Source organism: Aquabacter cavernae, from assembly GCF_003993795.1.
Lineage (GTDB): Bacteria > Pseudomonadota > Alphaproteobacteria > Rhizobiales > Xanthobacteraceae > Aquabacter > Aquabacter cavernae.
The window spans coordinates 1-54,766 of the sequence record NZ_RWKV01000009.1; the positions used below are offsets into that span (position 1 = coordinate 1).

The following is a 54,766-nucleotide window of genomic DNA, read 5'->3' on the forward strand; positions in this document are numbered from 1 at the left end:
TTCAACAAGCTCAAACACTTCAGAGCCGTCGCCACCCGCTACGACAAGCGAGACGACAATTTCCTCGCTTCGATCCAACTCGCATCAATCCGCATCTGGCTGCGAAGTTATGAGTCGGTCACCTAGGCCCTGGCCGGTACGAGACCGGCCGGGGCGCTCAGGATCGCGTCACTTGCTGGTGCACTCCACGGAGCCCGGCACCAGCTTCATGGAGATGACATACTGGTCGCCCGTCTTCACCGGCTTGGCGATGGAGGAACGGGCAGAGGTCTGCCAGTTGAGGCATGCCACGCGCGGACCGTGGTCGTCGTCGATCTGAAGCGTATAGAAGTCCTTGCGGAAGACCGTGAACAGCGACAGCTCCGGCATATGCGGGCCGCTCTCCGGCTCGAACTGTGAACAGCGGTTCCAGAAGGGGCGGCAGGATTCGGTATAGACGGTGCGCGTTTCCTTGGACTGCAGAACCGGCGTCCCCGCAGCGACCAGCGCCCTTGCCGCGTCAGGTCTCCCCCAGGACTGAGGACCGAGCGGTGCGGCAATTTCTGGCCGAGAATGCTTCACCCTCCCCAGCGCGCCGCACAAATACCCCCCGCAACGCAAGCCTGTGCTTGCCAGTTGCGCCAAGTGGCGGCAATGTCCGCTCGGAAAACGCTCAGCGGTTGCATGGTGGGGCCATCTCGCGGGGCGACGAGAATATGGGAATTCCGACATCATGATCACGGACGCTCGGACTGAAGGTGCCGGCAAGAGGAACGGGAGCGCCCTGCCCCAGGAGCGGGCGGGCCGTCTGAGCCGCCGGTCGTTTCTCGCCGGTTCGGCCGCCACCTTCGGCGCGCTGGGCCTCGCCGGCTGCGCGGGGACCGACGGCATGAGCCTCGCCGAGGCGGAAAAGCTCTACGGGCCCGTGCCCACTGAAAAATTCCCCATCCCGGCCACCGACATCAGCAAGGTGGATCCGAAATATTTCCGCCGGACCGTCACCTACGAGACCAAGGAAGCGCCGGGCACGATCATCGTCGATCCCAGCAATTACTACGTCTACCGGGTCGAGGGCGACAATGTCGCCACGCGCTACGGCGCCAATGTGGGGCGCGCGGGCTTCCTGTGGAACGGGGATGCCTATGTGGGCCGCAAGGGCGAATGGGCCACCTGGACCCCGCCCAAGGAGATGATCCAGCGCCAGCCGGAAGTGGCCAAATATGCCGGCGGCATGCCGGGCGGCCTGGAAAATCCGCTGGGTGCGCGCACGCTCTATCTCTACCAGAACGGCAAGTACACGCTCTATACGATCTATGCCAGCAGCGCGCCGGACTCCATCGGCAACGGTATCACCAGCGGCTGCGTGGGCCTGCTGAGCCAGGACATGATCGACCTGTATGACCGCACGCCGGTCAAGACCAAGGTGATCGTGCTGCCGGCATAGGGGTGGCCACGCCCCGCTGCGGGTCGCCGGAAGCCAGGCGTTTCGGCCGTTTTCTGCGATGATGCAGGCGCTGATCCCTCAAGGGGTCGGCGCCTTTTTCATGCGCGGCGCACTCCCTCACCCCGCCGGGCGGACGGTCCTGAAATTCTCGCGCGCCGCGTCGGTCAGGATCGCCCGGTGCAGCGAGCGGCCGGCGGGCGAGAGATCGCGCCCGGCCCGCTTGATGAGGAAAAGCTGACGCTCCACGCTCGGCCCCACCAGCGGGCGGAAGGTGAGCACGCGATGGTCCTCGCGCGGCCAGGCGAGGGTCGGCAGCGGCGCCACGCCCACGCCCGCCTCCACCATGGCGAGAAGCGTCGCCGGATGCTCCGCCTCGTGATGGGGCGCGGTCGCGACCGGCAGGCCCCGGTCCATCTCCAGACGGATGCCCGTGCCCGGCGCCATGGCGATGAGCCCGGCGGCGGAGGCCTCGGCCCAGGTCACCTCGGCCCGTTCCGCGAGGACATGGTCGCGGCGCATCACAAGCGCGAACGAGTCGGTGAGCAGGAAGGTGCTGTCCAGTTCCGGATCGTCGCCCGGCACATTGGCGATTCCCAGTTCCGCGTCGCCGCTGCGCAGCGTGGTGATGATCTGCTGGCGCGGCGCCTCGCGCACGCTCACGCTCACCATGGGATAGGCGGTCTGGAACCGCGCCAGCACCGAGGGCAGCAGCCGCAGTGCAACAGAGGGCACGCAAGTGACGGCCACATGGCCGCGCCGGTGCTCCTTCAGATCCCTCAAATCCTGCAACTGGTGTTCAAGATCCGCCAGCACGCGCTGGATGCCGGGCAGGAAATCCCGCCCCACCGCGCTCAGCTGGACGCTGCGCGTGGTGCGGTCCAGCAGGCGCACGCCCAGATCGCTCTCAAGCTGTTGCACCGCCTGGCTGAGCGCGGACTGGGAGATGCCCAGCAGCCGCGCCGCTCCGCTGAAGCTGCCGGCCTGGGCCACCGCCACGAAGGCCCGCAATTGCCGGAGATTCAGATTTATCGTCATGGCTAATAAATATATCTGTTTTTCCCGACTTGTTAATAAGACACCTCAATGAGAAGCTTTTAATCGTGAACAATAATTGTGCACCTGCGAAATACGCCGGGCACCGGACGGCGCGGAACACACGCCGCCACTTCCTTCCGAGAGGCTTTTGGCATGGTCATGGATCGGCGCTCCCTTTTGAAACTGTCCCTCGCGGGCGCGGCGGCGGGGGTCTTCGGCCCGCTGAGCGCGGCCCGCGCTGCCGGCACCCCCGTCATCATCTCCGAGGCGCTGCGCCTCGGCATGTATTCGACGCTCTATGTGGCGGCCGATAAGGGCCTGTTCGCCAAGCACGGGCTGGAGGCGGACGTCTCCACCGCCGGCGGCATCGCCTTGCCCACCCCCATCGTGCTCTCCGGCCGCGCCCAGTTCGGCGTCACCAGCCCCGGAATGTCGGTGAATGCGGCGCGCGAGGGCGGCAAGCTGAAGAACATCGCCAAGATCGTCGGCGGCGTCTCCATGTGGGCCATGGCGCGGCCCGACAGCCAGATCAAGTCCATCCAGGATTTGCGCGGCAAGACCATTGCCACGCTGAAATTCCCGTCCTCCACCATCCAGGTGCCCACCTATGCCATGAAGAGCGTGGGCGGGTTCGACCCCAAGGAAGCGGGCGTCACCTTCCTGGAACTGCCGGCGGGCGCCCAGGCCGCCGCCGTGAAGGACGGCCGGGCGGACGTGGCCACCGCCTTTGAATGGGACATCTCCATCGGCGCCGAGCAGTTCGGCCTCAAGCCGGTCCTGTCCTTCGGCGACATTATCGGCCCGCTCTGCTTCACCACCGCCATGGCGAGCGAGGAGTACATCGCCAAGAACCCGGCCACCGTGCAGGGCTTCTGCAACGCCCTCGCCGAGGCGCAGAAGATGATGCATGCGGACAATGCGGTGTTCACGCAGGTGGCCGAGAAATACTTCCCCAAGGTCGCCCCCTCGGTGATCGCCAACGCCACGAAGAACTTCTTCGACTCGCGCACGGCCATCCCGAAGAACCCGACCATCTCGGACGCCGAATGGACCCGCGCCATGGAGCTTGAGCTGGGCGGCGGCTCCATCAAGTCGCCCCTTCCCTATGCCCAGATGGTGGACAATTCCTTCGCCCTCAAGGCGGCGAAGGACTTCGGAGTTGCCGGATGACAGTCTCGACCAGCTTTCCCGCGTCCCGGCGGACAGTGACCCTGCCCGCCCGCCCCGAGCCGCTGACCCTCGCCGTCGAGGAAACCGCGGTCATCGTGGTGGACATGCAGAACGCCTATGCCTCCGAGGGCGGATATCTCGACCTCGCCGGCTTCGACATTTCCGGCGCCAAGGCGGCCATTGAAGCCATCGCCGAGACGGTGGAGGTGGCGCGGGCTGCTGGCGTCACGGTGATCTATTTCCAGAACGGCTGGGACAAGGATTATGTGGAAGCGGGCGGCCCCGGCTCGCCCAACTGGCACAAGTCCAACGCCCTGAAGACCATGCGCAAGCGCCCGGAGCTTCATGGCGAGCTTCTGGCCAAGGGCGGCTGGGACTATGCGCTGGTGGATGCGCTGGCCCCGCAGCCCGGCGACATCCTGGTGCCGAAGCCGCGCTATTCCGGCTTCTTCAACTCGCAGTTCGACAGCATCCTGAGGGCGCGGGGCATCCGCAACCTCGTCTTCTGCGGCATCGCCACCAATGTGTGCGTGGAATCCACGCTGCGCGACGGCTTCCACCTCGAATATTTCGGCGTCCTCTTGGAGGACGCCACCCATCAGGCCGGGCCGGACTATGTCCAGAAGGCCGCCGTCTACAACGTGGAGACCTTCTTCGGCTGGGTCTCCAACGTCGCCGAATTCCGCCGCGCCTTCGCGCAGACCCCTCCCAAGCAGGATTGAGGCTTCACATGACCTCCCGCGCCATCATCCCCCCCGGCTCCGGCACCCCGCTGGCCCCCTTCTCCCCCGGCATCCTGGCCGACAACATCGTCTATGTGTCGGGCACCCTGCCCTTCGACAAGGACAACAATGTCGTGCACCTGGGCGACGCTGCCGCCCAGACCCGGCATGTGCTTGAGATCATCAAGAGCGTGCTGGAAACCGCCGGCGCCTCCATGGCGGACGTGACCTTCAACCAGATCTTCCTCACCGACTGGGCCAATTACGCCGCCGTGAACGCGGTCTATGCGGAATATTTCCCCGGCGAGAAGCCCGCGCGCTTCTGCGTGCAGGCGGGCCTCGTGAAGCCCGGCGCGCTGGTGGAAATCGCCACGACCGCCCACAAGCGGGGCTGAACGGTGAGCCTGATGACCGCTCCCCTCCCGGCTCAAGCGCGTGTCCGCCGGGGCGGCTGGCAGGTTCGCCTGCCTTCCGCCCCCCGCGTGGCGCTCTACCAGATCGCCCTCCTGGTCGGTCTCCTCGCGGTCTGGGAGGCGGCGGTGACCATCGGCTGGCTGCCGGTCTATCTCTATGGGCGGCCGACCGGCGTGTTCGAGCGGGGCTGGCAGCTCATCCTCTCCGGCGAGCTGGCGCGCGATGCGGCGCTGACCGCCTGGGAGGCCGTGGCGGGCTTCGTCATCGGCACCGTGCTCGGCAGCGCGGCGGGCCTCGTGCTCTGGCTGTTCCCCACCGGGGCGGCGGTGCTGCGGCCCTATATGATCGCGCTCAACGGCCTGCCCAAGATCGCGCTCGCGCCGCTCATCATCGTGTGGTTCGGCATCGGCCTCGGCTCCAAGATCGCCATTGCCGCCATCATCACCTTCATCGTCGCCCTCATCACCGCCCAGCAGGGCGCCAAGGAGGTGGACGACGACCTGCTGAAGCTCATGCGCTCGCTGGGCGCCAGCCGGTTCCGCACCTGGCGGACGGTGATCGTGCCCGGCGCCGTGCCGTGGATCGTCTCGGCCTTCCGCCTCAATGTGGGCTTCGCGCTGATCGGCGCCGTGGTGGGCGAGTACATCGCCTCCAAGGAGGGCCTTGGCTACATGATCTACTATGCCGGTGTCCTCTACGACCTGAACGCCGTGTGGGTGGGCATCGCAGCTTTGATGGCCGTCGCCCTGCTCATGTACGGCGCCGTGGACCTGATCGAGCGGCGCCTGCGCGCCTGACCTCTCCCCCCTTGCGAGACGAAGACGTTCCATGCCCTACGCGCACGGCGGCGACGCCGACATCTATTACGAAGTCCATGGCCAGGGCACGCCCGTCCTGCTCTCGGCCGGAATGGGCGGCGGTGGCGGCTTCTGGCGGCCCCAGGTGGAAGCCCTCTCGGCCCGGCACACGGTCATCCTCTATGACCATGCCGGGACCGGCCGCAGCGCACGGGATATCGGCCCGCGCACCATCGCGGAAATGGCCGCCGACATGGCCCGCGTGCTGGACGCGGCGGGCGTGGACGATGCCCATGTGGCGGGCCACGCCATCGGCGGCATCATCGGCATGGAGCTGGCCCTCAGCGCCCCCGAGCGGGTGCGCAGCCTGACCGTGGTGAACGGCTGGGCACGGGCGGACGGCTTCCTGCGGCGCTGCTTCGAGGTGCGCACGCGCATCCTGCTGGCCTCCGGGCCGCAGGCTTATGTGCGGGCCCAGCCCCTCTTCCTCTATCCGCCCCGCTGGATCGCCGACAACATGGACACGCTGGAAGCGGAGGAGGCCCATATGGTGGCGAACTTCCCCTCCGCCGACACCATGCTGAGCCGCATCGAGACCTTCCTCGCCTTCGACGGGCGGGAGCGCATGGCGGATATCAGCGTGCCCACCCTGCTGGCGGTGGCGCGGGACGATGCCCTCGTGCCCGCTTATTTGTCGGAGCATCTGGCGGCGGGCATCCCCGGCGCCCGCATCGCCGAGGTGGAATGGGGCGCCCACGCCTTCACCGCCGTGGAACCGGACAGGTTCAACGACATGCTGCTCGCCTTCTGCGCGGAGACCGACCGATGACTGGAGCAACCACCCGCCGCAATGTGGTGCTGCGCGCCGAGGACGTGGGCATGGTCTTCCCCGGCCGGAACGGGCCGGTGGAAGCGATCCGCAAAGTGGATTTCGAGCTGTATGAGGGCGAGACGCTCGCCATCGTCGGTCCCTCCGGCTGCGGCAAGTCCACCTTGTTCAACGCCATTTCCGGCCTTCTGAAGCCCACGCGCGGCCTCATCGAGGTGGACGGCCTCAGGGTGGACGATGCCACCGGCCATGTGGGCTACATGCTCCAGAAGGACCTGCTGCTGCCCTGGCGCACGGTGATGGAGAATGTGGTTCTGGGCCTGGAGGTGCGCGGCACGCCCAAGGCCGAGGCCCGCGCCATCGCGCAGGACCTCATCAATGCCTATGGCCTGTCGGGCTTCGAGAATGCCAAGCCGGCCACCCTCTCCGGCGGCATGCGCCAGCGCGTCGCCATCATGCGCACGCTCGCCTTCGACCCCAAGGTGATCCTGCTGGACGAGCCGTTCTCCGCGCTCGACTTCCAGACCCGCTTGCTGCTGCAGGCGGACGTGGCGCGCATCATCGCCGAGCGGGGCAAGAGCGCCATCCTCGTCACCCACGACATCGGCGAGGCCATCGCCATGGCGGATCGCGTTCTGGTGCTCACCCTGCGCCCCGCCAGCGTGCGCGCCGTGCATGAGATCCGCCTGCCGCGTGAAGGCGCCGATCCCGTGGCGCTGCGCTCGGACACGGCCTTCAACGCATATTTCTCGCTGATCTGGAAGGATCTGGAGATCCCCAAGGCGGCCTGAGGCCGCCTTGCCGTTTCCATCTCATACCAACGGCCCCGGTCTTTGACCGGTGCCGAGCGGATTTCGCTCAAGCGCCGCGCGGGCTTGACCAAGGGTCCGTGAGACATGCTCACGGACCCTTGGTGTCAGGCGGCGCGGGCGCGTCGCCGCAGCAGGGCGTTCAGCAGCAAGGCGAGCAGCCCCGCCGCGCAAACCACGACCGCCAGAAGCTCGAAGCCGGAGGTGAAGCGGTCGGTGGTCTGCTTGATGAAGCCCACTGCATAGGGGCCGACGAAGCCCCCGAGATTGCCGATGGAATTGATGAGGGCGATGCCCGCCGCCGCCGCCGTGCCGCGCAGGAACAGCGGCGGGATGGACCAGAACGGGCCGAGCGCCGCATAGATGCCCACCGAGGCGCAGGTGATGGCGGCGATGGCCAGCAGGTGCGAACCCGCATGCACGCTCGCCACCAGCCCCACGGCGCCGAGAAACGCCGCCCCCGCCACATGCAGGACGCGCTCGCCGGACCTGTCGCTGTGGCGCCCCCACACCAGCATGGCCAGCGCGCTCAACAAATAGGGCGGAACCAGAAGCCACCCCACCTGCTGCACGCTGTAGCCCATGCCGCGCACGATCTGCGGCAGCCACAGGCCGATGCCGTACAACCCCACCACGAGCCCGAAATAGATCAGCCCCAGCAGCAGCACCCGCGTGTCGCGCAGCGCGGGCCAGAGGCTGTGGCGGGTGGTGGCGTCCTGCGACACATGATCGGCCGCGAGGCGCGCCGCGATGATCCGCTTTTCGTCCGCATCCAGCCAGCGGGCCTCGGCGGGGCCGTCCGGCAGGAGGACCAGCACGGCGAAGCCGAGCAAGGTGGCGGGCAGCCCCTCGATGATGAACAGCCACTGCCAGCCGGCAAGGCCCAGGACGCCGTGGCTTTCCATCACCAGCGCGGACAGCGGCGCGCCCACGGCGCTGGCGATGGGCACCGCCGCCATGAACAACGCGATGTAGCGCGCCCGCATGGCGAGCGGAAACCAATAGCCCAGATACAGGATCATGCCCGGCAGGAAGCCGGCCTCCGCCGCGCCCAGCAGGAAGCGCAGGATGAAGAAGGAGGTGGAGCCGGTCACGAAGGCGGTGGCGGCGGAGATGAGGCCCCAGGTGATCATGATGCGGCAGATCCACAGCCGCGCGCCCACCTTCTCCAGCACCAGGTTGGAGGGCACCTCGAACAGGAAATAGCCGATGAAGAAGATGCCGGCGCCCCAGCCATAGACTTCGGGGGAGAAGCCGAGATCGGCATTCATGGTGAGGGCCGCGAAGCCCACATTCACCCGGTCCAGGAAGCTCACCAGATAGAGCAGCATCATGAACGGGATGAGCCGCTTGGCCACCTTGGCGAAGGCGCGCTGCTCCTGCGCTGTCAGTCCCGTCGTCGTGTCCATCATCCGCACCCGTTTCCCAATGCGCGGCAACCTTCATGGCCACGGGGACGAGGTCAAGCCCACGGGTTGAGCTTACCGGTGGACCGGACGGGCGCATGGTATCCCACGGATGCTCCCCCACGGCCGGGCACGCAAAAGAGGAGCGCGCCCGCCCCGCGAGGAAGAGACGCGCTCCGTTTTACGGACAGAGGCGGGTGGGAGCGACGGCTACACCGTCTCCAGCGGCTTCAGCCCCGCCTCGATCTGCGCCCGGCGACCTTCCAGGAAGGGCGGCAAAGCCAGCTTCTCGCCCAGGGTCTCCATGGGCTCGTCGGCGGAAAAGCCCGGCTCGTCGGTGGCCAGTTCGAACAGGATGCCGTTGGGCTCGCGGAAATAGAGGCTGCGAAAATAGAAGCGGTCCACCGGACCGGAGGACGGCACCCGATACGCCTTCAGCCGCTCCGCCCAGGCGTCATATTCGGCGAAGGTGGGCACGCGGAAGGCGACGTGATGCACCCCGCCTGCCCCCTGCCCGGCCGGAGGCAGGTTCGGCTCCAGCCGCACATGCAGCTCGGCAGCGGGGCCGCCCTCGCCCATCTCGAACACGCTCACTTCCACGCCGTCCTCCACATAGGTGCGGGCCTTGCGCATGTTCATGAGCACGGTGAGCACGGCCTCGGTGGGGGCGAGGTCCGGCACGGAGAGGGTGATGGGGCCGAGGCCACGGATCTGGTGCTCGGCCGGAACCGGGCTGCGCTCCCAGGGCTCGCCGGGCCCCTGGCCGCCATCCACCACGAGGGAGAGGCGCTGGCCTTCCTTGTCCTCGAAATCCAGTACGGCACGCCCGTCGCGCTCAGCGATGGGGCTTGCGGACACGCCCTCGGCGGCAAGGCGGGCGGCCCAATAGTCCAGCGCCGCCGCATCGCGCACCCGCAGGGCGGTGCGGGCGATGGAATGGGTGCCCCGCCGCTCGCGGGCCGCGGGCCAGTCGAAGAAGGTGAGATCCGTGCCGGGGCTGCCGCGCCCGTCCGCATAGAAGAGGTGATAGGCGGAGGTGTCGTCCTGGTTCACCGTCTTCTTCACCAGGCGCATGCCCAGCGTCCGGGTGTAGAAATGGTGGTTATAGGGCGCGTCCGCCGAAACGGCGGTCAGATGGTGAATGCCCGTGAGCTGCATGGTGCGTCTCCTGCGGCGCGGCCCGTGGGGGCCGGCGAAAAGTCCAACCTCGCGGGGCGAGGCGTCCGAGGCCATATTTAGGGAATGCATCACCGCCACGCGAGACGCGAAGACGCAAGAACAGCTTGCAGCGATGCATACGAAACGCCCTAGGCTCTTTTCTCCCGGCCGGGGACACCATATGACCCAGGGATGACAGGCCCCGTGGCCTGATGCTGAAGCCGGTCGCACCATGTCCTATGCCGTGAAGGAAATGTTCAAGACGCTCCAGGGCGAAGGCGCCCAGGCGGGGCGCGCGGCCGTGTTCTGCCGCTTCGCCGGCTGCAATCTGTGGTCCGGCCGCGAGGAAGACCGGGCCGGCGCGGTCTGCCAGTTCTGCGATACCGATTTCGTGGGAATGGACGGGGACGGCGGCGGGCGCTTCGCCACTGCCCAGGCGCTGGCGGACGCGCTGGTGCGGGTGTGGGGGCCGGATGCGGCGCGGCGCTTCGTGGTGTTCACGGGCGGCGAGCCGCTGTTGCAGATCGATCCGGAACTGGTGGCCGCCGTGCATGAGCGGGGCTTCGAGATCGCCATCGAGACCAACGGCACCCAGACGCCCCCGGACGGCATCGACTGGATCTGCGTAAGCCCAAAGGCGGGGGCGGACCTGGTCCTGCGGCGGGGGCATGAATTGAAGCTGGTCTATCCCCAGCCCACCTTGCTGCCGGAGACGGTGGCCGCTCTCGATTTCACCCATTTCTACCTGCAGCCCATGGACGGCCCCGCCCGGCGCGCCAATACGGACGCGGCCGTGGCCTATTGCCTCGAACATCCCCAATGGCGTCTCTCGGTCCAGACCCATAAGATGATCGGAATTCCATAGAGCCTGATCCAATCAGGCTCTCGATCACCGGCCGGGCGCGGCTTTGCTTCACGGCACACGTGAAGCGCCCTGTCTGTTTATTTTTTACGTGTTTCCTTCAGGCGCACCGCTGCTCACCTCGCTCGGAAACGCTTCAAAGGACCCATCGTGCGGATCACACAGGCCTTCACCTTCGAGGCGGCGCACCGCCTGCCCCATGTCCCGCAGACGCATAAATGCTTCCGCATGCACGGCCATTCCTACCGGGTGGAACTGGTGCTGGAGGGGCCGGTGGACGGCCATACCGGGTTCGTGGCCGACTTCTTCGACGTGGAAGCTGCCTTCGCGCCCCTGCTGGAACAGCTCGACCATCATTGCCTGAACGAAATCGAGGGCCTGTCCAATCCCACGGCCGAGCATATCGCCGTGTGGATCTGGCAGCGGGCCAAGCCCATGCTGGCCCCGCTCGCTGTGGTGCGGGTGTTCGAGACGCCCATGTCCTGGGCGGAATATGACGAGGGATAAAATATGCCCCGCCGGAGCGTGAAGCGGGCCGCGCGGCGACCCGCTCCCGCCGGTCAGCCGATGAAGCCCCGGAAGGCTTCAAGCTGGGTGCGGATGAAATCCCGTGTGCCTTCGTCGGTCAGCACGCCGTCTCCGCTGACCTTCTTGTGGGCCGCGCCCACCATCACTTCCGGCACGTTCATCACCTTGGCATCCAGCGCCACCAGGATCTGGCGCAGGTGATACTGCATGCGCGCGCCACCCAAGGCGCCCATGGAGGCCGACTGGATGAGCAGCGGCTTGCCCTTCAGCGGCATGGGCTTGAGGCGGGAAATCCAGTCGATGGCATTCTTCAGGCCGCCCGGCACCGAATAATTATATTCCGGCGACACCACGATCACGCCGTCCGCCGTGGCGATGGCATCGCCCAGCGCGACCACCTGCTCGGGGAAGCCCGCATCCTGGATGTCGCCGCTATAGATGGGCAGTTGCGCCACCGAGGGTAGCAACACCACCTCCACCCCTTCCGGAGCGAGTTCACTCAGGGCGCGCGCGATGGCGGCATTGTAGGATCCTTTGCGGACGCTGCCGAGCCAGACCACCCACTTCATCGCGGTTCTCCTTCATTTTCCGCGCCTTACATTTTCTTCGCCTTGGCGCGGGGCTGCAAATCATCGCATGCTGATGGGGGCAGCAAAACGGGGGATAGAGATGGAGAGCACCCTTAATCTGGTGGTCACGCAGTTCGTGACGCTTTGGGCGGTCTTGGAGCCCATCAGCCATCTCTCCCTGTTCCTCGCCTTCACCTCCGAGATGACCCCCAAGCAGCGCCACAAGGCGGCGCTGCTGGCCTGCTTCTTCGCCTTCCTGATCCTGGTCTTCTTCATGCTGCTGGGTCGGATCCTGCTGAACGCCATGGAGATTTCGGAACTCTCCTTCCGCATCGCCGGCGGGCTGGTCCTGTTCATGTACGCCACCAGCATGATCTTCTCCGAGCCCCACTCCATGAAGGCGCTGGAGATGGACGGGGACAAGCACGTCACCTCGCTCGCCGTCTATCCCCTGGCCATCCCGGTGATCGCCGGGCCGGGCGCGATCCTGACCGTGGTCATCCTGTCGGACAATGACCGCCACATCCTCTCCCAGCAGGCCATCACCATCGGCGTTCTGGCGGCGCTGATGCTGATCCTCATGGTCCTGTTCTGGCTCGGGGACTATGTGGTGAAGGTCATCGGCTCGTCGGGGGCGAACCTGATCCGCCGCATCATGGGCCTGATCCTCGCCGCCCTGTCCGTGGACATCGTGCTGACCGGCATCGCCCGCTGGCTGAGCCTGCCGCCCATCTGAGGGCGGCCCGCTCAACCCGCTCAGTCGTCGGAATAGCGCTGCTCAGCCCAGGGGTCGCCGCGCTCGTGATAGCCGCGCACCTCCCAGAAGCCGAGCGCGTCCTCGGCCAGGAAGGTGATGCGCTTCAGCCACTTGGCGCTCTTCCAGAAATACAGGTGCGGCACCACCAGCCGCGCCGGGCCGCCATGGGCGCGGGTGAGCGGCGCGCCCTCCCAGGCATGGGCGATGAGCGCGTCCGGGGCGGCGAAGTCCGCCAACGGCAGGTTGGTGGTGTAGCCGTCGAAGGATTCCAGCGACACGAAGCGCGCCTCCGGCAGCGGCGCCACCCGCTCCAGAAGATCCTGCGTGCGCACCCCGTCCCATTGGTTGTCGTAGCGCGACCAGGTGGTGACGCAGTGAATGTCGCTGACCTCCCGGCTCTGGGGCAGAGCCAGGAAATCGGTCCAGGCGAGATGGATGGGGTGGGCCACCAGCCCGTCCACGTCCAGGGTCCAGCGCGGGGTGGGCACGTCGGGCTGGAGACCGAGATCCAGCACCGGCCAGTCCCGCACCAGATGCTGGCCCGGCGGCAGGCGCTCGGCCTCCGGCCGCGTGGTGCGGCCGGTGAGGAATTTGTGCTCCTGCGCCCAGCGCTGCTTGGTGGCCGTCAGCTTCGTGGTCGGAACCTGGCTGTCGTCATCCTCGGACATGCTGGCACTCCGCAAGGGGTCTTGATGCTCAGGCGGGAACCCTGCCGCGCGCAAGGTCCGCCTGCACCTCGGCGAGGATTTCATAGGACCGGATGCGCGCCTCGGGATCGTGGATGGCGGACGCCACCATCAATTCGTCGGCCCCGGTGCGCTCCAGGAAGGCGGCGAGCTGCGCGCGCACCGTCTCCCGCGCGCCCACGAAGGAGCAGGCCAGCATGGAGGAGGCATGGGCCTTCTCATGGGGCGACCAATAGGTCTCGATATCGTCGATGGGCCGGGGGAGCAGGCCGCGCGTGCCGCGTACCATATTGGTGAAGGCCTGCTGGGCCGAGGTGAACAGCCGCCGCGCCTCGGCGTCCGTGTCCGCCACCACCACGTTCACACCCACCATGGCATAGGGCGTTTCACGCTGGGCGGAGGGCTCGAAGCGCTCGCGATAGGTGTCCAGCGCCTGCATGAGCGCACCGGGGGCGAAATGGGAGGCGAAGGCATAGGGCAGGCCCAGCATGCCCGCGAGCTGCGCGCCATAGAGGCTGGAGCCGAGAATCCAGAGCGGCACGCGGGTGTTGGTGCCGGGCACCGCGAACACCTTCTGCCCCTCCTGGGGCGGCCCCAGCAGCGCCTGGAGTTCCAGCACGTCCTGCGGGAAGGTGTCGGACGCCTGCGGCTCGCGCCGCATGGCCCGCATGGTGCGCTGGTCGGTGCCGGGCGCGCGGCCGAGGCCGAGATCGATGCGGCCGGGAAACAGGGTGGCGAGGGTGCCGAACTGCTCGGCGATCACCAGGGGCGAATGATTGGGCAGCATGATGCCCCCCGCCCCCACGCGGATCACCTGCGTGCCCGCCGCCACATGGCCGATCACCACCGAGGTGGCGGCCGAGGCGATGCCGATCATGTTGTGGTGCTCGGCCAGCCAGAAGCGCACATAGCCCAGTTGCTCGGCCGCCCGGGCCAGCTCCACCGAGTTGCGCAGGGCATCGGCGGGCGTCCCCCCGTCCGGCACATGGGCGAGGTCGAGGATGGAAAAGGCGGGCATGCGGACGGCTCCTGAAATGTGCCGGCTGATCCTCGCCCCCGCCGGCCCCCCTCAGATTGGGCGCCGTGCCCCCGCGTTCAAGGTCAGCTGTGCTGCTGAAGCCGCTTGAGAAGCGGCAGAAGGCAGGAAAACACCACCGCGGCCCCGAAACCGAGCAGCGCCACCTTCAGATAGACCTCCGCGCAGGCCGCCGCATAGGCCGCCATGGAGGCGTCCGCCCCCGCCGGAACCGCCGCCAGCGTGCCGATCCACCCCGCCGCATAGGCGCCGAAGGAGGTGGAGAGGAACCAGGCGCCGAACATGAGGCCGGTGAGGCTCGGTGGCGAAAGCGCCGTGACCATGGAGAGGCCCACGGGCGACAAAGCCAGCTCCCCGCAGGTGAGCAGCAGGATCGCCGCCGCCATCCAGAGCAGCGAGGCGGGCGTGCCGGAGGAGGACAGATAGGCCGCCGTGGCGATGAGTCCGAAGCAGCCGCTGGCGAACAGCAGGCCCAGCAGGAACTTCACCCCGGTGGAGATGGGCCGCCCCTGCGCCGCGAAGGCCCGCCAGATGCGCGCGAACAGCGGGGCGAGGATCAGGATCATGAAGGGGTTGAAGGAGGTGAACATGGCCGACGGCATCTCGAAGCCGAAGATGTGCCGGTCGATGGCGCGATCCACCAGCAGGAGGACGGGGCCGTCCTTCTGCTTGAACAGGGCCCAGAAGAAGCTGGCGAACAGCACATAGATGAGGATCGCCATCAGGTGCCGGCGATATTCCGGCTCGGCGGTGAAGGCGCGGTAGACCACATAGGCATAGGTGAGCCCGCCGCCCACCAGCATCATCATCTTGGCCCCGTCCGGTTCGGCCAGGAGATAGGTGAGGACCGGCACCGCCAGCAAAGCGGCCACCACCGAGGGCAGCACCATGCGCGGGCGCGGGCAGGCAAGGCTCGCTGCCGCATAATGGCGCGTGCCCCAGGTGAAGACGGCGAGGCCGACCGCCATGCCGATGGCGGCGAGGCCGAAGCCCAGGTGCCAGTCCACCTGCTGGCCCACATAGCCCACGATGAGCGTCGCCAGCAGCGCGCCCACATTGATGCCCATGTAGAAGATGGTGAAACCGCCGTCGCGGCGGGGGTCATCCTTGCCGTAGAGCTGGCCCACCACGGCCGAGACCGAGGATTTGAAGAAGCCCGTGCCCACCACCACGAAGGCCATGCCCGCGAACATGCTGGCGCTGCCGAACGGCAGGGCGAGCACGATATGGCCGATCATGATGATGACGCCGCCGACGATCACCGCCCAGCGGAAGCCCAGCACCCGGTCCGCCAGCGCACCGCCGGCGATGGGGGTGAGGAAGACGAAGGCCGCATAGGCCCCATAGGTGAGGCTGGCGCGCGCATCGGAAAAGCCGAGCACCTTCACCATGTAGAGCACGATGAGGGCCTGCATGCCGTAGAAGCTGAACCGCTCCCACATCTCCGCCGCGAACAGGAAGGTGAGGCCCTTCGGTTGACGCAACGGCACTTCGGACGGAACGGAAACGGCTTCCGCGACACTCATCACTGCCCCCCGGCCGGCCGTGCCACCGCTTGTGCCGCAGCGTGCAGGGCCCTGGAATCAAGCACTTAAGCTCTACCGGGGCCGCTCATGTGTCAATGGTGTGTCTCAGGCGGGCAGCGCCGACAGGGTGACCGTGTCGCCCTCCTGGGCGAAGGCAACCGCAAGGCTGCACTCGCGGGCCAGCATGCCGCAATAATAAGGCTGTATGGCATGGGCATCGAGCCCGTCCGTGGGCATGGCGCCGCCCAGCAGGCCCGGCAGGGCGGCGGGAATGCGCGCGCTCGGCCCGGCGCAGGTGAGCACGAAGCCCACCGCCACGCCGCCCGGCGCGGCCGACGCCGTGATGACGCCGCCCCGGGGAATGGTGGTGCCCGCCAGCAGCGCCAGATTGAGCAGCAGCTTCACGCGGTTCTTGGGCAGCAGCTCGCGCGGCAGCGTCCATTCGATGCGCGTGCGGCTGTCTTCCATCATGCCGCGCACCACGTTCTCGGCATCGCCCAGATCGATGGTGGCGCCCGCGGAGCCCGCCGCCCCGAAGGCGAGGCGGGTGAACTGGAGGCGGGCGGACGCCTGCCGCGCGCTCTTGGCGATCAGGTCGAGGGCAACCTCCCGCATGTCGGCGGAATCCTCGTCCTCCAACACTTCCAGGCCGTTCACGATGGCACCGACGGGACTGATCACGTCGTGGCACACCCGGGAACACAACAGGGCGGCAAGGTCCAGCGCCGAGATGGCGGGAGCGGGGGGCGTATCGGACATGGCGGTCCCTCGGGATCCTGGCTGGCGGCGGGGGCGGATGCGCGTGCCGATTCCCGCATGTTCAGGGAGGCTCGTCTGATATACCGCCCCCCGCCCCGCCACAAGCCGGCACAGGATCTGTGGTTCCGGGGGGCGGGCGGGCGCGTTTGCCAGCCGCCTTTTCTGCGTCACACTCCTTTGTGATTGTCTCCGGCCGATTCGCGGCCCACAGCCCTTGACGTCCTTCTTTGCGAGACGCCGATGACCGCCTCCGCCGCCTTCCGCCTCTCTCTGCTATCGTTGCTCTCAGCCCTGTTGCTGGTTGCGCCCGGGGTGCAGCGCGCGCAGGCGCAGCAGCCGGGCTATGGGCAGCCGCCCGCGCAGCCCGGCTACGGCCAGCCCGCTCCCTATCGCCAACCCGCCGTCACGCCCCAGCCCTACACCACGAACGAACTGGTCTCGAAGGGCCATTCCTTCTTCGGCAGCGTCTCCAAGGGGCTGGCCCTCTCCATCGAGAAGGCGGTCAGCCAGTGGGGCCAGCCCAACGGCTATATTCTCGGCCAGGAAGGCTCCGGCGCCTTCGTGGGCGGCCTGCGCTATGGCGAGGGCACGCTCTATACCCGCAATGCGGGTGACCTGAAGGTGTTCTGGCAGGGCCCCTCGCTGGGCTGGGACTTCGGCGGCGACGGCGCGCGGACCATGATCCTCGTCTACAGCATGCGCACCGTGGACGACATTTTCCGCCGGTTCGGCGGCGTGTCCGGCTCCGCCTATCTGGTGGCGGGCTTCGGCATGACGGCGCTGACGGCGGACAATATCGTCGTGGTGCCCATCCGCTCGGGCGTCGGCGTGCGGCTCGGCGCCAATCTGGGCTATCTGAAATTCACCCCCCAGCCCACCTGGAACCCCTTCTGACCGGGCGGCGACATGCCCTCGCGTCAGGCGGATTTTCCCCGCCAAACCGTTGAGCACAGGTGATTTCGCCGCACCGGCTCCATCCCGCCACGGGCAGGCGCTGCATGCCCTGCTCTAGCCGCCGGACGCACGGCATCGTATGAAGATGCATTCGCAGCCGTTTGAAAGCGCAGGTTCCGCGTGATCGAGCAGATCATGTTCTTCGTCCTCGGCGTCCTGGTGGCGACGCTGGTGGCCCTGACGGTGCTTCCGGCTGTGTGGAACCGCGCCGTGCGCCTCACCACCCGCCGCATCGAGGCCGCCGTCCCGGTCTCCCTGTTCGAGATCCAGGCGGCGAAGGACCAGCAGCGGGCACAGCTCGCCCTCGCCCAGCGGCGCGTCGAAATTCACCGCGACAGGCTGGTGGAGCAGGTGGCGGGCAATGCGGGCGAACTGGAGACACGGCGCCTGCGCATCGTGGAGCTGGAGCGCAGCCTCGCCGACCTCCAGGCGGCGCACGACACGCTCGCCGAACGCCTCGCCATCGAGGAAGCCGCCCACCGGGAGCGCACCGAGGAGCGGGACATCACCCGCACCAATCTGGCCGCCCGCGAGGCGGAGCTGGCGGCACGCACCGGCGAGTTGCAGGACACCCGCGCCGCCCTGGAGCGGACCCGCGGCGACCTCGCCACCCAGACCGCACGCGGCGACACGCTCGACACCGTCCTCGCCGCGCGGGATGCCACCATCGCCGAGCAGGTGGCCGCCATCGCCCATCTGCGCAGCGAAGAGGCCCGCCTCTCCACGGAGCTGGCCGAGGCACTCTCCCGTGGTGCGCAACTGTCCGAGGACCTCGCCACCGAGCGCAAGATGCATGCGGACCTGCGCGCCGCCACGGACGCCGAGCGCACCCACCTGGAAGCCGAGCTTGCCAGGCTTCGCCACGCCCTGGATGCCGCCCGCTCCATGGCGGACCAGCGCGGCGGGCGCATCACCGTTCTGGAGCAGGACCTGACGGAGACGTCGGCGCGCCTTGCCGCCGCCAAGGCCGATCTGCTGGCCACCCAGTCCGTGTCCCGCGCCGCCGAAGCCAAGCGCGCGGAGGAGTTCGCCGCGGCCGAAGCCGATGCGCGGCGGCTGACGGAAGAATTGACCATGGTGCGGGCCGACCATTCCATGATGGAGGGCGCCCTCGCCAAGGCCCGCGCCGAGCGCGATGCGCTGGCCGCGCGGGACAGCGACCTTGCCGTGCTGCGCGAGCGGCTGAGCGACGTGGCCGCCCGCATCCTGGCGCAGGCGGTGCCGAGCGAGCCCGGTTTGCCCGATACCTCGGCTGCGGTGAGCGATCCGCCCTCCCTCGCGGACCGCATCCGTGCCGTGCGGCAGGAGAATGCGGCCACCGAGGCCGCGCTTCCGGCGGCTGAGGCGGTGCCGGCCAAGCTTCCCGCCGGCCGGCGCACCGCCAAGCGCTGAACGCGCCTACCAGCCTTCCAGAACCGCCTTGCCGATGCTGGTGCCGCTTTCCAGCAGCGCATGGGCGCGCTTCAGATTGTCCACGCTGATGATGCCGAGATTGGTGCCGAGCGTGGTCCGCAGCAGCCCCTCGTCCACCATTCCCGCCACATCGGTCAGCAGGCGGTGCTGGGCCGCCATGTCCGGCGTGCCGAACAGCGAGCGGGTGAACATGGATTCCCACACGAAGCTCGCCGCCTTCGGCTTCAGAAGCGTGATGTCCAGCGCGGCGGGATCATCGATCACGCACACCGCGCCCTGAGGCTTCAGCGCCGTGGCGATCTGCGCCCAGTGCACATCGGTCTTGGTGAGGGAGAACACCGCCTCGACACCATCGATGCCGATCGCCTTCAGTTCCTCGGACAGCGGCTTGGAATGGTCGATGACGTGATGGGCGCCCAGTTCCTTCACCCATTGGGCGCTTTCCGGACGCGACGCGGTGGCGACCACGGTCCAGGAGGTAAGGCGCCGGGCAAGCTGCACCGCCATGGAGCCCACGCCGCCCGCCGCGCCGATGATGAGCAGCGTGCCGCCGTCCCCGCCCTTGCCCACCGGCAGGCGCAGGCGGTCGAACAGCCCTTCCCACGCCGTGATGGAGGTGAGCGGCATGGCCGCCGCCTGGGCGAAGTCCAGGGTCCGGGGCTTCGGGCCGACGATGCGCTCGTCCACCGCATGCAGTTCCGCATTGGTGCCCGCGCGCACCACGCTGCCCGCATAGAAGACCGCGTCGCCCGGCTTGAAGAAGGAGGCGTCCGAACCCACCGCCTCGACGATGCCAGCGGCATCCCAGCCCAGGATGACCGGCGCCGCGTCCGTGCCCTGGCGGCGCATGCGCACCTTGGTGTCCACGGGATTGACGGAAATGGCCTTCACGCGGACCAGCAGGTCGCGCGGGGCGGGCTTGGGCTCGGGCGCCTCGAAGGCGAACAGGGACCTCTCGTCCCCGATGGGGAGGGAGGCGGCGTAACCGATGGCTTTCATGACGGGTCTCCGACACGCAGACGATGTCCCTGCATGTCGGATGTAGCCGCCCTCGCGCAAGACGGCACGTTTTGGTCAGGTGGTATCAGGATTGATACGCCTCGACCCGGCCGGGGTTGCGCGCGACATCCTCCAGGAAGAACCCCACCGAGAGCGCCGCGATGGGCGGCTGCCACGCATGGGGGCCGTTATATTCCATATAGGTGAGGTCGTAGCCCGCCTGCTTCAGCAGGTTGGAATGGGCGCGCCCGCTGCGCTCGATGGGGATCTGGGTGTCCTGGACGCCGTGGGACATGAAGACACGCGGCGCGCCTTCCTGGTGGTGCACGGACATGAAGCCCGCCGAGGACACGATGATGTGCGTGACGAAATGCCCGTTGGTGAGGCCCAGCGAGAGGGCATAGGAGCCGCCGTCCGAATGGCCCGCGAAGCAGATATGGCCGGGATCGAGCCGGTAGCGGGCATTCACCTCCGCCAGCGCCAGGTCCAGCCGCTCCCGGTCCGGCCCGTTCCCGGCGATCACGATGTCCCAGGTGGGATGGCGCGATTGGGGCACCAGAAGCAGGAAGCCCTGGGACAAAGCATGCTGCTCCATCATGGGCAGGATTTTCTCCGCATGGCCGCCCCCACCATGGAACAGCACCATGAGGGGCGTCGGGCGCGCGGGGTCTATTCCCTCCGGCACCACCAGCAGCGCGTCGCGCGGCTCGAACAGGCCCAGCGCCGAGCGGCCGGGCGCCAGAGGCGCCTTGGACAGCGGCGCCACATTGGGCACGAAGGTCAGGATTCCCGCCAGGAACGGATCAAGCATCTCTCTCCCCCACGTCTTTTTGGCATACGGTATATGTCGTTGTGTGTCCGGGGAAGCGGGGGAGTGGCGGGAAAGCGCGCGACTGCGTATGTCTTGTGAAGAGTTTTGAAGCGCAGCGTGCCTCCCCGCATGCGCGCGGCGCGGGAGCGGCCATGGCCAGACGGCATGTCACCTACGAATGCTCCGGCTGCCCGGTGGAGGCGGCCATGGAGATCATCGGCGCCAAATGGAAGGGCGGCACGCTCTTCCATCTGCTGGGCGGGGAACGGCGCTTCTCGGAACTGCGCCGCCTGATGCCCAACGTCACCCAGCGCATCCTCTCCAAGGCGCTGCGCGAACTGGAGGCGGACGGCCTCGTGGACCGCACCGTCTATCCCACGGTGCCCCCGCAGGTGGGCTATCGCCTCACCGCCAAGGGCGAGGCGCTGCGCAGCGCGGTCCTGGCCCTGCGCGCCTGGGGCACGGAACATCTGCGCCACCGCGAGGCCGCCACGGGCCTGCGGGACACCGCCGCCCTCCCCCTCGCCGCAGAATGACAACGGATCCATCGGCACCATGAGCGACCCGGATACGCTGCGCATCGCCGTCGCGCAGATCAATGCGGTCATGGGCGACATTTCCGGCAATGCCGCCCGCATCCGCGACATCCTCACCGAGGCCGCCCGCCAGGAGACAGACCTCGTGGTGCTGCCGGAACTCGCCCTGTGCGGCGCCCCGCCCGGCGCGCTGGCGGCGAACGGCGCCTTCCTCGCCGCCTGCCGTGCGGCGCTGGAGGATCTGGCTGGCGCCACCACGGACGGTCCCGCCTGCCTTCTCGGCGCGCCCTGGGCGGATGAAGGCGGCATCGCCAATGCCGCCATCCTGCTTGCGGACGGGGCCATATCGGCGGTGCGCCGCAAGGCTGTCCTGGCGCCGGAGGAGGCCGGCGTGTTCACCGCCGGCCCCATGCCCGGGCCGATTCCGTTCCGCGACACGCGCCTGGGCATCGCCATCGGCACGGACCTGACCACGGGCGATGTCTGCGAATGCCTCGCTGAGACCGGCGCCGACCTGCTGATCGCGCTGGATTGCGCCGCCTATGGGCGCGGGCGGGCGGATGAACGCCTCTCCACGGCGGTAGCGCGCGTGGTGGAGACCGGCCTGCCGCTGCTTTATGTGAATGCCGTGGGCGGCCAGGATGAAGCGGTGTTCGACGGCGCCTCGTTCGCGCTCAATGCCGACCATCGCCTCGCCATGCAGTTTCCCGCCTTCCTGCCACGGGTGCGCATGTCCCTCTGGCGCCGCTTCGAGACCGGCTGGCAATGCGCCGACGCGCCCGCCGCCGAACTCCCCTCGCCCGCCCAGGCGGACTATGCGGCGCTCATGCTGGGCCTGCGCGACTTCGCGGAGAAGAACCGCTTCACCGGCGTGGTGCTGGAATTGACCGACGATGCGCCCACCGCCCTGCTTGCCCTGCTTGCGGTTGACGCGCTGGGCGCCGACCGTGTGCAGGGCCTGAGCTTTCCCGTGGAAGGCGGCGCGCAGGCCTGCGGGGCGGCCGCCGGGTTCGCGGCGGCCCTCGGCATGCGGCACGACGTGCTGCCCCTGGCCGGCGCCGTGGACGCGCTGGAGCGCACCCTCGGCCCGCTGTTCGAGACCACCGTGCCCGACACCACCGAGGACCAGTTGCGCGCCCGGATGCGCGGCGCCTTCGTGGTGGCGGCGGCGGAGAAATTCGGCGCGCTCGCCCTCACCTCCATGACGCGCACCGACCTTCTGGCGGGCACGCCCCATTGCAACGCGGACCTGCGCGCCGGCTTCGCGCCCCTGAAGGACCTGCTGGCGAGCGAGGCGCCCGCCCTCGCCGGGCTGCGCAATGGCTGGAAGCCCGCCGACGCGAAAGGCCCCGGCGGGGAGATCATCCCGGCCCATCTCACCCGCGCACGCGACGACCTCACCGACACCGACGCCCGCCTCGCCCGCTTCGAGGATGCAGGTCCGGGGGACAAAGACGGCGCGCCGCTGGACTGGCTCGCCCGCCGCATCATGATGGCCGAGGGCATGCGCCGCCGCGCGGCCCCCGGCATTCGCCTGACATGGGCACCGAAAGCCCGCCGCTATCCCATAACGAACCGCTTCCCGGAGGAAGGCTGAGGCCATGCACATGACATCCGCGCTTCCCCCCGCGCGCCATCTGGACCCCTCCAGCGACGCCGCCATCGCGGGCAGCGTCACGCCCCTGCCCATCGAGGACGTGGCGGCGCGCCTCGGCATTCCCGCGGACGGCCTCTATCGCTACGGCCCCTATAAGGGGAAGCTCGCCCACGATTACATCCGCACCCTGGAGCCGCGCGCCAACGGCAAGCTGATCCTGGTGACGGCCATCAGCCCCACGCCCGCGGGCGAGGGCAAGACCACCACCACCATCGGCCTCGGCGATGCGCTGGCGCGGCTGGGCGAAAAGACCGCCATCTGCCTGCGCGAGCCGTCCCTCGGCCCGGTCTTCGGCGCCAAGGGCGGCGCCACCGGCGGCGGGCGGGCGCAGATCATCCCCATGCAGGACATCAACCTGCATTTCACGGGCGACCTGCACGCCATCTCGGCCGCCCACAATCTGCTGGCCGCCCTCATCGACAACCACATCTATTGGGGCAATGCGCTGGACCTCGACGCCCGCCGCATCTCCTGGCGGCGCGTGGTGGACCTCAATGACCGGGCGCTCCGGCAGGTGATCGTGGGCCTGGGCGGCCCCGCCAACGGCTTCCCACGCGAGGACGGGTTCGACATCACGGTGGCCAGCGAGGTCATGGCCATCTTCTGCCTCGCCCGCACCCTGGAAGAGCTGGAGGCCCGGCTCTCGCGCATGGTGGTGGGGCAGGCGCGGGACCGGCGCATGGTGGCGGCGGGGGAGCTTAAGGGCATCGGCGCCATGCTGGCGCTGCTGCGCGACGCCTTCCAGCCCAACCTCGTCCAGACCATGGAGCACACGCCCGCCTTCGTGCATGGCGGGCCGTTCGCCAACATCGCCCATGGCTGCAATTCGGTGATCGCCACCCGCGCCGCCCTCAAGCTGGCGGACTACGTGGTGACGGAAGCCGGGTTCGGGGCGGATCTGGGCGCGGAGAAGTTCCTGGACATCAAGTGCCGCCAGGCGGGCCTCGCGCCCGACGCCGCCGTGGTGGTGGCCACCGTGCGCGCGCTGAAGATGCATGGCGGCGTGCCGGTGAAGCAACTGGGGGGCGAGAACCTGGAGGCCGTGCGCCTCGGCACCGCCAATCTCCTGCGCCATGTGGAGAATATGCGCAAGTTCGGCCTGCCGGTGGTGGTGGCGCTGAACCGCTTCCTCACCGACACCCCCGCCGAGATCGACGCCGTGACGGCGGCGCTCAGCCAGATGGGCGTGCGGGTCCATGTCTGCGCCCATTGGGCCGAAGGCGGGGCCGGCGCGCTGGCGCTGGCGGAGGATGTGCGGGCCATGTGCGCCAAGCCCTCCTCCTTCCACACCCTCTATCCCGACGCCATGCCGCTGAAGGAGAAGATCGAGACCATCGCCCGCGAGATCTACCGCGCAGGCGAGGTGACCTTCACCGGCGCGGCGACGGCGCGGCTGAAAGAGCTGGAGGCGGCGGGCTTCGGCCATCTGCCGGTCTGCATGGCCAAGACCCAATACAGCTTCTCCGCCGACCCCACCCTGCGCGGCGCGCCGGAAGGCCATGTGCTGCCCGTGCGCGAGGTGCGGCTCTCCGCGGGCGCCGGCTTCGTGGTGGCGCTCACGGGCGATGTCATGACCATGCCCGGCCTTCCCTCCGTCCCGGCGGCGGAAGGCATGTTCGTGGACCCGGAGGGGGTCATCGGCGGCCTGTCGTGAAAGCGGAGCTGGCGTTGCCGCAATGCGTCAAACGCAATTGACGCAGCGCCCACGCCGCGCTTCGCTGCGCCCTCGGCTCGATATTGAAAATGGCGCGAGGGCCGCGCAGTGGAGGAGCATATGTCGCAAGCTGCCATCGTGGGCTGGTCCCACTCCCCGTTCGGAAAGCTGGAGGATGCGGACACCGAGGCCCTGATGGCCCGTGTGGCGGGCTCCGCGCTGGAGCATGCCGGCATCGAGGCCGGCGATGTGGACGGGGTGTTCGTGGGCGTGTTCAACGCGGGCTTCCAGAAGCAGGACTTCCAGGGCGCCCTGCCCGCTCTGTCGGTTCCGGGCCTTGCCTATACCCCCGCCGTGCGCGTGGAGAATGCCTGCGCCACCGGCTCGGCCGCCATCCATACGGCGATCAACTTCATCGAGAGCGGCCAGGGCAAGATCGCCCTCGTGGTGGGCGCCGAGAAGATGACCGCAAAGCCCACCGCCGAGGTGGGCGACATCCTGCTGAACGCCTCCTACCGCAAGGAAGAGGCCGACATCGAGGGCGGCTTCGCGGGCGTGTTCGGCCGCCTCGCCCAGACCTATTTCCAGCGCTATGGCGATCGTTCCGAGGAACTGGCCCATATCGCCGCCAAGAACCACAAGAACGGCGTGTCGAACCCTTATGCGCAGATGCGCAAGGATTTCGGCTTCGACTTCTGCAACACCATCTCCGAGAAGAACCCCTATGTGGCCGGGCCGCTGCGGCGCACCGACTGCTCGCTGGTCTCGGACGGAGCCGCCGCTTTGGTGATCGCCGCCCCGGACGTGGCCGAGACCCTGGCCCGTGCTATCGCCTTCCGCGCGCGCGCGCAGGCCAACGACATCCTGCCGCTGTCGCGCCGCGACCCCATCGCCTTCGAGGGCGCGCGCCGCGCCTGGGCCAAGGCCCTGGAGCTGGGTGGCCTCACCATCGACGACCTCAGCCTCGTGGAAACCCACGACTGCTTCACCATCGCCGAGCTGATCGAATATGAGGCCATGGGCCTCGCCAAGCCCGGCGAAGGCTACAAGGTGGTGCGCGAGGGCGTGACGCGGAAGGACGGGCGGCTGCCGGTCAATGCCTCCGGCGGCCTGAAGGCCAAGGGCCACCCCATCGGCGCCACGGGCGTTTCCATGCATGTGCTGTGCGCCATGCAGCTCATGGGCGAGGCCGGCGACATGCAGATCGACGGCGCGAAGCTGGCGGGCGTGTTCAACATGGGCGGCGCGGCGGTCGCCAATTATGTGAGCGTGCTCGAACGGGTGAAGTGAGCGTCACGCCCCAGAAACAGAAATGCCCGGGCAAAGCCCGGGCATTTTGCGTTTCGGCAGCCGAGACGGCCGGAAATCAGCCCTTCGAGCCGCGCTCGATGGCTTCGCTGACCAGCTTCAGCGCCTCGTTCACGTCGCCCCAGCGCAGGATCTTGACCCACTTATTGGGCTCCAGGTCCTTGTAGTGCGTGAAGAAGTGCTCGATCTGCTGGAGCGTGATGTCCGGCAGGTCGGTGTAGTTCTTCACATTGTCATAGCGCTTGGTGAGCTTCGGGCCGGGCACCGCGATGATCTTCTCGTCCTCGCCGCCCTCGTCCTCCATCACCAGCACGCCCACGGGGCGCACGCTGATGACCGCGCCGGGAATGATCGGGCGGGTATTGGCGATGAGCACGTCGCAGGGATCGCCGTCGCCGGACAGGGTGTGCGGGATGAAGCCGTAATTCCCCGGATAGCGCATGGGGGTATACAGGAAGCGGTCCACAAAAAGGGTACCGGACTCCTTGTCGAGCTCATACTTGATCGGCTCCCCGCCGATCGGAACCTCGATCACCACATTCACTTCGTGGGGGGGATTTTTGCCGATCTTGATCGCGTCGATGAGCATGTCACCACTCACTTGAAACCTCGGAACGCGCCGCGCGACTTCCGTCGCTGCAACGCAGCGCGGCTACCGCTGCCAAGCGAAAGCGATCTTGTCCAGAGTTTTCGTGCCAAACCGCTCCGTGGAGGCTGCGACCCGTTGCCCGCCGAGCGCCTGATAGAAGCCCACGGCGCCCTCATTATCCTTGAGCGCCCAGACCACGAGGCCGCTGAGCCGCGCCAAAGAGAGGTCGCGCCGGGCGGAGGCGAACAGGCGCTGGCCGAAGCCCAGCCCCTGATAGACGGGCTTCAGATAGATCTCGTAAATCTCGCCGCCATACGGCAGGGCCTTGGCGCGGTTGCCGCCGTAATTGGCGTAGCCCACCACCTCGTCCCCGGCGATGAGCAGCGAGACGCGGCTGCCGCGCCGGATGGCCTGCTCCCACCATTGGGAGCCGCGTCGCTCCACCATGCGCTCCAGCTCCAACCCGGGAATCACCCCGCGATAAGCTGCGCGCCAGGCGGCGTCGTGCACGTCCGCCACCGCAAATGCATCCTGCGGTCTTGCGCGGCGGATCTCTATGAGTCCAGTGCCCATGGGCGAATGGAAGCAAACATGCGGGCCGCCATCAAGCCTTTTGGTGCACTCACCCACCGGGTCGTGATGCCAAGCGGGCCTGCCCGCGCCAACCCCTTGAGGCGTCGTGCAATCGGCGGTCTTTCCTGGCGGGCGCGCCATGCTAAAAGAAGCCTCCCGCCTCCCGCGGCGCACCATGGCTCGCGAAAAGATGATCCGCTTCCTGTTCCGCTTCCTGGGCTTCTGGATTCTCGCCGGCGGCTTCATTGCCCTGGTGGTGGACGGCACGCGCTCCATCGCCGCCTCGGAACTGGTGGTGACCCCCGCCCGCACCGCCTGGACCTCGCTGTCGCCGTCCAGCCTGGAGGCCACGCGCGCGGCGATCTCCAACATGGCGCCCTGGGCCTGGGCGGATCTGGTGGGGCCGCTCCTCGACCTGCCGCTGTTCGTCCTGCTGGCCGCCCTGGGGCTCGTCCTGATGGCCATCGGCAATGTGCGGCGCCGCTCGCGCTACCAGGTGAGCTGACCCCCTCTCGCATCCGCGCCCCTTCATCCCCATATTGGGGCGGAGCCGAGCGAGCCGGCTCGGGAGCGCAGCGCTCCCGCAAGTGCTTTCCACGCGATGATGCGCCGACGACCCGGGGTTCCGGCCCCCGGCAGGCGCGCGAGGAGTGCGACGCCATGTTCTGGTTGAAGAAGTCCATCGACCTGCCCACCGCCGCCGAGGCCCTGCCCGGCCGCGCCGAGGCCCTGCCCACCGCCGCCACCCATTTCATCAATGGGGCGCCCCTGAAGGCCCCCTACCCTGCGGGCGCGGAAAGCGTTGTGTTCGCGCTCGGCTGCTTCTGGGGCGCGGAGCGCAAGTTCTGGCAGGTGCCCGGCGTGATCGTGACCGCCGTCGGCTATCTGGCGGGTCATACGCCCAACGCCACCTATGAGGAGGTCTGCTCGGGCCGCACCGGCCATACGGAAGGCGTGCTCGTTGTCTATGACCCCGCCAAGGTGAGCTTCGCGGAGTTGCTGCGGGTGTTCTGGGAAAGCCACGATCCCACCCAGGGCATGCGCCAGGGCAATGACGTGGGCACGCAATACCGCTCCGGCATCTATCTGCCCGAGGGCGCCCGGCAGGACGAGGCGTGCGCCTCCAAGGTGGCTTATGAGGCGGCGCTGAAGGCGAAGGGGTTCGGCCCCATCACCACGGAGATTTCCGAGGGCGGCCCCTTCTATTTCGCGGAAGCCTATCACCAGCAATATCTGGGCAAGAATCCCGCCGGCTATTGCGGGCTCGGCGGCACCGGCGTCGCCTGCCCCATCGGGGTGGGCGTGAAGGCAGCCGAATAGGCCGGACTTTCCTCGCGGGAAGCAGGGACGGCGGGCGGAAGCGCCCGCCGTTTTTCTTTGGCGGCGCATTGATCCCGGCACGGAAAGGGACGCATAGAGGGAACCGCCTGGGGCCGATCCAGCGGGCCGGTTGCTTCACCCTGCCCGGAACAGGCCCCATGCGCCGCGAACGCCTCATGAGGACCGCCATGGCCAGCGCTTATGTCATCGCCGCCCCGCAGATCCCCACCCTCGCCGTCGAGGGCACGGACGCGCTCTTTCCCGTGCACCGCATCTATTGCGTGGGCCGCAACTTCGCCGACCATGCCATCGAGATGGGGCATGACCCCTCCCGCGAGCCGCCCTTCTTCTTCCAGAAGAACCCCGACAATCTGGTGCCGAACGGCGCCACCATTCCCTATCCCAAGCGCTCCAGCGACGTGCATTACGAGATCGAGCTGGTGGTGGCGCTGAAGGAAGGCGGGGAGAATATCCCGGTCGAGACGGCGCTGGACCATGTCTATGGCTATGGCGTCGGCATCGACCTGACCCGCCGCGACCTGCAGGGCGAGGCGAAGAAGCTCGGCCGCCCTTGGGAAGTGGGCAAGGCGTTCGAGCAGTCCGCCCCCGCCACGTCCCTGGTGCCCGCCGCCAAGATCGGCCACCCGGCCGCCGGCCGCATCTGGCTGTCGGTGAACGGCGCCCTGAAGCAGGAAGGCGACCTGAACCAGATGATCTGGAAGGTGCCCGAGATGATCGCCGAGCTTTCCACCCTGTTCCGCCTCATGCCCGGCGACCTGATCTTCGCAGGCACCCCCGCCGGCGTCGGCCCGCTCAAGTCCGGCGACGTGCTGGACGGCGGCGTGGATGGGGTCGCGAACCTGAAGGTGACCATCGGCTGAGCGCCGAAGCGGGCGGCCCGCCGCCCGCTTCCCGGCTCACGGCGTGACAGGCTTGTATCTGTACATCTCACTGTACATATAATGGTGAGAGAGACGGAGGACGAGATGCAGGTCCTGACCTACACGGACGCGCGCGCGAAGCTGAAGGATGTGATGGACAGCGTGGTGGATGACCACGAGGAGGTCATCGTCACCCGCAAGAATGGCAAGCCTGTCGTCATGGTGTCCCTGGACACCTGGAATGCCATTCAGGAGACCATGCACCTGCTCTCGACGCCGGCCAATGCGCGGGCGCTGCGGGACTCCATCGCCCAGCTCGATGCGGGCGGCGGGGCCGTGCGTGAGTTGAAGGAGCCGTGAAGCTCGTCTTCTCGGACCTCGCCTGGGAGCAATATACCGGCTGGATCACGGCCGATCCCATCCTGCTCGACAAGCTGAACGGACTGATCCGGGACTGCATGCGCACGCCCTTTCACGGCACGGGAAAGCCCGAGCCGCTGAAAGGAGATCTGGCCGGCTGGTGGTCGCGCCGCCTCAGCCAGGAACACCGTCTGGTCTACCGTGTGAGCGGCAAAGGCGATGATCAGCGTCTTGAGATCGCCCAATGCCGCTTCCCCTATTGAAGCCGGCACAGCGACAACAGCCGCTCAATCCCGCAATTGGGTTGGCACACCCATCAGCGGGCCGGCCTCGGCGAGTTTCCGGTCGAGCGTCTGCACACACGCCCCACTCTCCGATGCGACCGCGAGGTGGAGCGCATCCCCGGCCCGAAGGCCGATCATGTGCTGGTCCACATAGCCGGCCGCCATCCGGAAATGCGCGCCCGTCACCGGGAGAATGGTGAAGCTCTCGGCCACAAGCCTGTTGAACATGGCGAGCGCAGATGCGCGCTGTTCCAGGCTGATCTGCGCCGTCCGCAGCTTGATCGCCAGGGCGGACGACATTTCGGTGATCGACCAGTCGCTGATCACGAGATCAGCCGGATCCTGCTCCGACAGCCACGCCTGAACGCGGGGCGTCGCCGCCTCATTGGTCAGGGCGGCAACGAGGACCGACGTGTCGAGATAGAGCATCAATAGCGATCGCCGTCGCGCATGGACCGCACGAGATCGGCTGCGCTCTGGGATTGCGGGGGCATGGCCTGCGTCAGCCCATTGAGCATGGCGGCATCAATCGGCTTGCGCGGACGATCCACCGCCGTCAGCCGGGCCACCGGCTTTCCCCGGCGGGTGATGTCGATGGAATCGCCCGCTTCGACGCGGTCGATGAGTTCGCTCAGATGGGCCTTGGCATCGGCGAGGCTGACGGCATCCATGGGGCACTCCTGACCCTGGCGCTCCTGACCATATAGATAGTCATATAGCCCGCCGACCTTACGCGCGCCAGAGCCTCAGTCCACATCCTCCACCTGCCCCGGGCCGCCGCCATAGGCGCGCTGGGCCAGAGCGGCTTCCATGAAGGGATCGAGGTCGCCGTCCAGAACCTCCTGCGGCGTGCCGGACTGGACGCCGGTGCGCAGGTCCTTCACCAACTGATAGGGCTGGAGCACATAGGAGCGGATCTGGTGGCCCCAGCCGATATCCGTGCGCGCCGCCTGCTCGGCGGCGGCGGCGGCCTCGCGCTTCTTCAGCTCCGCCTCGTACAGCTTGGCGCGCAGCATGTTCCAGGCGGTGGCCCGGTTCTTGTGCTGGGAGCGGTCGCCCTGGGAGACCACCGCGATGCCCGTGGGGATATGGGTGAGGCGCACCGCCGATTCGGTCTTGTTGACGTGCTGACCACCCGCGCCGCCGGAGCGCATGGTGTCCACGCGCACGTCGCTCTCGTTGATCTCCACCACGATGCGGTCGTCGATGACCGGATAGACGTCCACGGAGGCGAAAGAGGTCTGGCGGCGGGCGTTGGAATCGAAAGGCGAGATGCGCACGAGGCGATGCACGCCCGCCTCGGTCTTCAGCCAGCCATAGGCATTATGGCCCTTCACGAGCACGGTGGCGCCCTTGATGCCCGCCTGCTCGCCCTGGCTCTCGTCCACCAGTTCCACCTTGAAGCCGTGCCGCTCGGCCCAGCGGGTGTACATGCGCAGCAGCATCTCCGCCCAGTCCTGGCTGTCGGTGCCGCCCGCACCCGCATGAACTTCCAGATAGCTGTCGTTGGAATCCGCCTCGCCCGAGAGCAGCGCATCCACCTCGCGGCGGGCCAGTTCGCCCTTCAGGCTATCAAGCGCGGCGGCGGCCTCGGAGATGACGCCCTCGTCGCCTTCCGCCTCGCCCAGCTCGATCAGCTCCACATTATCAGCGAGGTCCTGCGTGATGCGGTCGATGGCGCCCAGCGCGTCCTCCAGAGAGGTGCGCTCCTGCATGATCTTCTGCGCACGCTCCGGCTCGTCCCAGAGGCTCGGATCCTCGGCGATGGCGTTCAGCTCCGCCAGGCGGCGGCGGGAGCGGTCCACGTTGAGGTGCTGGCGCAGCAGATCAACGGAAGCGTTGATCTCCTCGACCTTGGCGGCGAGTTCCGCGCGCATGCTGTTGTGTCTCTCGTTAAAGGCCGCGGAAAATAGCGGGGGGAATCAGGCGTGTAAACCGGGCGCGCGCGTGCTTTGCCCCGGGCCGACCCGGCCCGGGCGCAGCGCGTCCCGCTTTAGTTCAGTAGAGGCCGCCGGTTCCCGAGCGCACCGCGCGATCCGCCTCGGGCGTCACGCCCAGGGCGGCATCGGAGGAGCCGATCACGGAATAGCTGTCCGGCGGGGCCGTGCCGGGCTTGAAGGCTTCAAGGATGGCATTCTCGCCCGTGCCGGCGCGCAGGCCGCTCTTGGGGTTGATGCGCACCAGCTTGATGCCCGGCGGCACACGGAACGGAATGGCGGGGCGATCCGCCAGGGCGGTCTTCATGAAGTCGCGCACGATGGGCGCGGACAGAAGGCCGCCCGTGGAGCCCTTGCCCATGGCCCTGGGCTTGTCGTAGCCGAGATAGACGCCCACCACCACTTCGGGCGTGAAGCCCACGAACCAGGCGTCCTTCTCGTCATTGGTGGTGCCGGTCTTGCCGGCCACCGGCTTGCCCACTTCCTTCAGGGCGGTACCCGTGCCGCGCTGGACCACGCCCTCCATCATCTCGGTGATCTGGTAGGAGGTCATGGGGTCCAGCACCACCGGGCGCCGGTCGATGAGCGTGGGTTCCGGCTGGTTCTGCCAGTTGGTCGCCTCGCAGCCGCGGCACTCGCGCTCGTCGTGGCGATAGATGGTGTGGCCGTAGCGGTCCTGGATGCGGTCGATGAGCGAGGGGGTCACCTTGCGCCCGCCGTTTGCGATCATGGCATAGGCGCCCACCATGCGCATGAGCGTGGTCTCGCCCGCGCCCAGCGACATGGACAGCACCGGGAGCATGTCGTCATAGATGCCGAACTTGCGCGCATATTCGGCGACGATGGGCATGCCCACATCCTGGGCAAGGCGCACGGTCATCACGTTGCGCGACTGCTCCAGGCCGAAGCGCAGGGTCTGCGGGCCGTAGAACTTCTTCGCATAATTCTCGGGCGCCCAGACCGGCATGCCCGGCCCCTGGTCGATCTCGATGGGCGCGTCCAGCACCACGGTGGAGGGCGTGTAGCCGTTGTCCAAGGCGGCGGCATAAACGAAGGGCTTGAAGGAGGAGCCGGGCTGGCGCAGGGCCTGGGTGGCGCGGTTGAACTGGCTTTCGTCATAGGAGAAGCCGCCGGACAGCGCGAGCACGCGGCCGGTCAACGGCTCCATCACCACCATGGCCCCTTCCACGTCGGGGATCTGGCGCAGGCGGAACTGGCCGTCCTTGCCGGCGATGGGCTCCACGAAGACCACGTCGCCGGGCTTGAGCACCTGCGCCACGGAATTCACCTGCCGCCCGGCATCGGGACCCTTGGTCCAGCGGGCCCATTTGGCGCCCTCGAGCGTGATGAGGCCCACATCGCGGGCGGTAGAGATGCCGCCACCCTTCTCGCGGGCGGGCTGGAAGCCGATGCGCGCGGAATCCTTGTCCGAGGACAGGACCACGGCCAGCTTCCAGGGGATGTCGTAGAAGGACTTGATCTCGGCGAGCTTGACGCCCCAGTCGCCGGTCATCTCGACGGTCTTGTAGGGACCGCGCCAGCCGCGCTGCTCGTCGAACCGCACGAGGCCGTCCGACAGCGTCTTCTTGGCGAGAAGCTGGAGCTTGGGATTGAGCGCCGTGCGCACCGAGAGACCGCCCTCATAGAGCTTGGTCTCGCCGTAGCGGTCATAGATCTGCCGGCGCACTTCCTCGGCATAATATTCCGCCGCGAAGATCTGCGCGCCGGTGGGCCGGGGGGTCACGGTCAGCGGGCTCTTCTTGGCTTCCTCGGCCTGATCCATGGTGATGAAGCCGTTCTCGGCCATGCGGTCGATCACCCAGTTGCGGCGATCGATGGCGCGCTCACGGTCACGGAACGGATTGTAGGAGGACGGGGCCTTGGGCAGGGCCGCGAGATAGGCCACCTCGGGGATGGTCAGTTCCTCGACCGACTTGTCGAAATAGACCAGCGCCGCGGCCGCGATGCCGTAGGCGCCCATGCCGAGATAGATCTCGTTGAGATAGAGTTCGAGGATGCGGTCCTTGGAATAGGCGCGCTCGATGCGCAGCGCGAGCAGCGCTTCCTTCACCTTGCGGTCGATGGAGACCTCATTGGTAAGGAGGAAGTTCTTCGCCACCTGCTGGGTGATGGTGGAGGCGCCCTGCGGACGGCGGTTGGAGCCGTAATTCTGCAGATAGACCAAAGCCGCGCGGAAGATGCCCGAGGGATCGATGCCGCCGTGCTCGTAGAAATTCTTGTCCTCGGCGGAGAGGAACGCCTCGATGGTGAGGCGCGGCACGTTCTGGATGGGAATGTAGAGGCGGCGCTGGCGCGCCCATTCGGCCACGAGCGCGCCGTCGTCCGCATGGACGCGGGTCATGACCGGGGGTTCGTAATTCTGCAGCTGGGAATAGTCGGGCAGGTCCTGGGAGTATTTCCAGATGAAATACGTGGCCGCGCCGGCGCCCGCCAGGAGCACCACCGTGCCCAGCGCGAACATGAAGCCCAGAAACCTCAACAGCAGCCGCATTCGCCGGCTCCTCCCGCCCGGGCCCCGCCTGGGGAACCCGCCGCAACCCGTCCGCATGTGTCCGCACGGCTCATGCCGCCGGACCCGGCGCCTACATAACGCAAAACACGCCTTCCGGTCCCGCTATGTTGGCGAAAAATGGCCGCTTCACGACCGAAGCGCGGCGGCGGCGCCCGCACCCACAGGCGGAAAGCCCCTCACCGGCCGGACGGCGCGTCCGGAACCGAGCCGGTAATGCCGGCCGTCCGGGGGGTAAAGAAGCCGTCCACCGCCTCGCCCATGGACTGGGCCAGCTTGTCGCGCCAGGCTTCCGAGGTCATCAGCTTCAGGTCCTCGCGGCTCGACATGTAGCCGATCTCCACCAGGACCGAGGGCACGTCATGGGCTTTAAGGACCTTGAACCCGGCGGACTTGAGCGCGGACTTGTGAACCTTGCCCGCCGCCTTCATGGCCCCCACCAGGGTGCGGGCGAAGGTGGCGGAGAAGTTCTTGGTCTCCCGCTGGGCGAGATCGAACAGGATGCCCGCCACCTCGTCGCTCTCCTCGGAGAGGTCGATGCCCGCGATGAGATCCGCCCGGTTCTCGCTTTCCGCCAGCCGCGCCGCCTCCGAATCGGACGCGGTGTCGGACAGGGTGTAGACGCTGGCGCCGCGCGCCTGCCCGTCATTGCTGGCCAGCGCATCCGCATGGATGGAGATGAACAGCGCCGCGCGGTTCGCCCGCGCGATGCGCACGCGCTCGCTCAGGGGCACGAAGATATCCGTGGAGCGGGTCAGCACCACGCGATAGCGCCCGCCCGCCTCCAGGCGCGTCTTGAGCGCCAGGGCCACGTCCAGCACGATATTCTTCTCGGAATAGGCGCTGGCGCCCGTGGTGCCCGAATCGATGCCGCCATGGCCCGGATCCACCACGATCATGGGCCGGGGGTCCGTGTCGGGCACAGTGCCGTGGGCGTGCGCGGCGGAGGCGGCCAGGGGAGCTGGCGCGCCGCGCGCCTCGGCGGCGGTGGCCACGGACGCGGCGAAGCTTGCCGCGTCGCCCTTCACGAGATCGAGGACGAGGCGCGCCGGCTGGCCGTCCGCCGCCTCCAGAACGAACGCCTTGTCGATGGCCACCGGCTCCGCAAGGTCCAGCACCATGCGCGCCTTGCCCGGCGCGAAGGCGCCGTAGCGATAGGCCGCCACCAGCCCGCGCCGTCCGGTGGATGCCGCCTGCGGCAGGGAAAACACCACGTCCGGCAAATCCAGGATGACGCGATTGGGATTGGCCAGCGTGAAGGCGCGGAATTCCACCGTGCGGCTGAGATCAATGATCATGCGGGTGCGCTGGTCGTCACCGGCGAGGCGCGCATCGAGCGCCTGGGCGGGCTGCCCCGGCGCAGGCTTGGCCGCAGTGGCAGGCGCGGCTGTCTCGGCCCGGAGGGGAGCGGGAGCGACGGCGGCAACGAGCAGCAGGCAGGCCCACAGCGCGCCAGTTGCGCGGCCGAACGCCGCGCGGACGGGGCGCCCGGCGCTTCCCTCAGCTTCGGCTCGAACCGCGTGCGCCGCCATCGGCCTCCATTCCCTCGACCAGATCCGCCGTCTCACGCTACGCTTCGTCCAGACCGCCTGTGTACCGGATAGGGGCCGCAGCGTTAACCGTTGGTTCACGGCACGAGCGGTTTTCCGGACCGCTCTGTGGCCCGCCGGCAACAAGGCGTTCGCAGAATGTTGCCGACGAAACAGGCATGAACCTTGCCAAAGCAGGAGGCGGGCGGCTAAGAAAGTCCTGCATACGGTTCGCGTTCCGGAATTGGCTGTTCGGCTCCCGGTTTCGTGGCTTTTCCGATGCCCGCCGTCCCGGTTCTCCGGCCCGGGCGGGCATAGCCCCCGAAGCCTCAACCATAGGGAGAGGCTGGAGCGGTGAGCGTGGTTCCCCTGCGCTCCAAGGAAACACCACGTCCACCCGCTAGCCCGAAGGGTCTGATCCGAAGGGGGATCGAGCCTCCGTATGCCGGGCCGGTCATCTTCGTCCGGTCCAAAGCTTCGCTGAGGGACGAGTAGCCGAAGGCATGAACGTTCTAATGCACGACAGGCGCGCCCAGCGTGCCACCGCGTGCCCCGGCGCCGAGGGCGCCGAGACGTTGCCGTCGCGTCCGCGTCCCCCACTTCCCTCCCTATTCCATTCTCGGCGCATCGGCGGTTCGCGTGCTTTGCCGCGCCAGCCGTCGCGGGGCTTTGAGCCCGGCGCCGCCCAGAGAGATTTCCATGGCAAACAAGATGCTTATCGATGCCACCCACCCGGAGGAGACCCGGGTGGTGGTCGTGCGCGGCAGCCGCGTCGAAGAATTCGATTATGAGGCTGCGTCCCGCAAGCAGTTGCGGGGCAACATCTATCTCGCGAAGGTGACGCGCGTGGAGCCTTCGCTCCAGGCGGCCTTCGTGGAATATGGCGGCAACCGCCACGGCTTCCTCGCCTTCAGCGAGATCCATCCCGACTATTACCAGATCCCGGTCGCCGACCGCCTCGCGCTGCTCGAGGAGGAGGAGCGCGCCGCGCGTCAGGCTGACGAGGAAGACGAGCGCCGCGAGCGCCGTCGGTCCCGCCCCCGCCGCGCGCGCCGGGATGAGACCGTCTCCGGCACCGCCGACGAGGACGAGGACACCGACGCCTCCGGCAATGTGGAGGAAGTGGACGACGACGACGTTGTCGAGACCATCGAGGACGGCCAGATTTCCGGCGGCCACGATGAGGACGACGACGAGGATGATCACGGCGAGAACCGTCACGCTCAGGATCATCACGCCGAGGCGCCCGAGGCGGAAACGCCCCATATCGCCGAGGAAATGTTCGGCGCGCCGGTCGAGGCGGACGAGCCCGTAGCCGACGAGTTGCCCGCGCCCCTGCAGCAGGCGGCCGAGCCCGAGGCCGAGATCGTCCAGGACGCCGCCCAGTTTGAGCAGGCGCCCCAGGCCGAACAGGATCCCGCGCCCGTATTCGCCGCCGAGGACGTTTCGGCGGACGCCGACGCGGCCGCCCCGGAATATGCCGACGCCCAGCCTTCGGCCGAAGCGGACGAAGACGCGGACGACGAAGACGAGGACGGCGAGGACGAAGGCGTGGAGCAGATGGGCTCCGCCGACGCGCTCGAAGAGGTCCCCGTCCGCGCGCCCCAGCGCCGGGCCCGCACCTACAAGATCCAGGAAGTGATCCGCCGCCGTCAGGTGATGCTGGTCCAGGTGGTCAAGGAAGAGCGCGGCAACAAGGGTGCGGCGCTCACCACCTATCTCTCCCTGGCGGGCCGTTATTCGGTCCTCATGCCCAACACCGCGCGCGGCGGCGGCATCTCCCGCAAGATCACCAATGCGGTGGACCGCAAGCGCCTGAAGGAAGTGGTGCAGGACCTGGAGGTGCCCGATGGCATGGGCATCATCCTGCGCACCGCCGGTGCCAACCGCACCAAGGTCGAGATCAAGCGCGACTTCGAATATCTGCTGCGCCTGTGGGAGACCGTGCGCGAGCTGACGCTGCGCTCCGCGGCGCCGAACCTCGTCTATGAGGAAGGCTCGCTGATCAAGCGCGCCATCCGCGACCTCTACAACAAGGACATCGACGACATTCACGTGGCCGGCGAGGAAGGCTTCCGCGAAGCGCGGGACTTCATGCGCATGCTCATGCCGAGCCACACGAAGAACGTTATCTCCTATGGCGACACCCAGCCGATCTTCGCCAAATACGGGGTCGAAGCGCAGCTCGACGCCATGTTCTCTCCCGTCGTCCAGCTGAAGAGCGGCGGCTACATCGTCATCAATCCCACCGAGGCCCTGGTCTCCATCGACGTGAATTCCGGCCGCGCCACGCGCGAGCATCACATCGAGGACACCGCGCTCAAGACGAACATGGAAGCCTCCGAGGAGATCGCCCGGCAGTTGCGCCTGCGCGATCTCGCGGGCCTGATCGTCATCGACTTCATCGACATGGAGGAGAAGCGCAACAACCGCTCGGTTGAGCGCAAGCTCAAGGATTGCCTGAAGAACGACCGCGCCCGCATCCAGGTGGGCCGCATCTCCCATTTCGGCCTCATGGAGATGTCCCGCCAGCGCATCCGCACGGGCGTGCTGGAAAGCTCCATCGAGGTGTGCCCCACCTGCGGCGGAACCGGCCATGTGCGCTCCGCGTCCTCGGTGGCGCTCCAGCTCCTGCGTGCGCTGGAGGAGCAGCTCGTGCGCTCTACCACCCACAATCTCGTCGCCCGCACCCGCAGCGAAGTGGCGCTCTATGTGCTGAACCACAAGCGCGCCCATCTGCGTGAGCTGGAGGAGCGCTTCTCCGTCACCCTCGTGGTGAGCGCCGACGATCGCGTCACGGGCCACCAGCCCTTCATCATCGAGAAGGGCGACCCCGCTGCCCCCGCCCCGGCCGCGCCCCGGCCGACTCGCGTTGTGCAGCCCGATTCCATCCTGCCGGACGAGGAGTTCGAGGAGGAAGAGGAAGAGACCGCCGAGGAGAGCGCCGAGGCGGAAGAGACCGAGGAGCGCGCCGAGCGCGGCGAGGACGGAAACGGCCGCCGCAAGCGTCGTCGCCGCCGGCGGCGCAATGGCGAGCGGGACGGTGAGCGCGAGGGCGAGCCCCGCGAGCCCCGCGCCGAAGGTGAAGCCGAGGGCGACGAGGATGCCGCCGGCGAAGGCGAGACCGAAGGCGAAGAGGGCGAGGACGACGAGCGCGCCGACGCCCGCAACGCTGACGGCGAGCGCCGTCGCCGCCGCCGTGGCCGCCGTGGCGGTCGCCGCAATCGCCGTGAGGGCGAGGAGGGCGAAGGCACGGACGGTGCCGAGGCCGCCGAGGGCGAGGACGAGGACAATGCCGGCACCGATGCGCCGCAGGCTGAGGGCCACCCGGCCGAGGCTGCTTCGGACGACGCCCCCGCGCCCGCCGAAATCGCCTTGCCGGAACCCGTGGAAGCCCCGGCCCTCGCTCCTGTGAGCATCCCGGCCGAAGCCCCCGCACCGGAAGCCGCGCCCGTGGAGGAGGCTCCCGCCCCCGCCGCGGAGAAGTCCACCCGCCGCCGGTCCACGGTGCGCGAGAAGGCCCCGTCCGTCAGCGTCGCCTCCCCGGCTGCCGTGAGCGGCGAGGAGACCGCCTCGGTCCCCGTCTCCGATGCCGACATGCCGGTTTCGGCGGTGGAGCCGGAAGCGGCCGTCGTGGACCAGGCTCCGCCTGCCACCGAGAGCGCGCCGGAACCGGCAGTGGATCCGTCCCTGCCGCCCGAGAAGGCCCGCACCGGCTGGTGGCAGCGCAAGCTGTTCGGCGGCTGAGCCTTCGCTCCGCACGCCCCTGATCAAGAACGCCCCCGCATTCGCGTGCGGGGGCGTTTTCGTATCCGGGCGGCGGAGAGGATCGGCTTCGCCGACGATTCATCCGGCTGAAGATTGACTTCGCCCCTGGGCGCTCCTTTAGTGGCGCCGAGCGAAGGTTTTCCCCGGCGTGCCGGGGAATGAAAAGGGAATGCGGTGCGGCATGCCATGGAGAATGGCGCGCCAAAGCCGCGGCTGCCCCCGCAACTGTCGGCGGTGAGTCTCGACCGATAACGCCACTGGACGCCGCCTCCGCGCGGTTCCGGGAAGGCGGTGCGAGATGATGACCCGCGAGCCAGGAGACCTGCCATCGCCTCGACCGCGCGCCGGGCGGGGTGCCTTGGCAATGCGGAGCAGCGCGGATATCGCCGCGCGGCCGGCACCCTGAAAGAGCATTCGTGGAGACCTGCGCCTCCGCATCGCCCGTCGAGGACCCGGCACCGGACGAACCGTCCGCCGCGCGCGTCACCCTGTTCGTCTGCCGGACCTGCCGCACACCCGGCGCGGACCCCGCCGTGCCGCCGGACGGCGAAGGGCTCACGGCAGCCGTGCTCGCCGCCCCTTCGGTATCGGACGTGGCGGTGCGCGCCGTGCGCTGCCTTGCCAATTGCAAGCGCGGCCTCTCCGCAGCCATGGTGCGAGCCGGCGGCTGGACCTATGTGTTCGGCGACCTTCGCCCCGACAGCGGGCCGGACCTGATGGCCGGCGCCGCCTTGTTCGCCGCCGCGCCGGACGGGCTCATGCCCTGGCGTGGCCGGCCCGATTGCCTCAAGCGCGGCATGATCGCCCGCGTGCCTCCCCTCTCCTTCCACGAGGACAGCCAATGACCCGCCTTGCCCGCGTTCCCTGCACCATCGTCACCGGCTTCCTGGGGGCCGGGAAGACCACCCTCATCCGCCACCTGCTGGAGAATGCCGGCGGGCGGAAGCTGGCCGTGATCGTCAACGAGTTCGGCGATGTGGGCATCGACGGCGAAATCCTGAAGGGCTGCGGCATCGAGAGCTGCCCGGAGGAGAATATCGTCGAACTATCCAACGGTTGCCTGTGCTGCACGGTGGCCGATGATTTTGTCCCGGCCCTGGACACCATCCTGTCCCGCCCGGGCATCGACCATATCCTCATCGAGACCTCGGGCCTCGCTCTGCCCAAGCCGCTGGTCCAGGCCTTCCATTGGCCCGCCATCAAGAGCCGGGTCACCGTGGACGGCGTGGTGGCCGTGGTGGACGGTCCCGCTTTGGCGCAGGGGCGCGTCGCCGACGACATGGAGGCGCTCGCCGCCCAGCGCGCGGAGGACGAGACGCTGGACCATGACGACCCCGTGGAAGAGGTGTTCGAGGACCAGATCGCCTGCGCCGATCTCGTGATCCTCGCCAAGTCCGACCTGCTTGATGAAGCCGGAGCCGAGATCGCCGCCGCCCGGATCGCCCAGGCTTTGCCCCGCGCCGTCTCGGTGGTGCGCGCGGCGGGCGGCAAGGTGGACCCGGCTGTTCTCCTGGGCCTCGGCGTGGGCACGGAAGACGAGATCGAGAACCGCAAGACCCATCACGACGACGAACTGGACCATGACCACGACGATTTCGACAGCATCGTCATTCCCGTGGCCGAGATCACCGATCCCGCCGCGCTCGCCGCGCGCGTGGAGCAGGCGGCGGCGCAGTCCGGCGTGCTGCGGGTGAAGGGTTTCGCCAGCGTCGCGGGCAAGCCCATGCGGCTCCTCGTCCAGGGCGTGGGCACCCGCGTCTCGCACCAGTATGATCGGCCCTGGGGCACGGACGAGGCCCGGCGCGGCGCGCTGGTGGTCATCGGCCTGAAGGGCTTCGACCGGACGGCGGTGGAACAGGCGCTCGCGCCCCTCAGCGCCGCCGCCTGAGAGGACCTTGAGGAGACGGCGCGCGCATGCACCTGCTGACGAGCACATCGGCGACCATTGAGGATCTGGCGGAGCCCATTGACCTGCGCCAGCCGCCCGCGCCGTTGCTCGCCGTCTCCTTCACGGACAGCGACCTGCTGGCGCTGGCCGCCGCGTGGCGCACGGACCGGGCCGCCTTGCCCGCCTTGCGCCTCGCCCGGCTCAAAGATCTGCGGCACCCCATGTCCGTGGACCTGTGGCTGGACCGCTCGGCGCGCCATGCCAAGGTCATCGTCGCGCGACTGCTCGGCGGGCTCGACTGGTGGCGCTACGGCGCCGAGCGACTGGCCGCGCTCGCCCGCGCCCGGAACATGACGCTGGCCCTCTTGCCCGGCGAGGACCAGGACGACCCGCGCCTCGCCGACCTCTCCACCTTGCCCCATGCCGAATGGGAAGCGTGGCTCGGCTATTTCCGCCAGGGCGGGCCGGACAATATGCGGGCCCTCCTGGCCCTCGCGGCGGCGCGGGCGGAGGGCCGTACGTTCCAAGCACCGCCGCCGCGCGCCATTCCCGCCGCCGCGTCCGTGCCCGTGTCAGGCTCGACCACGGGGCCGCGCGTGCTGGTCCTTTTCTATCGCTCCATGTGGCTCGCCGGGGATACGGCCCCGGTGGATGCACTCTGCGCCGCCTTGGCTGCGCGGGGCCTTGCGCCCGTGCCGCTCTTCGTCTCCTCACTCAAGGATCCCGCCGCCCGCACAGTGGTGCGCGAGGCCATGGCGCGGGAGAAACCGGCCCTCGTCATCACCGCCACCGCCTTCGCGGCGGGAGACGCGCAGGACCTGTTCCCGCCCGGCGGCCCGCCGCTCCTCCAGGCGGTGCCCGCCACCACATCGCGCGAGGCGTGGGCGGGCAGCCCGCGCGGCCTTGCCGCCTCGGACCTCGCCATGCATGTGGTGCTCCCCGAACTGGATGGGCGCGTGCTGGCGGGCGCGCTCTCCTTCAAGGATGCGGACGCGCGCGACGAAGACCTGTCCTTCGCCGCCGCCATGAACCGCGCGGAGCCGGACGCCGTCGCCCATGTGGCGGAGCGTGCCGCCCGGCTCGTCCGGCTTGCCGAGACACCCGTGGCCGCGCGGCGGGTGGCGATCGTCCTGCCCGATTATCCCGGCGTGCCCGGCCGTACCGGCTATGCGGTGGGGCTCGATGTACCGGAGAGCGCGCGGAGCCTCCTCGGAACCCTGTCGGAAGCGGGCTATGCCGTCACTCCGCCGCCCGCCGACGCGCGTGCGCTCCTCGCCGCCCTCGCGCCGCGTGCGGGCCTTTCACTCGCCGACTACGAGGATCGCCTCGCCCGCCTGCCCGTAACATTGCGGGAGACCATGGCGGCGGCTTGGGGCGCGCCGAGCGAGGATCCGGACCTTGTGGACGGCGCCTTCCACTTCCGCACCGCCGATTTCGGCCATGCGCTGGTGGCCCTCGCCCCCGACCGGGGCCGGTCTTTGGACCGCCGGGCTGATTATCACGACCCGGCGCTCCCGCCGCGCCATGCGCTGCTCGCCTTCGGCCTCTGGCTCCAGGAGCGGTTTGACGCGCTGGTGCATCTGGGCGCCCACGGCACGCTGGAATGGCTGCCCGGCAAGGCCGCCGCGCTCACCCCTGCCTGCTTTCCGCAGGCCGTGCTGGGCGCCCTGCCGGTCGTCTATCCCTTCATCGTCAGCAATCCCGGCGAAGCCGCCCAGGCCAAGCGGCGTATCGCGGGCATCACCATTGGCCACCTGCCCCCGCCGCTGGCCGCCGCCGGGCTCGGCGAGGCGGAACAGCGGCTGGAACGGCTGGTGGACGAATATGCCGCCGCCGACGGCCTGGAGACCCGCCGCCGCGACCGTCTCGCCCGGCTCATCGTGGAGGCGGCGCGGGAGAGCGGCCTCGCGCGCCATGCGGGCGTGGATGTGGGCACCGATCCCGACGAGGCGCTGAAGCGCATCGATGCCTGGCTGTGCGACCTGAAGGACCTCGCCATCAAGGATGGCCAGCACATCTTCGGCGCCCGCTCGGAAGACCCGGAGCGGGACGCCTGCGGAACCGCCGAGCGCGCGGCGCTGCTGACCGCGCTGGGCGGGCGCCATGTGGCCCCCGGACCCTCCGGCGCTCCGGCGCGCGGACGGCGCGATGTGATCCCCACGGGCCGCAACCTGTTCACCGCCGATCCCCGCCATCTGCCCACCCCCACCGCCTTCGACCTCGGACGCCTCGCCGCCGACGAGGTGATCCGCGCCCATTTGCAGGAGCACGGCGACTATCCCCGCTCCGTGGTCATCGACCTGTGGGGCAGCGCCACCTTGCGCACGGGCGGGGAGGAGATCGCCCAGGGCCTGCACCTCATGGGCTGCCGCCCGGTGTGGGATACGGCCAGCGGTCGGGTCACGGGCATCGAGGTGCCCCCGCCCGCCGCCATGGGACGCCCGCGCGTGGACGTGACCTGGCGCGTCTCCGGCCTGTTCCGCGATATCTTCCCCGCCCAGATCGCACTGCTGGATGCCGCCGCGCGGGCGGTGGCGGCGCGCACCGACGAGACCGACGACAACCCGCTCGCCGCCGCCGTTGCAGCGGGCGAGGACGGCGCCCGCATCTTCGGCTCGGCGCCCGGCACCTATGGGTCGGGCATCGAGGACCGCCTCGCCTCCGGCGCCTTCACAGACCGGGAAGAACTGGGCCGCGCCTATCTGGCGGCGAGCGCCTATGCCTTCGGCGGCACGGAGGGCGCGGCGCGGCCGAGCGGCGATGCCTTCGCCCGCCGGGTCTCGCGCGCCGACGCCTTGCTGCACATGGCGGATGATCCCGGCCGCGACCTTCTGGACGGGGCGGAGGATGCCGCTTTCATCGGCGGCTTCGCGGCGGCGGCGGCGGCGCTCGGCCGCTCGGCCGACCTTGTCGTGCTGGACACCAGCAATCCCCACGCCCCCCGCGCCCGCCGCCTGCCGGAAGCGCTGGCGCGCCTCGTCCATGGCCGTGTCTCCAGGCGCTTCATCGACGGCCAGATGCGCCACGGCCCGCGCGGCGCCATGGAACTGGCCGAGACCGTGGACCGGCTGGTGGCCTTCGCGGAAACCACCCACGCGGTCTCCGGCGACCTGCTGGACCGGCTCCACACCGCTTATCTCGCTGATCCGGCCGTGCGCGCCTTCCTGCTGCGGGAGAATGCGGCGGCGGCGCACCACATGGCCCGCCGCTTCGAGGATGCCCGCCGTCGGGGCCTCTGGCACGCGCGCCGCAACGATCTGGACGGCGACCTCGCCGCCCTGCGGGAAGAGGCGTGCCTATGACCGCCGCCCGCGCCACACCCCTCCCCGCGCGACGACGCGGCGCCTGCCCGGCCTTGAGCGCGCCCATGCGAACGGGCGACGGGCTGCTGGTGCGCCTCGTGCCCGCGTCCAGCGCCCTCTCGCCTGCGGCCCTGGCGGGCCTCGCCCGCGCGGCGGCCAAATGCGGCAACGGCATCCTGGAGGTGACGGCGCGCGGCAGCCTGCAATTGCGCGGCCTCTCCGACGCCTCCATGGACGCTCTCAACGCCGCCGTGCGGGCGCTGGAAATCGCCCCGCAGGAGGGGCTGTCCATCGCCCTCTCTCCCCTCTCCGGCCTCGACCGCGCCGAACTGGCGGACGCACGGCCGCTTGCGGAGATGGTGCGCGCGGGCCTCATGGCCTCCGGCTTCGCCGCCCGGCTCGGCCCCAAGGTCTCGGTGGTGCTGGATGGGGGCGGCAGCATCGACCTCGACGCATTGAAAGCAGACGTACGCCTCGCCGCGCGCGCCGACGGCCTCTGGGAATTGAGCCTCGCGGGTGATGCGGCAAGCACGGTGCCGGATGGAACGTTCCGGCCCGAGGACGCGGCGGAGCGCATCCTTACCCATCTGGAGGCCATCGCCCGCCTGGGACAAGCCGCCCGCATGAGCGATCTCGTCGCCCCCGCGCCCCGAACGGCATCCCGCCCCCCGCGGGCCGATGCCCGGCCGGGCCACCCCATCCCGCTGCGGGACGGGACGATGTGCGTGCCGCTCGCCTTGCCGTTCGGCGCGGCGGACAGCGCGGCCATCATCGGCCTCACGCAGGCGGCGGCGGCCCATGGCGTGCGGGACCTGCGGCCCGCGCCGCCGCGCCTTCTGCTGGCAACGGGCATCTTGCCAGCCGCCCTGGACGCTTTCCTCACCGACGCGGAACAGCTCGGCTTCATCCGCCATGCCGCCGATCCGCGCCTGTCGGTGGCCGCCTGTTCCGGCGCGCCGCTCTGCGCGTCCGCCTTCATTCCCGCGCGTTCGCTGGCGCCCCAGGTGGCGCAGAGTCTCGCGCCGCTGCTGGACGGAAGCGTGAGCGTTCACCTCTCCGGCTGCGCCAAGGGCTGCGCCCATCCCGCCCCCGCCACCCTGACGCTGGTGGGCCACCCGGCCGGCGCCGACGCGGGGGACATGGATACGGGGGGAATGGACAGCGCCGTCGCCCTTGTGCGACACGGCATTGCGGATGCTTTGCCGGAGCGCATCCTTCCCCTGCGGCGCCTCGCCGAGGCGCTGGCCCGCATGGCGGAGCAGCGCAAGCCGGGCGAGCGGGGCGCCGAAATCCTGTCCCGCCTCGACCTCGGGGCGCTTGTGGAGCCGAACGACTGATGAGCGCCGAGCAGATGGACACAGGCTACGATTATGTCCGCGACGGCACGGCCATCTATGAGCGGTCCTTCGCCATCATCCGCGCCGAGGCGGACCTGTCGCGCTTCTCCACTGATGAGGCGGACGTGGCCGTGCGCATGGTCCATGCCTGCGGGCTCGTGGAGGCCGCGCGGGACTTCGTGTTCGGCCCCGGCTTCGTCGCTGCCGCCCGTTCTGCTTTGGCGGCGGGCGCGCCCATAGTGTGCGATGCGCAGATGGTGGCCCACGGCGTGACGCGCGCGCGCCTTCCCGCCGGGAACGAAGTGATCTGCACCCTGCAGAACCCGGACGTGCCCGCGCTGGCCGCGAAGCTCGGCACCACGCGCTCGGCGGCGGCGCTGGAGCTGTGGCGCCCGCGCCTGGAGGGCGCGGTGGTCGCCATCGGCAATGCCCCAACCGCCCTGTTTCACCTACTGGAAATGCTGGATGCGGGCGCCCCCCGCCCCGCCGCCATCCTCGGCATGCCCGTGGGCTTCGTGGGCGCGGCGGAATCCAAGGATGCGCTTGCGGAGAACCCGCGCGGCGTGCCCTTCGCCATCGTGCGGGGCCGTCTCGGCGGCAGTGCCATCACGGCGGCGGCCCTGAACGCGCTGGCGAGGGCGGGCATATGAGCGGGCGCCTCATCGGCGTGGGCGTGGGGCCGGGCGATCCCGACCTCATCACCTTCAAGGCGGCCCGCGCCATCGGCGCGGCGGACGTGGTGGCCTATTTCGCCAAGGCGGGCAACAAGAGCCATGCCCGTGCCATAGCGAGCGCCCATTTTGCCCCGGCCGCCCGCGAACTGCCTTTGCTCTATCCCGTCACCACGGAAATCCACCGCCACGACCCCGCCTATCAGGCCGCGCTCACGGGGTTTTACGAAGCCTCCGCCGCCGCCATCGCGGCGGAGCTGGAGGCCGGGCGAACGGTGGCGGTGCTGAGCGAGGGCGACCCGCTCTTCTACGGCTCCTACATGCACCTGCATGTGCGGCTCGCGCCGCGCTTCCCGGCCGAGGTGATCGCGGGCGTGACGGGCATGTCCGGCTGCTGGTCCATGACGGGCCAGCCCATCGCCCAGGGCGACGACGTGCTCATGGTGCTGCCGGGCACGCTGGACGAAACCGAACTGACGCGCCGCCTGAAGGAGGCGGACGCGGCCGTGATCATGAAGGTGGGCCGCAACCTGCCCAAGATCCGCCGGGCCCTGGCGGCGGCGGGCCGCCTGGAGCGCGCCCATTATGTGGAGCGCGGCACCATGGCGGACTGCTCCACCGTGCCGCTGGCCACGCGGGCGGACACGCCCGCCCCCTATTTCTCCATCGTCCTCGTGCCGGGCTGGGAGGGCGCGCCGTGAGCGGGCGCCTGTTCGTCGTCGGCCTCGGCCCCGGCGCGCCCGGCCAGATGACGCCGGAGGCGGCGCAGGCCCTGGAAGCGGCGGACGAAGTGTTCGGCTACGGCCCCTATCTCAACCGGGTGCCCGAGCGCCCAGGCCAGACGCGGCATGCCTCGGACAATCGCGAGGAACTGGGGCGGGCGGGCGCGGCGCTGGAGCAGGCGGCGGCGGGGGCGCAGGTGGCGCTGGTCTCGGGCGGCGATCCGGGTGTGTTCGCCATGGCCGCGGCGGTGTGCGAGGCCATTGAGGCCGGGCCGCCGGACTGGCGGCGCATCGAGGTGACCATGGTGCCGGGCGTCACCGCCATGCTGGCCGTGGCCGCGCGCGTGGGCGCGCCGCTGGGCCACGATTTCTGCGCCCTCAACCTCTCCGACAATCTGAAGCCCTGGACGCTGGTGGAGAGCCGCCTGACGGCGGTCGCGCAGGCGGGCTTCGTCATCGCGCTCTACAATCCCGTGAGCCGCGCGCGCCCCTGGCAATTGGGCGCCGCCTTCGACCTGCTGCGGCAGGTGCTGCCGGGCACCGTGCCCGTGGTGTTCGGCCGGGCGGCCGGGCGGCCGGACGAGCGCATGGCGATCGTCCCCCTCGCCGAGGCGGAGGGGAGCATGGCGGACATGGCCACCTGCGTCATCGTCGGCTCCACCGCCACCCGCATGGTGGCGCGGGAGGGCCTGCCGCCGCTGGTCTATTCGCCCCGGAGCGCGGGATGACGGCGCGCGTCGAGCCACGCCAGCGCGGCCTCGGCGCCTTCGACGGACGCCACGTCGGGAAGCGCCGGACGGCGCAGCAGCAGCACCTCGATGCCCAGCGCCCGTGCCGCCGCCATCTTCGCATAGGTGGCCGCGCCGCCGCTGTTCTTCGCCACGATCACCTCGATGCCGTGGCCTGCGAGCAAGGCGTGCTCGTCGGCTTCCGCGAACGGCCCCCGCGCCACCACATAGTCCGCATGGGGCACGTCCAAGGGCGGGATCACGGGATCGACGCTGCGCACCAGATAGGCGTGCTGCGGGGCGGCTGCGAAGGCGCGCACCTCGTTGCGGCCGAGGGCGAGGAAGACCCGCCGGGGTGTGTCTCCCAGCGCCGCGACGGCGCCCGCCACATCCTCCACCTCCCGCCAGTCATCCCCCTCCTGCCGCACCCAAGGCGGGCGGCGCAGGGCGATGAGCGGCACGCCGGTGGCGGCACAGGCAGCGGCGGCGTTGCGGGAGATGAGCGCCGCATAAGGATGGGTCGCATCCACCACCGCGCCGACGCCCTCGGCCTCCAGATAACGCGCAAGCCCCTCCGCGCCGCCGAAGCCGCCCACCCGCACGGGCACGGGCTGCGGCACCGGGCTCTCGGTGCGGCCCGCCAGAGACAGGACAATGTCCAGGTCCGCACGCCCCGCGAGGCGCCCCGCAAGGCGCCGGGCATCGGCGGTGCCGCCCAGAAGGAGCACCCGCATGGCTGGCGGTGACGGCAGGATGGGATCGGGCAAGATTGGGGCGGACATGACGAACTCTGGCGGGGCGGAACAGGCGCGCGAGACTGCCCCGGTCCAGCCCTGGCTGTCCATCGTCGGTATCGGTGAGGATGGCGCCGCCGGTCTCTCCCCCGCCGCCGCCGCATTGGTGCGCGGGGCGGAGAGGGTGTTCGGCGGCGCGCGCCATCTGGCGCTGGCGGGCGATCTTGTGGCCGGGACGGCCCATCCCTGGCCGAGCCCCTTTTCCGAAGGCATCGCGCAGGTGCTGGCGGCGCGCGGCGCCAATGTGTGCGTGCTCGCCTCGGGCGACCCGTTCCTGCATGGGGTGGGGGCGACGCTTGCCCGCCATGTCACCGCCGAAGAAATGCGCGTCGTGCCCGCGCCCTCCGCCTTCAGCCTCGCCGCCGCCCGCCTCGGCTGGCCGCTGCAGGAGACCGTCTGCGTCTCCCTTCACGGGCGGGAAATCGCGCGCATCCGGCCCCATCTTCATCCCGGCGCGCGCATCCTGGCGCTGACATCGGACGCGGACGGGCCTGCCGCCCTGGCGGCGCTCCTGCGCGACCTGGGCTTCGGCGCCTCTCGTCTCAGCGTGCTGGAAGCTTTGGGCGGACCGCGCGAGCGGGTGCGCGCGGCAACGGCGGACGGGTTCGCGCTGGGCGGGATCGCGCCCCTCAATCTCGTCGCCCTGGAGGTGCACGGGGCCGGCCGCGTGCTGCATCTCGGGCGCGGCCTGCCGGACGACCTGTTCGAGCATGACGGGCAGATCACCAAGCGCGAGATCCGCGCCATGACCCTTTCCGCGCTGGCTCCGCGACGGGGCGAGCGTCTGTGGGATATCGGCGCGGGCGCGGGCTCCATCGCCATCGAATGGCTGCTGTGCGACCCGTCCCTCTCGGCCGTGGCCATTGAGCAGGATGCAACGCGCGCCGCCCGCATCGCCCACAATGCCCTGGCGCTGGGCGTTCCCCAATTGCGCATCGTGGAAGGCATCGCGCCCTCCGCCCTCTCCGGCCTGCCCCCGCCCGATGCCGTCTTCATCGGCGGCGGCGCCAGCGAGCCGGGCGTTCTCGATGCGGCGCTGGAGGCGCTCAAGTCCGGCGGGCGGATCGTGGCCAATGGCGTGACGCTGGAGACCGAAGCCCTGCTTCTCGCCCATCATGCCCGGCTCGGCGGGGATCTGGTGCGCGTCTCCCTCGCCCGCGCCGCGCCGGTGAAGGGCATGACGGGCTGGCGCCCGGCCATGCCGGTGACCCAATGGGTGTGGGAGAAGCCGTCGGAGGATGCCCCATGATCGTGGCGGGCGTCGGCAGCAAGCGCGGCGTCACGCGCGAGGAGGTCTGCGCCACCATCGACGCGGCGCTGGACCGCGCGGAGCTTTCCCGCACGGCGCTGGGCGCCATCGCCACACCGGCGGTGAAGGGCGGAGAGGCAGGCATCGCGGCGGCGGCGGCGGCGCTCGGGCTACCGCTCATCCTCGTGCCGCAAAGCCGCCTGGAGGCGGTGGCCGACCAGGCGCAGACCCGTTCGGAGCGGGTGATCGCGCTGCTGCATGTGCCGTCCGCCGCCGAGACCGCCGCATTGGCCGCGGCCGGGCCGTCCGCCCGCCTGCTGGGGCCGCGGCTGGCGCTGGGCCCGGTCACCTGCGCCCTCGCCCGGGGAGACACGCCATGACCGTTCATTTCATCGGCGCCGGCCCCGGCGCGCCGGATCTCATCACCCTGCGCGGCCGCGACCTGCTGGCACGCTGCCCGGTCTGCCTCTATGCGGGCGCCACCGTGGCGCCCGAACTGCTGGCCCATTGCCCGCCCGGCGCGCGGCTGGTGGACACCGCGCCCTTGGATCTCGACCGCATCGAGGCGGAATTCCTCGATGCCCATGCCAAGGGCCTCGACGTGGCCCGCCTGCATTCGGGCGACCTCTCCCTCTACAGCGCGCTCGCCGAGCAGGTGCGGCGCCTGGAGCGCCATGCCATCCCCTATACGCTGACGCCGGGCGTGCCCGCCTTCGCGGCGGCGGCGGCCGTTCTGGGCCAGGAACTCACCGTGCCGGAAGTGGCCCAGAGCCTCGTCCTCACGCGCATATCAGGGCGCGCCTCCGCCATGCCGCCCCGCGAGACCCTGCCCGCCTTCGCGGCCACGGGCGCCACGCTGGCCATCCATCTGGCTGTTCATGCGCTGGACCGGGTGGTGGCGGAACTGCTGCCCTTTTACGGGCCGGACTGCCCGGTGGCCGTGGTCTCCAGGGCCACATGGCCGGACGAGCGGATCGTGCGCGGCACGCTCAGCGACATCGCCGCGCGGCTTGAAAACGATCCCCTGGCGCGCATGGCCCTCATCCTCGTGGGCCCGGCGCTGGGCGCACGGGATTTCCGGGAGAGCGCCCTCTACGACACGGACTATGTGCGCCGCTTCCGCAGCGGTGGGCCGCAGGCCGATTAGGCCGGCGCGAAGGGCGCGCGGCCCATGAGGGTGCCGTCCCGGTCGAACACCACCACCTCCAGGGCGATGCCGCGCCCAGCCACCACCTGCGCCGCCGCCTCCCAGGCGCGGGCCGCCACCACGTCGCCCAGCGGCAGGCCCGCCTCGCCGGCGAGGAGGAAGGCATGGGCCACATTGTTCGCGCCCGCGATGGCCTGCCCCAGCGCCTCCGATGCTCCCGCCTCCCGCGCAAGGTGCGCCAAGGCGTCGAGATCCGCGCTGCCGCGTTTGGAGTGGAGATCCAGGCGCCCCTGGGCGAGCTTGGTCATCTTGGCCACCCCGCCCGCCACGCTCACGCGCGCCACGGGATGGGCGGCGAGATATTTCAGCATCCCGCCCACGAAGTCGCCCATGTCGATGAGCGACACCTCGGACAGGTCATGCAGCTTCTGCACCGCCGCCTCGGAGGCCGAGCCCGTGGCCCCCGCCACATGGTCGAGCCCCATGGCGCGGGCCACGTCGATGCCGCGATGGATGGAGTGGATCCAGGCCGCGCAGGAAAAGGGAATGACGATGCCCGTGGTGCCCAGCACCGACAGGCCGCCCAGAATGCCCAAGCGCGGATTGAGGGTCTTCAGGGCCAGGGCCGCGCCATCCTCGATGCTGATCTCCACCTCGGCATCGGCGGAAACGCCCGCTTGCGCCGCCACTTCGCCGATGGCCTGCGCGATCATCCGGCGCGGCACGGGATTGATGGCGGGCTCGCCGGGGGGAAAAGGCAGACCGGGGCGTGTGATGGTGCCCACCCCCGGCCCCGCGCGGAAGGTCACGCCGCCCCCCGGCGCGCCCCGGCACACCTGGGCGCGCACCAGGGCGCCGTGGGTCACGTCCGGATCATCCCCCGCATCCTTCACGATGCCCGCATAGGCGCCGCCCCCCTCCATCCCGCTGACGGCCAGCGCGAAGGCGGGCCGCGCGCCGCCGGGAAGCGTCACCTCCACGGGATCGGGAAACGCGCCCGTCACCAGCGCCGCGAAGGCGGCCTTGGCCGCGCCGGTCGCGCAGGTGCCCGTGGTCCAGCCGCGTCGCAGCGGGCGGTCCGGCGGGGGGGCCATGGCATCGAGATCGCTCATGCACCCCTTATAGCAGCCGTGCTCCCGCCCGCCGCCATGGAAGGATCAGGCTCTAGGCGAATGGTACGCACGCGCGTATGGACGAAGCCATGACCCGCGCTTTGATGATCGCCGCTCCCAGGTCCGGCTCCGGCAAGACCACCGTCACGCTCGGCCTGCTCTGTGCGCTGCGGCGACGGGGCATCGACGTGCGGGCGGCGAAGTCCGGGCCGGATTATATCGACCCCGCCTTCCATGCCGCCGCCACCGGGCAGGCGGGCCTCAATCTCGACAGTTGGGCCATGCCGCCGGACCTCCTGGGCGCGCTTGCCGCGCAGGCAGCGCAAAGCGAAGTGCTGGTCGTGGAAGGCGCCATGGGCCTGTTCGACGGCGTGCCGGGCACCGCCGGCCGCTCCGGCGCGGGCGCGGACGTGGCGGCGCGCCTGAACCTTCCCGTCCTGCTGGTGCTGGATGTGTCGGGCCAGTCCCAGTCGGCCGCCGCCATCGCGCGCGGCTTCATGGCGCATGACCCGCAGGTGCGCATTGCGGGCGTGATCCTCAACCGGCTGGGCAGCGCGCGTCACGAGCGGCTGATCCGCGAGGCCATGGCGCCCCTCGGCCTGCCGGTGGTGGGCGCCATCCCGCGATCCGAGGCGCTGGTTCTGCCGGAGCGCCATCTCGGCCTCGTGCAGGCGGACGAGCATGGCGACCTGCCCGCGCGCCTCGCGGCCCTGGCGGATATGGCGGAGCGCCATCTGGACCTCGACACCATCCTGGCGCTGGCCTCGGAGACCACCGCGCCGTCCGCTCCCGCACGCCACCTGCCGCCGCCCGGCCAGAGGATCGCGCTCGCCCGCGATGCCGCCTTCTCGTTTCTCTACGGCCATCTTCTCGCGGCCTGGCGGGAGGCCGGGGCGGAAATGGTCCCCTTCTCGCCGCTCGCCGACGAAGGCCCGGACGAGAGCTGCGACGCCTGCTGGCTACCCGGCGGCTATCCCGAGCTTCACGCGGGCACGCTCGCGGCGGCGGGCCGCTTCAAGACGCAACTCGCGCATTTCGCCCAGACCCGTCCGGTCCACGGGGAGTGCGGGGGCTATATGGCGCTCGGCGCCGCATTGGTGGATGCGGCGGGCACCGCCCATGCCATGGCCGGGTTGCTGGGCATCGAGACCAGCTTCGCCCGCCGCAAGATGACGCTGGGCTATCGCGAGGCGCACCTGCTGGCTCCCTGCCCGCTGGGGCCTGCGGGGACGCGGGTGCGGGGCCATGAATTCCACTATGCCACCATCACCGCGCGCGGGGACGACGCCCCCCTCGCGGACCTGTCGGACGCGCAGGGAACGCTGATCGGCGCGGAGGGTAGCCGGCGCGGCCATGTGACCGGCACCTTCTTCCACGCCATCGCCCCGGCCTGACGAGCGCGTTTCCGAGCGAAGTGTGAAGCGGTTCGCGTGAAGGAAACGCGCAACAACAAAGAAAGTGAGCGTGTCAGCGTTTCCGTGAAAAGCTGACACGCTCTGAACCCGCAGGCTCCGCCCGCGACGGATGCGCGGGACGCATGCCTGGACGAGCCGTTCTGGCGTATAGTCTTCGTGAGCCGAAAAGGCCGTGGGCGCAAAGCCCGGGAGGACAGCCGATAAGGAGGACAGGCCATGCGTTGCCAGATGAAGGACGACGATTTCCGGCAAGCCATTCTCGATATTGTCGGCGCCAAGGACGGACAGGCCATCGTGATCCAGGTGGTGGGCGGCAGCACCATAACCGGCTATGCGCCCTTGTCCGTGGGGCGCGATTATCTTCGGTGCCACGTCTCCGGGGGCGACAGCCACAAGGAGCAGATCGTCCCGTTTCACTCCATCACCTGCGTCCGCTGACCCGAATCTCAAGGTCACGTCGCATCCATCCAATGGCTGATTTCGCCGTTTGAACCCTTGATCGAGCGCGTCGAACCCGCCATCTGAAGCGTGGGCTTGCTGCCGGCTGATGCGGTGGCAGTCCGGCCCGGCGCACGTCACGTCGCGGCCGCCCGGCGAGAGAGCCGGCGCGGCCCTTTCGCGGAGGTTTTCATGACCGTTCATTCCCCCATTCCCGGCGATGCCCCCCAGTTTCCCCTGATGCGCGAGACCATGCTCATCGGCGGCGCATGGGTGGATGCGGACGGCGGCGGGACCCTGACCGTCGTGAACCCGGCCACCGGCGATCTGCTGGGCACCGTTCCCAATGGCGGCGGCGCGGAGACGCGGCGCGC

The 54,766-nt window shown here is 69.3% G+C and carries 55 protein-coding genes, 1 pseudogene and 1 riboswitch (1 of these 57 cut by a window edge); of the genes and pseudogenes, 36 read left to right on the plus strand and 20 right to left on the minus strand.

All coding sequences use genetic code 11. From position 1 onward, the window contains the following. Positions 1-126: pseudogene (locus tag EJJ38_RS11935) on the plus strand (IS5/IS1182 family transposase); the annotation flags it as partial. Between the two features lie 42 nt (positions 127-168). Here EJJ38_RS11935 and EJJ38_RS11940 read toward each other — a convergent pair. Continuing rightward, positions 169-369: a hypothetical protein gene (locus EJJ38_RS11940; RefSeq protein WP_127090377.1), complete on the minus strand. Its 201-nt coding sequence runs from the start codon at positions 367-369 to the stop codon at positions 169-171. A 343-nt stretch (positions 370-712) separates the two neighbouring features. On the opposite strand from EJJ38_RS11940, the gene EJJ38_RS11945 reads away from it, so the two are divergent. After that, entirely contained in the window at positions 713-1,423 is a 711-nt protein-coding gene (locus EJJ38_RS11945; protein WP_127090378.1) for a L,D-transpeptidase family protein, read from the plus strand. Positions 1,424-1,540: 117 nt separating this feature from the next. On the opposite strand, the gene EJJ38_RS11950 is transcribed toward EJJ38_RS11945, so the two are convergent. Next, positions 1,541-2,458, minus strand: coding sequence for a LysR family transcriptional regulator (locus EJJ38_RS11950; protein WP_127090379.1), 918 nt, complete (start codon positions 2,456-2,458; stop codon positions 1,541-1,543). A gap of 177 nt (positions 2,459-2,635) precedes the next feature. Between EJJ38_RS11950 and EJJ38_RS11955 the strand changes: the two genes are divergently transcribed. Genes EJJ38_RS11955 through EJJ38_RS11980 form a run of 6 tightly spaced genes read left to right on the plus strand, consistent with a single transcriptional unit; the run spans position 2,636 to position 7,181 of the window. After that, entirely contained in the window at positions 2,636-3,628 is a 993-nt protein-coding gene (locus EJJ38_RS11955; RefSeq protein WP_245454222.1) for an ABC transporter substrate-binding protein, read from the plus strand. Beyond that, positions 3,625-4,350 carry a pyrimidine utilization protein B gene (gene rutB / locus EJJ38_RS11960; protein WP_127090381.1) on the plus strand — a complete coding sequence of 242 codons (726 nt, stop codon included), beginning with the start codon at positions 3,625-3,627 and terminating at the stop codon, positions 4,348-4,350. Before EJJ38_RS11955 ends, rutB begins: the two co-directional genes overlap by 4 nt. An 8-nt stretch (positions 4,351-4,358) precedes the next feature. Then, positions 4,359-4,745: a pyrimidine utilization protein C gene (gene rutC / locus EJJ38_RS11965; protein WP_127090382.1), complete on the plus strand. Its 387-nt coding sequence runs from the start codon at positions 4,359-4,361 to the stop codon at positions 4,743-4,745. Between the two features lie 12 nt (positions 4,746-4,757). Then, positions 4,758-5,561, plus strand: a complete 804-nt coding sequence (locus tag EJJ38_RS11970) for an ABC transporter permease (RefSeq protein ID WP_127090383.1) — start codon at positions 4,758-4,760, stop codon at positions 5,559-5,561. A gap of 31 nt (positions 5,562-5,592) precedes the next feature. Further along, complete coding sequence (rutD, locus tag EJJ38_RS11975; protein ID WP_127090384.1) at positions 5,593-6,390, plus strand: pyrimidine utilization protein D; 798 nt, start codon at positions 5,593-5,595, stop codon at positions 6,388-6,390. Then, positions 6,387-7,181 (plus strand): ABC transporter ATP-binding protein, encoded by a 795-nt coding sequence (locus EJJ38_RS11980; protein WP_127090385.1) that lies wholly within the window; start codon positions 6,387-6,389, stop codon positions 7,179-7,181. Before rutD ends, EJJ38_RS11980 begins: the two co-directional genes overlap by 4 nt. 125 nt (positions 7,182-7,306) lie before the next feature. Here the strand turns inward: EJJ38_RS11980 and EJJ38_RS11985 are convergent, their stop codons facing one another. Next, positions 7,307-8,611, minus strand: a complete 1,305-nt coding sequence (locus EJJ38_RS11985) for an MFS transporter (RefSeq protein WP_338021870.1) — start codon at positions 8,609-8,611, stop codon at positions 7,307-7,309. 204 nt (positions 8,612-8,815) lie between these two features. Beyond that, on the minus strand, positions 8,816-9,763 hold the full coding sequence (locus EJJ38_RS11990) for a ring-cleaving dioxygenase (protein WP_127090386.1): 948 nt from the start codon (positions 9,761-9,763) through the stop codon (positions 8,816-8,818). A 232-nt stretch (positions 9,764-9,995) separates the two neighbouring features. Between EJJ38_RS11990 and queE the strand changes: the two genes are divergently transcribed. Together queE and queD are read left to right on the plus strand one after the other, a co-directional pair. Next, positions 9,996-10,628 (plus strand): 7-carboxy-7-deazaguanine synthase, encoded by a 633-nt coding sequence (gene queE / locus EJJ38_RS11995; RefSeq protein ID WP_127090387.1) that lies wholly within the window; start codon positions 9,996-9,998, stop codon positions 10,626-10,628. Between the two features lie 147 nt (positions 10,629-10,775). Beyond that, complete coding sequence (gene queD / locus EJJ38_RS12000; RefSeq protein ID WP_127090388.1) at positions 10,776-11,132, plus strand: 6-carboxytetrahydropterin synthase QueD; 357 nt, start codon at positions 10,776-10,778, stop codon at positions 11,130-11,132. 53 nt (positions 11,133-11,185) lie between these two features. Here the strand turns inward: queD and EJJ38_RS12005 are convergent, their stop codons facing one another. Beyond that, entirely contained in the window at positions 11,186-11,722 is a 537-nt protein-coding gene (locus tag EJJ38_RS12005; RefSeq protein ID WP_127090389.1) for an NADPH-dependent FMN reductase, read from the minus strand. 100 nt (positions 11,723-11,822) lie between these two features. Between EJJ38_RS12005 and EJJ38_RS12010 the strand changes: the two genes are divergently transcribed. Continuing rightward, positions 11,823-12,458, plus strand: a complete 636-nt coding sequence (locus tag EJJ38_RS12010) for a MarC family protein (RefSeq protein ID WP_164738486.1) — start codon at positions 11,823-11,825, stop codon at positions 12,456-12,458. A gap of 20 nt (positions 12,459-12,478) precedes the next feature. On the opposite strand, the gene EJJ38_RS12015 is transcribed toward EJJ38_RS12010, so the two are convergent. The 4 genes from EJJ38_RS12015 to chpT all read right to left on the minus strand — a co-directional run bounded on the left by EJJ38_RS12015 (position 12,479) and on the right by chpT (position 16,486). Continuing rightward, positions 12,479-13,147, minus strand: a complete 669-nt coding sequence (locus EJJ38_RS12015) for a sulfite oxidase-like oxidoreductase (protein WP_127090391.1) — start codon at positions 13,145-13,147, stop codon at positions 12,479-12,481. A 28-nt stretch (positions 13,148-13,175) separates the two neighbouring features. Then, positions 13,176-14,183: an LLM class flavin-dependent oxidoreductase gene (locus tag EJJ38_RS12020; RefSeq protein WP_127090392.1), complete on the minus strand. Its 1,008-nt coding sequence runs from the start codon at positions 14,181-14,183 to the stop codon at positions 13,176-13,178. Between the two features lie 83 nt (positions 14,184-14,266). Beyond that, positions 14,267-15,727, minus strand: coding sequence for a peptide MFS transporter (locus EJJ38_RS12025; RefSeq protein ID WP_127090393.1), 1,461 nt, complete (start codon positions 15,725-15,727; stop codon positions 14,267-14,269). Positions 15,728-15,832: 105 nt separating this feature from the next. Continuing rightward, positions 15,833-16,486: a histidine phosphotransferase ChpT gene (chpT, locus tag EJJ38_RS12030; RefSeq protein WP_127090394.1), complete on the minus strand. Its 654-nt coding sequence runs from the start codon at positions 16,484-16,486 to the stop codon at positions 15,833-15,835. 240 nt (positions 16,487-16,726) lie between these two features. Between chpT and EJJ38_RS12035 the strand changes: the two genes are divergently transcribed. After that, positions 16,727-17,380, plus strand: coding sequence for a DUF1134 domain-containing protein (locus EJJ38_RS12035; protein WP_127090395.1), 654 nt, complete (start codon positions 16,727-16,729; stop codon positions 17,378-17,380). 180 nt (positions 17,381-17,560) lie between these two features. Continuing rightward, positions 17,561-18,832, plus strand: a complete 1,272-nt coding sequence (locus EJJ38_RS12040) for a coiled-coil domain-containing protein (protein ID WP_127090396.1) — start codon at positions 17,561-17,563, stop codon at positions 18,830-18,832. A 6-nt stretch (positions 18,833-18,838) separates the two neighbouring features. Here the strand turns inward: EJJ38_RS12040 and EJJ38_RS12045 are convergent, their stop codons facing one another. Together EJJ38_RS12045 and EJJ38_RS12050 are read right to left on the minus strand one after the other, a co-directional pair. After that, positions 18,839-19,852 (minus strand): zinc-binding alcohol dehydrogenase family protein, encoded by a 1,014-nt coding sequence (locus tag EJJ38_RS12045; RefSeq protein ID WP_127090397.1) that lies wholly within the window; start codon positions 19,850-19,852, stop codon positions 18,839-18,841. Between the two features lie 85 nt (positions 19,853-19,937). Next, entirely contained in the window at positions 19,938-20,663 is a 726-nt protein-coding gene (locus EJJ38_RS12050; protein ID WP_127090398.1) for an alpha/beta hydrolase, read from the minus strand. A gap of 152 nt (positions 20,664-20,815) precedes the next feature. On the opposite strand from EJJ38_RS12050, the gene EJJ38_RS12055 reads away from it, so the two are divergent. The 4 genes from EJJ38_RS12055 to EJJ38_RS12070 all read left to right on the plus strand — a co-directional run bounded on the left by EJJ38_RS12055 (position 20,816) and on the right by EJJ38_RS12070 (position 25,800). Next, complete coding sequence (locus EJJ38_RS12055) at positions 20,816-21,199, plus strand: winged helix-turn-helix transcriptional regulator (RefSeq protein WP_127090399.1); 384 nt, start codon at positions 20,816-20,818, stop codon at positions 21,197-21,199. Positions 21,200-21,218: 19 nt separating this feature from the next. Next, a complete protein-coding gene (locus EJJ38_RS12060) occupies positions 21,219-22,796 on the plus strand; it encodes a nitrilase-related carbon-nitrogen hydrolase (protein ID WP_127090400.1) in 1,578 nt (525 codons plus the stop codon). A gap of 4 nt (positions 22,797-22,800) precedes the next feature. Further along, the gene (locus EJJ38_RS12065; protein WP_420836884.1) at positions 22,801-24,510 is read left to right on the plus strand and encodes a formate--tetrahydrofolate ligase; all 1,710 of its coding nucleotides are present in this window, start codon (positions 22,801-22,803) and stop codon (positions 24,508-24,510) included. A 120-nt stretch (positions 24,511-24,630) separates the two neighbouring features. Then, a complete protein-coding gene (locus tag EJJ38_RS12070; RefSeq protein ID WP_127090401.1) occupies positions 24,631-25,800 on the plus strand; it encodes an acetyl-CoA acetyltransferase in 1,170 nt (389 codons plus the stop codon). Positions 25,801-25,876: 76 nt separating this feature from the next. Here EJJ38_RS12070 and ppa read toward each other — a convergent pair whose 3' ends face one another. Then, positions 25,877-26,407: an inorganic diphosphatase gene (gene ppa, locus EJJ38_RS12075; RefSeq protein ID WP_127090402.1), complete on the minus strand. Its 531-nt coding sequence runs from the start codon at positions 26,405-26,407 to the stop codon at positions 25,877-25,879. Between the two features lie 63 nt (positions 26,408-26,470). Beyond that, the gene (locus tag EJJ38_RS12080; RefSeq protein WP_127090403.1) at positions 26,471-26,980 is read right to left on the minus strand and encodes a GNAT family N-acetyltransferase; all 510 of its coding nucleotides are present in this window, start codon (positions 26,978-26,980) and stop codon (positions 26,471-26,473) included. A 175-nt stretch (positions 26,981-27,155) separates the two neighbouring features. On the opposite strand from EJJ38_RS12080, the gene EJJ38_RS12085 reads away from it, so the two are divergent. The 5 genes from EJJ38_RS12085 (at position 27,156) to EJJ38_RS12105 (ending at position 29,804) form a co-directional block, all read left to right on the plus strand. Then, entirely contained in the window at positions 27,156-27,485 is a 330-nt protein-coding gene (locus tag EJJ38_RS12085; protein WP_245454223.1) for a hypothetical protein, read from the plus strand. A 155-nt stretch (positions 27,486-27,640) separates the two neighbouring features. Then, positions 27,641-28,300 (plus strand): peptide-methionine (S)-S-oxide reductase MsrA, encoded by a 660-nt coding sequence (gene msrA / locus EJJ38_RS12090; RefSeq protein ID WP_127090404.1) that lies wholly within the window; start codon positions 27,641-27,643, stop codon positions 28,298-28,300. A gap of 188 nt (positions 28,301-28,488) precedes the next feature. Continuing rightward, a complete protein-coding gene (locus tag EJJ38_RS12095) occupies positions 28,489-29,181 on the plus strand; it encodes a fumarylacetoacetate hydrolase family protein (protein ID WP_127090405.1) in 693 nt (230 codons plus the stop codon). Positions 29,182-29,286: 105 nt separating this feature from the next. Next, the gene (locus tag EJJ38_RS12100) at positions 29,287-29,541 is read left to right on the plus strand and encodes a type II toxin-antitoxin system Phd/YefM family antitoxin (RefSeq protein ID WP_127090406.1); all 255 of its coding nucleotides are present in this window, start codon (positions 29,287-29,289) and stop codon (positions 29,539-29,541) included. Continuing rightward, on the plus strand, positions 29,538-29,804 hold the full coding sequence (locus tag EJJ38_RS12105; RefSeq protein WP_127090407.1) for a Txe/YoeB family addiction module toxin: 267 nt from the start codon (positions 29,538-29,540) through the stop codon (positions 29,802-29,804). The genes EJJ38_RS12100 and EJJ38_RS12105 overlap by 4 nt, the downstream gene beginning before the upstream one ends. A gap of 24 nt (positions 29,805-29,828) precedes the next feature. Here EJJ38_RS12105 and EJJ38_RS12110 read toward each other — a convergent pair whose 3' ends face one another. The 5 genes from EJJ38_RS12110 to EJJ38_RS12130 form a co-directional block, all read right to left on the minus strand. Next, positions 29,829-30,254, minus strand: coding sequence for a type II toxin-antitoxin system VapC family toxin (locus tag EJJ38_RS12110; RefSeq protein ID WP_127090408.1), 426 nt, complete (start codon positions 30,252-30,254; stop codon positions 29,829-29,831). Continuing rightward, positions 30,254-30,496 (minus strand): type II toxin-antitoxin system Phd/YefM family antitoxin, encoded by a 243-nt coding sequence (locus tag EJJ38_RS12115; protein WP_127090409.1) that lies wholly within the window; start codon positions 30,494-30,496, stop codon positions 30,254-30,256. The genes EJJ38_RS12110 and EJJ38_RS12115 overlap by 1 nt, the downstream gene beginning before the upstream one ends. 75 nt (positions 30,497-30,571) lie before the next feature. Beyond that, a complete protein-coding gene (prfB, locus tag EJJ38_RS12120) occupies positions 30,572-31,702 on the minus strand; it encodes a peptide chain release factor 2 (protein WP_127090410.1) in 1,131 nt (376 codons plus the stop codon). Positions 31,703-31,823: 121 nt separating this feature from the next. Beyond that, the gene (locus EJJ38_RS12125) at positions 31,824-34,274 is read right to left on the minus strand and encodes a penicillin-binding protein 1A (RefSeq protein ID WP_127090411.1); all 2,451 of its coding nucleotides are present in this window, start codon (positions 34,272-34,274) and stop codon (positions 31,824-31,826) included. A gap of 197 nt (positions 34,275-34,471) precedes the next feature. Beyond that, positions 34,472-35,824, minus strand: a complete 1,353-nt coding sequence (locus EJJ38_RS12130) for an N-acetylmuramoyl-L-alanine amidase (RefSeq protein WP_127090412.1) — start codon at positions 35,822-35,824, stop codon at positions 34,472-34,474. A 696-nt stretch (positions 35,825-36,520) separates the two neighbouring features. On the opposite strand from EJJ38_RS12130, the gene EJJ38_RS12135 reads away from it, so the two are divergent. The 8 genes from EJJ38_RS12135 (at position 36,521) to EJJ38_RS12170 (ending at position 48,237) form a co-directional block, all read left to right on the plus strand. After that, the gene (locus tag EJJ38_RS12135) at positions 36,521-39,568 is read left to right on the plus strand and encodes an Rne/Rng family ribonuclease (protein WP_127090413.1); all 3,048 of its coding nucleotides are present in this window, start codon (positions 36,521-36,523) and stop codon (positions 39,566-39,568) included. A gap of 138 nt (positions 39,569-39,706) precedes the next feature. Beyond that, a riboswitch (cobalamin riboswitch) is annotated at positions 39,707-39,933 on the plus strand. Positions 39,934-40,005: 72 nt separating this feature from the next. After that, a complete protein-coding gene (locus EJJ38_RS12140) occupies positions 40,006-40,434 on the plus strand; it encodes a DUF1636 family protein (RefSeq protein ID WP_127090414.1) in 429 nt (142 codons plus the stop codon). After that, positions 40,431-41,477, plus strand: coding sequence for a cobalamin biosynthesis protein CobW (gene cobW, locus EJJ38_RS12145; RefSeq protein ID WP_127090415.1), 1,047 nt, complete (start codon positions 40,431-40,433; stop codon positions 41,475-41,477). Before EJJ38_RS12140 ends, cobW begins: the two co-directional genes overlap by 4 nt. Positions 41,478-41,503: 26 nt before the next feature. Further along, complete coding sequence (gene cobN / locus EJJ38_RS12150) at positions 41,504-44,779, plus strand: cobaltochelatase subunit CobN (protein WP_127090416.1); 3,276 nt, start codon at positions 41,504-41,506, stop codon at positions 44,777-44,779. Next, the gene (gene cobG, locus EJJ38_RS12155) at positions 44,776-46,116 is read left to right on the plus strand and encodes a precorrin-3B synthase (protein WP_127090417.1); all 1,341 of its coding nucleotides are present in this window, start codon (positions 44,776-44,778) and stop codon (positions 46,114-46,116) included. Before cobN ends, cobG begins: the two co-directional genes overlap by 4 nt. A 14-nt stretch (positions 46,117-46,130) precedes the next feature. Continuing rightward, a complete protein-coding gene (locus tag EJJ38_RS12160; RefSeq protein ID WP_127090479.1) occupies positions 46,131-46,766 on the plus strand; it encodes a precorrin-8X methylmutase in 636 nt (211 codons plus the stop codon). Then, a complete protein-coding gene (locus EJJ38_RS12165; RefSeq protein ID WP_127090418.1) occupies positions 46,763-47,488 on the plus strand; it encodes a precorrin-2 C(20)-methyltransferase in 726 nt (241 codons plus the stop codon). Before EJJ38_RS12160 ends, EJJ38_RS12165 begins: the two co-directional genes overlap by 4 nt. After that, complete coding sequence (locus tag EJJ38_RS12170) at positions 47,485-48,237, plus strand: precorrin-3B C(17)-methyltransferase (RefSeq protein WP_127090419.1); 753 nt, start codon at positions 47,485-47,487, stop codon at positions 48,235-48,237. The genes EJJ38_RS12165 and EJJ38_RS12170 overlap by 4 nt, the downstream gene beginning before the upstream one ends. Here EJJ38_RS12170 and EJJ38_RS12175 read toward each other — a convergent pair. Further along, positions 48,213-49,019, minus strand: coding sequence for a cobalt-precorrin-6A reductase (locus EJJ38_RS12175; RefSeq protein ID WP_245454224.1), 807 nt, complete (start codon positions 49,017-49,019; stop codon positions 48,213-48,215). The two genes, EJJ38_RS12170 and EJJ38_RS12175, sit on opposite strands and share 25 nt — an antisense overlap. Here EJJ38_RS12175 and cbiE point away from each other — a divergent pair. The 3 genes from cbiE to cobM are packed head-to-tail and all read left to right on the plus strand — an operon-like array spanning position 49,018 to position 51,427. Next, positions 49,018-50,280, plus strand: coding sequence for a precorrin-6y C5,15-methyltransferase (decarboxylating) subunit CbiE (gene cbiE / locus EJJ38_RS12180; RefSeq protein WP_127090420.1), 1,263 nt, complete (start codon positions 49,018-49,020; stop codon positions 50,278-50,280). The two genes, EJJ38_RS12175 and cbiE, sit on opposite strands and share 2 nt — an antisense overlap. Beyond that, on the plus strand, positions 50,277-50,660 hold the full coding sequence (locus EJJ38_RS12185) for a cobalamin biosynthesis protein (protein WP_127090421.1): 384 nt from the start codon (positions 50,277-50,279) through the stop codon (positions 50,658-50,660). The genes cbiE and EJJ38_RS12185 overlap by 4 nt, the downstream gene beginning before the upstream one ends. Next, entirely contained in the window at positions 50,657-51,427 is a 771-nt protein-coding gene (cobM, locus tag EJJ38_RS12190) for a precorrin-4 C(11)-methyltransferase (RefSeq protein ID WP_127090422.1), read from the plus strand. Before EJJ38_RS12185 ends, cobM begins: the two co-directional genes overlap by 4 nt. On the opposite strand, the gene EJJ38_RS12195 is transcribed toward cobM, so the two are convergent. Further along, positions 51,424-52,539: a cobalt-precorrin-5B (C(1))-methyltransferase gene (locus EJJ38_RS12195; RefSeq protein ID WP_127090423.1), complete on the minus strand. Its 1,116-nt coding sequence runs from the start codon at positions 52,537-52,539 to the stop codon at positions 51,424-51,426. The genes cobM and EJJ38_RS12195 overlap by 4 nt on opposite strands. A gap of 89 nt (positions 52,540-52,628) precedes the next feature. Here EJJ38_RS12195 and EJJ38_RS12200 point away from each other — a divergent pair, with 89 nt between their 5' ends. The 3 genes from EJJ38_RS12200 to EJJ38_RS12210 form a co-directional block, all read left to right on the plus strand. Beyond that, positions 52,629-53,933 carry a cobyrinic acid a,c-diamide synthase CobB gene (locus EJJ38_RS12200; RefSeq protein ID WP_127090424.1) on the plus strand — a complete coding sequence of 435 codons (1,305 nt, stop codon included), beginning with the start codon at positions 52,629-52,631 and terminating at the stop codon, positions 53,931-53,933. A 237-nt stretch (positions 53,934-54,170) separates the two neighbouring features. Next, positions 54,171-54,392, plus strand: coding sequence for a hypothetical protein (locus EJJ38_RS12205; protein ID WP_127090425.1), 222 nt, complete (start codon positions 54,171-54,173; stop codon positions 54,390-54,392). A 240-nt stretch (positions 54,393-54,632) separates the two neighbouring features. After that, positions 54,633-54,766 carry the 5' end (the start) of an NAD-dependent succinate-semialdehyde dehydrogenase gene (locus EJJ38_RS12210; protein WP_164738488.1) on the plus strand. 1,294 nt of this gene lie beyond the right edge of the window, so 134 of the gene's 1,428 nt are visible here — the first part of the coding sequence; the start codon lies at positions 54,633-54,635; its stop codon lies off the right edge, out of view.

Coding starts and splice junctions, on each gene's coding strand:
- EJJ38_RS11940 (WP_127090377.1), bottom strand. CDS start 369: ATGCCGGAGCTGTCGCTGTTCACGGTCTTCCGCAAGGACTTCTATACG.
- EJJ38_RS11945 (WP_127090378.1), top strand. CDS start 713: ATGATCACGGACGCTCGGACTGAAGGTGCCGGCAAGAGGAACGGGAGC.
- EJJ38_RS11950 (WP_127090379.1), bottom strand. CDS start 2,458: ATGACGATAAATCTGAATCTCCGGCAATTGCGGGCCTTCGTGGCGGTG.
- rutB (WP_127090381.1), top strand. CDS start 3,625: ATGACAGTCTCGACCAGCTTTCCCGCGTCCCGGCGGACAGTGACCCTG.
- rutC (WP_127090382.1), top strand. CDS start 4,359: ATGACCTCCCGCGCCATCATCCCCCCCGGCTCCGGCACCCCGCTGGCC.
- EJJ38_RS11970 (WP_127090383.1), top strand. CDS start 4,758: ATGACCGCTCCCCTCCCGGCTCAAGCGCGTGTCCGCCGGGGCGGCTGG.
- rutD (WP_127090384.1), top strand. CDS start 5,593: ATGCCCTACGCGCACGGCGGCGACGCCGACATCTATTACGAAGTCCAT.
- EJJ38_RS11980 (WP_127090385.1), top strand. CDS start 6,387: ATGACTGGAGCAACCACCCGCCGCAATGTGGTGCTGCGCGCCGAGGAC.
- EJJ38_RS11985 (WP_338021870.1), bottom strand. CDS start 8,611: ATGATGGACACGACGACGGGACTGACAGCGCAGGAGCAGCGCGCCTTC.
- EJJ38_RS11990 (WP_127090386.1), bottom strand. CDS start 9,763: ATGCAGCTCACGGGCATTCACCATCTGACCGCCGTTTCGGCGGACGCG.
- queE (WP_127090387.1), top strand. CDS start 9,996: ATGTCCTATGCCGTGAAGGAAATGTTCAAGACGCTCCAGGGCGAAGGC.
- EJJ38_RS12005 (WP_127090389.1), bottom strand. CDS start 11,722: ATGAAGTGGGTGGTCTGGCTCGGCAGCGTCCGCAAAGGATCCTACAAT.
- EJJ38_RS12010 (WP_164738486.1), top strand. CDS start 11,823: ATGGAGAGCACCCTTAATCTGGTGGTCACGCAGTTCGTGACGCTTTGG.
- EJJ38_RS12015 (WP_127090391.1), bottom strand. CDS start 13,147: ATGTCCGAGGATGACGACAGCCAGGTTCCGACCACGAAGCTGACGGCC.
- EJJ38_RS12020 (WP_127090392.1), bottom strand. CDS start 14,183: ATGCCCGCCTTTTCCATCCTCGACCTCGCCCATGTGCCGGACGGGGGG.
- EJJ38_RS12025 (WP_127090393.1), bottom strand. CDS start 15,727: ATGAGTGTCGCGGAAGCCGTTTCCGTTCCGTCCGAAGTGCCGTTGCGT.
- chpT (WP_127090394.1), bottom strand. CDS start 16,486: ATGTCCGATACGCCCCCCGCTCCCGCCATCTCGGCGCTGGACCTTGCC.
- EJJ38_RS12035 (WP_127090395.1), top strand. CDS start 16,727: ATGACCGCCTCCGCCGCCTTCCGCCTCTCTCTGCTATCGTTGCTCTCA.
- EJJ38_RS12045 (WP_127090397.1), bottom strand. CDS start 19,852: ATGAAAGCCATCGGTTACGCCGCCTCCCTCCCCATCGGGGACGAGAGG.
- EJJ38_RS12050 (WP_127090398.1), bottom strand. CDS start 20,663: ATGCTTGATCCGTTCCTGGCGGGAATCCTGACCTTCGTGCCCAATGTG.
- EJJ38_RS12055 (WP_127090399.1), top strand. CDS start 20,816: ATGGCCAGACGGCATGTCACCTACGAATGCTCCGGCTGCCCGGTGGAG.
- EJJ38_RS12060 (WP_127090400.1), top strand. CDS start 21,219: ATGAGCGACCCGGATACGCTGCGCATCGCCGTCGCGCAGATCAATGCG.
- EJJ38_RS12065 (WP_420836884.1), top strand. CDS start 22,801: ATGCACATGACATCCGCGCTTCCCCCCGCGCGCCATCTGGACCCCTCC.
- EJJ38_RS12070 (WP_127090401.1), top strand. CDS start 24,631: ATGTCGCAAGCTGCCATCGTGGGCTGGTCCCACTCCCCGTTCGGAAAG.
- ppa (WP_127090402.1), bottom strand. CDS start 26,407: ATGCTCATCGACGCGATCAAGATCGGCAAAAATCCCCCCCACGAAGTG.
- EJJ38_RS12080 (WP_127090403.1), bottom strand. CDS start 26,980: ATGGGCACTGGACTCATAGAGATCCGCCGCGCAAGACCGCAGGATGCA.
- EJJ38_RS12085 (WP_245454223.1), top strand. CDS start 27,156: ATGGCTCGCGAAAAGATGATCCGCTTCCTGTTCCGCTTCCTGGGCTTC.
- msrA (WP_127090404.1), top strand. CDS start 27,641: ATGTTCTGGTTGAAGAAGTCCATCGACCTGCCCACCGCCGCCGAGGCC.
- EJJ38_RS12095 (WP_127090405.1), top strand. CDS start 28,489: ATGGCCAGCGCTTATGTCATCGCCGCCCCGCAGATCCCCACCCTCGCC.
- EJJ38_RS12100 (WP_127090406.1), top strand. CDS start 29,287: ATGCAGGTCCTGACCTACACGGACGCGCGCGCGAAGCTGAAGGATGTG.
- EJJ38_RS12110 (WP_127090408.1), bottom strand. CDS start 30,254: ATGCTCTATCTCGACACGTCGGTCCTCGTTGCCGCCCTGACCAATGAG.
- EJJ38_RS12115 (WP_127090409.1), bottom strand. CDS start 30,496: ATGGATGCCGTCAGCCTCGCCGATGCCAAGGCCCATCTGAGCGAACTC.
- prfB (WP_127090410.1), bottom strand. CDS start 31,702: ATGCGCGCGGAACTCGCCGCCAAGGTCGAGGAGATCAACGCTTCCGTT.
- EJJ38_RS12125 (WP_127090411.1), bottom strand. CDS start 34,274: ATGCGGCTGCTGTTGAGGTTTCTGGGCTTCATGTTCGCGCTGGGCACG.
- EJJ38_RS12130 (WP_127090412.1), bottom strand. CDS start 35,824: ATGGCGGCGCACGCGGTTCGAGCCGAAGCTGAGGGAAGCGCCGGGCGC.
- EJJ38_RS12135 (WP_127090413.1), top strand. CDS start 36,521: ATGGCAAACAAGATGCTTATCGATGCCACCCACCCGGAGGAGACCCGG.
- cobW (WP_127090415.1), top strand. CDS start 40,431: ATGACCCGCCTTGCCCGCGTTCCCTGCACCATCGTCACCGGCTTCCTG.
- cobN (WP_127090416.1), top strand. CDS start 41,504: ATGCACCTGCTGACGAGCACATCGGCGACCATTGAGGATCTGGCGGAG.
- cobG (WP_127090417.1), top strand. CDS start 44,776: ATGACCGCCGCCCGCGCCACACCCCTCCCCGCGCGACGACGCGGCGCC.
- EJJ38_RS12160 (WP_127090479.1), top strand. CDS start 46,131: ATGGACACAGGCTACGATTATGTCCGCGACGGCACGGCCATCTATGAG.
- EJJ38_RS12165 (WP_127090418.1), top strand. CDS start 46,763: ATGAGCGGGCGCCTCATCGGCGTGGGCGTGGGGCCGGGCGATCCCGAC.
- cbiE (WP_127090420.1), top strand. CDS start 49,018: ATGACGAACTCTGGCGGGGCGGAACAGGCGCGCGAGACTGCCCCGGTC.
- EJJ38_RS12175 (WP_245454224.1), bottom strand. CDS start 49,019: ATGTCCGCCCCAATCTTGCCCGATCCCATCCTGCCGTCACCGCCAGCC.
- EJJ38_RS12185 (WP_127090421.1), top strand. CDS start 50,277: ATGATCGTGGCGGGCGTCGGCAGCAAGCGCGGCGTCACGCGCGAGGAG.
- cobM (WP_127090422.1), top strand. CDS start 50,657: ATGACCGTTCATTTCATCGGCGCCGGCCCCGGCGCGCCGGATCTCATC.
- EJJ38_RS12195 (WP_127090423.1), bottom strand. CDS start 52,539: ATGAGCGATCTCGATGCCATGGCCCCCCCGCCGGACCGCCCGCTGCGA.
- EJJ38_RS12200 (WP_127090424.1), top strand. CDS start 52,629: ATGACCCGCGCTTTGATGATCGCCGCTCCCAGGTCCGGCTCCGGCAAG.
- EJJ38_RS12205 (WP_127090425.1), top strand. CDS start 54,171: ATGCGTTGCCAGATGAAGGACGACGATTTCCGGCAAGCCATTCTCGAT.